Annotated in this window: 64 protein-coding genes, 8 tRNA genes and 1 pseudogene (2 of these 73 running past the window's edge); 50 read left to right on the top strand and 23 right to left on the bottom strand. The window is 49.9% G+C overall.

Annotated features, from left to right (window positions below):
- The 6 genes in view from C792_RS0113940 to rsmI are tightly spaced (at most 40 nt apart) and all read left to right on the top strand, a layout consistent with a single transcriptional unit that may run on beyond the window.
- Nucleotides 1–88, top strand: partial view of a DNA polymerase III subunit gene (locus C792_RS0113940; protein ID WP_017550073.1) — the 3' end only. The gene continues 821 nt to the left of window position 1, outside the view; 88 of the gene's 909 nt are visible here — the last part of the coding sequence; its start codon lies off the left edge, out of view; the stop codon is at nt 86–88.
- 5 nt (nt 89–93) lie between these two features.
- Nucleotides 94–900: a PSP1 domain-containing protein gene (locus C792_RS0113935; protein WP_017550072.1), complete on the top strand. Its 807-nt coding sequence runs from the start codon at nt 94–96 to the stop codon at nt 898–900.
- Between the two features lie 2 nt (nt 901–902).
- Entirely contained in the window at nt 903–1,217 is a 315-nt protein-coding gene (locus tag C792_RS0113930) for an initiation-control protein YabA (protein WP_017550071.1), read from the top strand.
- Nucleotides 1,218–1,257: 40 nt separating this feature from the next.
- Nucleotides 1,258–1,986: a tRNA1(Val) (adenine(37)-N6)-methyltransferase gene (locus C792_RS0113925; protein ID WP_017550070.1), complete on the top strand. Its 729-nt coding sequence runs from the start codon at nt 1,258–1,260 to the stop codon at nt 1,984–1,986.
- Nucleotides 1,979–2,230: a GIY-YIG nuclease family protein gene (locus C792_RS0113920; RefSeq protein ID WP_017550069.1), complete on the top strand. Its 252-nt coding sequence runs from the start codon at nt 1,979–1,981 to the stop codon at nt 2,228–2,230. The genes C792_RS0113925 and C792_RS0113920 overlap by 8 nt, the downstream gene beginning before the upstream one ends.
- Nucleotides 2,231–2,233: 3 nt before the next feature.
- Nucleotides 2,234–3,055: a 16S rRNA (cytidine(1402)-2'-O)-methyltransferase gene (rsmI, locus tag C792_RS0113915; RefSeq protein WP_017550068.1), complete on the top strand. Its 822-nt coding sequence runs from the start codon at nt 2,234–2,236 to the stop codon at nt 3,053–3,055.
- A gap of 40 nt (nt 3,056–3,095) precedes the next feature.
- Here rsmI and C792_RS0113910 read toward each other — a convergent pair whose 3' ends face one another.
- Nucleotides 3,096–3,371: a transition state genes transcriptional regulator AbrB gene (locus C792_RS0113910; RefSeq protein ID WP_026090380.1), complete on the bottom strand. Its 276-nt coding sequence runs from the start codon at nt 3,369–3,371 to the stop codon at nt 3,096–3,098.
- Between the two features lie 275 nt (nt 3,372–3,646).
- Here C792_RS0113910 and metG point away from each other — a divergent pair, with 275 nt between their 5' ends.
- The 5 genes from metG to C792_RS0113885 all read left to right on the top strand — a co-directional run bounded on the left by metG (nt 3,647) and on the right by C792_RS0113885 (nt 8,276).
- The gene (gene metG, locus C792_RS0113905) at nt 3,647–5,623 is read left to right on the top strand and encodes a methionine--tRNA ligase (protein ID WP_017550066.1); all 1,977 of its coding nucleotides are present in this window, start codon (nt 3,647–3,649) and stop codon (nt 5,621–5,623) included.
- A gap of 17 nt (nt 5,624–5,640) precedes the next feature.
- Complete coding sequence (locus tag C792_RS0113900; RefSeq protein WP_017550065.1) at nt 5,641–6,408, top strand: TatD family hydrolase; 768 nt, start codon at nt 5,641–5,643, stop codon at nt 6,406–6,408.
- 75 nt (nt 6,409–6,483) lie between these two features.
- Nucleotides 6,484–7,038 carry a ribonuclease M5 gene (rnmV, locus tag C792_RS0113895; RefSeq protein WP_017550064.1) on the top strand — a complete coding sequence of 185 codons (555 nt, stop codon included), beginning with the start codon at nt 6,484–6,486 and terminating at the stop codon, nt 7,036–7,038.
- A gap of 1 nt (nt 7,039) precedes the next feature.
- Complete coding sequence (rsmA, locus tag C792_RS0113890; protein ID WP_017550063.1) at nt 7,040–7,933, top strand: 16S rRNA (adenine(1518)-N(6)/adenine(1519)-N(6))-dimethyltransferase RsmA; 894 nt, start codon at nt 7,040–7,042, stop codon at nt 7,931–7,933.
- A gap of 79 nt (nt 7,934–8,012) precedes the next feature.
- Entirely contained in the window at nt 8,013–8,276 is a 264-nt protein-coding gene (locus C792_RS0113885) for a Veg family protein (RefSeq protein ID WP_017550062.1), read from the top strand.
- Between the two features lie 98 nt (nt 8,277–8,374).
- Here the strand turns inward: C792_RS0113885 and C792_RS0113880 are convergent, their stop codons facing one another.
- Nucleotides 8,375–8,938, bottom strand: coding sequence for an NADPH-dependent FMN reductase (locus C792_RS0113880; protein ID WP_017550061.1), 564 nt, complete (start codon nt 8,936–8,938; stop codon nt 8,375–8,377).
- 189 nt (nt 8,939–9,127) lie between these two features.
- Between C792_RS0113880 and C792_RS0113875 the strand changes: the two genes are divergently transcribed.
- From C792_RS0113875 to C792_RS0113705, 35 genes are all read left to right on the top strand, one after another.
- Nucleotides 9,128–10,033, top strand: a complete 906-nt coding sequence (locus tag C792_RS0113875; RefSeq protein ID WP_017550060.1) for a LytTR family DNA-binding domain-containing protein — start codon at nt 9,128–9,130, stop codon at nt 10,031–10,033.
- A gap of 163 nt (nt 10,034–10,196) precedes the next feature.
- Nucleotides 10,197–11,045 (top strand): ABC transporter ATP-binding protein, encoded by an 849-nt coding sequence (locus C792_RS0113870; protein WP_017550059.1) that lies wholly within the window; start codon nt 10,197–10,199, stop codon nt 11,043–11,045.
- Between the two features lies 1 nt (nt 11,046).
- Nucleotides 11,047–11,751: an ABC transporter permease gene (locus tag C792_RS0113865; RefSeq protein WP_017550058.1), complete on the top strand. Its 705-nt coding sequence runs from the start codon at nt 11,047–11,049 to the stop codon at nt 11,749–11,751.
- Nucleotides 11,752–11,840: 89 nt separating this feature from the next.
- Entirely contained in the window at nt 11,841–12,311 is a 471-nt protein-coding gene (locus tag C792_RS0113860) for a flavin reductase family protein (RefSeq protein ID WP_017550057.1), read from the top strand.
- Between the two features lie 92 nt (nt 12,312–12,403).
- Nucleotides 12,404–13,249 (top strand): 4-(cytidine 5'-diphospho)-2-C-methyl-D-erythritol kinase, encoded by an 846-nt coding sequence (gene ispE / locus C792_RS0113855; protein WP_017550056.1) that lies wholly within the window; start codon nt 12,404–12,406, stop codon nt 13,247–13,249.
- A 63-nt stretch (nt 13,250–13,312) separates the two neighbouring features.
- Nucleotides 13,313–14,161, top strand: a complete 849-nt coding sequence (gene purR / locus C792_RS0113850) for a pur operon repressor (RefSeq protein WP_017550055.1) — start codon at nt 13,313–13,315, stop codon at nt 14,159–14,161.
- Between the two features lie 22 nt (nt 14,162–14,183).
- A complete protein-coding gene (locus C792_RS0113845) occupies nt 14,184–14,564 on the top strand; it encodes a RidA family protein (RefSeq protein WP_017550054.1) in 381 nt (126 codons plus the stop codon).
- 65 nt (nt 14,565–14,629) lie between these two features.
- Entirely contained in the window at nt 14,630–15,004 is a 375-nt protein-coding gene (gene spoVG, locus C792_RS0113840; protein ID WP_017550053.1) for a septation regulator SpoVG, read from the top strand.
- A gap of 141 nt (nt 15,005–15,145) precedes the next feature.
- A complete protein-coding gene (gene glmU / locus C792_RS14935; protein ID WP_017550052.1) occupies nt 15,146–16,507 on the top strand; it encodes a bifunctional UDP-N-acetylglucosamine diphosphorylase/glucosamine-1-phosphate N-acetyltransferase GlmU in 1,362 nt (453 codons plus the stop codon).
- A 12-nt stretch (nt 16,508–16,519) separates the two neighbouring features.
- Nucleotides 16,520–17,494: a ribose-phosphate diphosphokinase gene (locus C792_RS14930; protein WP_017550051.1), complete on the top strand. Its 975-nt coding sequence runs from the start codon at nt 16,520–16,522 to the stop codon at nt 17,492–17,494.
- A 111-nt stretch (nt 17,495–17,605) separates the two neighbouring features.
- Nucleotides 17,606–18,253 (top strand): 50S ribosomal protein L25/general stress protein Ctc, encoded by a 648-nt coding sequence (locus C792_RS0113825; RefSeq protein ID WP_017550050.1) that lies wholly within the window; start codon nt 17,606–17,608, stop codon nt 18,251–18,253.
- A 63-nt stretch (nt 18,254–18,316) separates the two neighbouring features.
- Nucleotides 18,317–18,892: an aminoacyl-tRNA hydrolase gene (gene pth / locus C792_RS0113820; RefSeq protein ID WP_017550049.1), complete on the top strand. Its 576-nt coding sequence runs from the start codon at nt 18,317–18,319 to the stop codon at nt 18,890–18,892.
- Nucleotides 18,882–22,352: a transcription-repair coupling factor gene (gene mfd / locus C792_RS0113815; RefSeq protein ID WP_017550048.1), complete on the top strand. Its 3,471-nt coding sequence runs from the start codon at nt 18,882–18,884 to the stop codon at nt 22,350–22,352. The genes pth and mfd overlap by 11 nt, the downstream gene beginning before the upstream one ends.
- Nucleotides 22,349–23,515 carry a MazG nucleotide pyrophosphohydrolase domain-containing protein gene (locus C792_RS0113810; protein ID WP_017550047.1) on the top strand — a complete coding sequence of 389 codons (1,167 nt, stop codon included), beginning with the start codon at nt 22,349–22,351 and terminating at the stop codon, nt 23,513–23,515. The genes mfd and C792_RS0113810 overlap by 4 nt, the downstream gene beginning before the upstream one ends.
- Nucleotides 23,516–23,517: 2 nt before the next feature.
- Nucleotides 23,518–23,793: an RNA-binding S4 domain-containing protein gene (locus C792_RS0113805; RefSeq protein WP_017550046.1), complete on the top strand. Its 276-nt coding sequence runs from the start codon at nt 23,518–23,520 to the stop codon at nt 23,791–23,793.
- A 62-nt stretch (nt 23,794–23,855) separates the two neighbouring features.
- On the top strand, nt 23,856–24,251 hold the full coding sequence (locus C792_RS0113800) for an FtsB family cell division protein (protein ID WP_245537548.1): 396 nt from the start codon (nt 23,856–23,858) through the stop codon (nt 24,249–24,251).
- An 89-nt stretch (nt 24,252–24,340) separates the two neighbouring features.
- Nucleotides 24,341–24,721, top strand: coding sequence for a S1 domain-containing RNA-binding protein (locus tag C792_RS0113795; protein ID WP_017550044.1), 381 nt, complete (start codon nt 24,341–24,343; stop codon nt 24,719–24,721).
- A gap of 59 nt (nt 24,722–24,780) precedes the next feature.
- The gene (tilS, locus tag C792_RS0113790; RefSeq protein ID WP_017550043.1) at nt 24,781–26,019 is read left to right on the top strand and encodes a tRNA lysidine(34) synthetase TilS; all 1,239 of its coding nucleotides are present in this window, start codon (nt 24,781–24,783) and stop codon (nt 26,017–26,019) included.
- The gene (gene hpt / locus C792_RS0113785; protein WP_017550042.1) at nt 26,016–26,555 is read left to right on the top strand and encodes a hypoxanthine phosphoribosyltransferase; all 540 of its coding nucleotides are present in this window, start codon (nt 26,016–26,018) and stop codon (nt 26,553–26,555) included. The genes tilS and hpt overlap by 4 nt, the downstream gene beginning before the upstream one ends.
- A gap of 74 nt (nt 26,556–26,629) precedes the next feature.
- Entirely contained in the window at nt 26,630–28,768 is a 2,139-nt protein-coding gene (ftsH, locus tag C792_RS0113780; RefSeq protein WP_017550041.1) for an ATP-dependent zinc metalloprotease FtsH, read from the top strand.
- Nucleotides 28,769–28,826: 58 nt separating this feature from the next.
- Nucleotides 28,827–29,696, top strand: a complete 870-nt coding sequence (gene hslO, locus C792_RS0113775; RefSeq protein WP_017550040.1) for an Hsp33 family molecular chaperone HslO — start codon at nt 28,827–28,829, stop codon at nt 29,694–29,696.
- A 67-nt stretch (nt 29,697–29,763) separates the two neighbouring features.
- A complete protein-coding gene (gene cysK, locus C792_RS0113770; protein ID WP_017550039.1) occupies nt 29,764–30,693 on the top strand; it encodes a cysteine synthase A in 930 nt (309 codons plus the stop codon).
- Nucleotides 30,694–30,820: 127 nt separating this feature from the next.
- Complete coding sequence (folP, locus tag C792_RS0113765; RefSeq protein WP_017550038.1) at nt 30,821–31,609, top strand: dihydropteroate synthase; 789 nt, start codon at nt 30,821–30,823, stop codon at nt 31,607–31,609.
- Nucleotides 31,602–31,967, top strand: coding sequence for a dihydroneopterin aldolase (folB, locus tag C792_RS0113760; protein WP_017550037.1), 366 nt, complete (start codon nt 31,602–31,604; stop codon nt 31,965–31,967). The genes folP and folB overlap by 8 nt, the downstream gene beginning before the upstream one ends.
- Nucleotides 31,967–32,443, top strand: coding sequence for a 2-amino-4-hydroxy-6-hydroxymethyldihydropteridine diphosphokinase (gene folK, locus C792_RS0113755; protein WP_017550036.1), 477 nt, complete (start codon nt 31,967–31,969; stop codon nt 32,441–32,443). Before folB ends, folK begins: the two co-directional genes overlap by 1 nt.
- A complete protein-coding gene (gene dusB / locus C792_RS0113750) occupies nt 32,436–33,431 on the top strand; it encodes a tRNA dihydrouridine synthase DusB (RefSeq protein ID WP_017550035.1) in 996 nt (331 codons plus the stop codon). The genes folK and dusB overlap by 8 nt, the downstream gene beginning before the upstream one ends.
- Before the next feature lie 11 nt (nt 33,432–33,442).
- Entirely contained in the window at nt 33,443–34,930 is a 1,488-nt protein-coding gene (gene lysS / locus C792_RS0113745) for a lysine--tRNA ligase (protein ID WP_017550034.1), read from the top strand.
- A 132-nt stretch (nt 34,931–35,062) separates the two neighbouring features.
- Nucleotides 35,063–35,138 (top strand) — tRNA-Val (locus C792_RS0113740).
- 9 nt (nt 35,139–35,147) lie between these two features.
- Nucleotides 35,148–35,223, top strand: a tRNA-Thr gene (locus tag C792_RS0113735).
- Nucleotides 35,224–35,234: 11 nt separating this feature from the next.
- A tRNA-Gly gene (locus C792_RS0113730) sits at nt 35,235–35,309 on the top strand.
- 63 nt (nt 35,310–35,372) lie between these two features.
- A tRNA-Arg gene (locus C792_RS0113725) sits at nt 35,373–35,446 on the top strand.
- A 12-nt stretch (nt 35,447–35,458) separates the two neighbouring features.
- Nucleotides 35,459–35,532 (top strand) — tRNA-Pro (locus C792_RS0113720).
- Nucleotides 35,533–35,542: 10 nt separating this feature from the next.
- Nucleotides 35,543–35,625 (top strand) — tRNA-Leu (locus C792_RS0113715).
- 20 nt (nt 35,626–35,645) lie between these two features.
- A tRNA-Ala gene (locus C792_RS0113710) sits at nt 35,646–35,718 on the top strand.
- A 20-nt stretch (nt 35,719–35,738) separates the two neighbouring features.
- A tRNA-Ile gene (locus C792_RS0113705) sits at nt 35,739–35,812 on the top strand.
- Between the two features lie 33 nt (nt 35,813–35,845).
- Here the strand turns inward: C792_RS0113705 and pdxR are convergent.
- Entirely contained in the window at nt 35,846–37,183 is a 1,338-nt protein-coding gene (gene pdxR / locus C792_RS14570) for a MocR-like pyridoxine biosynthesis transcription factor PdxR (RefSeq protein WP_017550033.1), read from the bottom strand.
- A gap of 101 nt (nt 37,184–37,284) precedes the next feature.
- Here pdxR and pdxS point away from each other — a divergent pair, with 101 nt between their 5' ends.
- Nucleotides 37,285–38,169 (top strand): pyridoxal 5'-phosphate synthase lyase subunit PdxS, encoded by an 885-nt coding sequence (gene pdxS / locus C792_RS0113695; protein ID WP_017550032.1) that lies wholly within the window; start codon nt 37,285–37,287, stop codon nt 38,167–38,169.
- A complete protein-coding gene (gene pdxT, locus C792_RS0113690; protein WP_026090379.1) occupies nt 38,169–38,747 on the top strand; it encodes a pyridoxal 5'-phosphate synthase glutaminase subunit PdxT in 579 nt (192 codons plus the stop codon). The genes pdxS and pdxT overlap by 1 nt, the downstream gene beginning before the upstream one ends.
- Before the next feature lie 65 nt (nt 38,748–38,812).
- Here the strand turns inward: pdxT and C792_RS14805 are convergent.
- The 8 genes and pseudogenes from C792_RS14805 to C792_RS0113645 all read right to left on the bottom strand — a co-directional run bounded on the left by C792_RS14805 (nt 38,813) and on the right by C792_RS0113645 (nt 45,857).
- Nucleotides 38,813–40,380, bottom strand: a pseudogene (locus C792_RS14805) (IS3 family transposase).
- A 94-nt stretch (nt 40,381–40,474) separates the two neighbouring features.
- Nucleotides 40,475–41,458: an ABC transporter substrate-binding protein gene (locus C792_RS0113675; RefSeq protein WP_017550028.1), complete on the bottom strand. Its 984-nt coding sequence runs from the start codon at nt 41,456–41,458 to the stop codon at nt 40,475–40,477.
- A gap of 16 nt (nt 41,459–41,474) precedes the next feature.
- The gene (locus tag C792_RS0113670) at nt 41,475–42,254 is read right to left on the bottom strand and encodes an ABC transporter permease (protein WP_026090377.1); all 780 of its coding nucleotides are present in this window, start codon (nt 42,252–42,254) and stop codon (nt 41,475–41,477) included.
- The gene (locus C792_RS0113665; RefSeq protein WP_017550026.1) at nt 42,187–43,029 is read right to left on the bottom strand and encodes an ABC transporter ATP-binding protein; all 843 of its coding nucleotides are present in this window, start codon (nt 43,027–43,029) and stop codon (nt 42,187–42,189) included. The genes C792_RS0113670 and C792_RS0113665 overlap by 68 nt, the downstream gene beginning before the upstream one ends.
- 112 nt (nt 43,030–43,141) lie before the next feature.
- Nucleotides 43,142–43,681, bottom strand: coding sequence for a hypothetical protein (locus tag C792_RS0113660; protein WP_017550025.1), 540 nt, complete (start codon nt 43,679–43,681; stop codon nt 43,142–43,144).
- Complete coding sequence (locus C792_RS0113655; protein WP_017550024.1) at nt 43,675–44,301, bottom strand: lysophospholipid acyltransferase family protein; 627 nt, start codon at nt 44,299–44,301, stop codon at nt 43,675–43,677. Before C792_RS0113655 ends, C792_RS0113660 begins: the two co-directional genes overlap by 7 nt.
- Nucleotides 44,302–44,313: 12 nt before the next feature.
- Nucleotides 44,314–45,252, bottom strand: coding sequence for a phosphatidate cytidylyltransferase (locus tag C792_RS0113650; RefSeq protein WP_017550023.1), 939 nt, complete (start codon nt 45,250–45,252; stop codon nt 44,314–44,316).
- Complete coding sequence (locus C792_RS0113645) at nt 45,252–45,857, bottom strand: CDP-alcohol phosphatidyltransferase family protein (RefSeq protein ID WP_017550022.1); 606 nt, start codon at nt 45,855–45,857, stop codon at nt 45,252–45,254. Before C792_RS0113645 ends, C792_RS0113650 begins: the two co-directional genes overlap by 1 nt.
- 362 nt (nt 45,858–46,219) lie before the next feature.
- On the opposite strand from C792_RS0113645, the gene C792_RS0113640 reads away from it, so the two are divergent.
- On the top strand, nt 46,220–47,530 hold the full coding sequence (locus C792_RS0113640; protein ID WP_017550021.1) for a CitMHS family transporter: 1,311 nt from the start codon (nt 46,220–46,222) through the stop codon (nt 47,528–47,530).
- 50 nt (nt 47,531–47,580) lie between these two features.
- Here the strand turns inward: C792_RS0113640 and C792_RS0113635 are convergent, their stop codons facing one another.
- From C792_RS0113635 to C792_RS0113585, 11 genes are all read right to left on the bottom strand, one after another.
- Entirely contained in the window at nt 47,581–47,835 is a 255-nt protein-coding gene (locus C792_RS0113635; protein ID WP_017550020.1) for a hypothetical protein, read from the bottom strand.
- Between the two features lie 138 nt (nt 47,836–47,973).
- On the bottom strand, nt 47,974–48,195 hold the full coding sequence (locus tag C792_RS14560) for a glycine zipper domain-containing protein (RefSeq protein WP_017550019.1): 222 nt from the start codon (nt 48,193–48,195) through the stop codon (nt 47,974–47,976).
- A gap of 34 nt (nt 48,196–48,229) precedes the next feature.
- On the bottom strand, nt 48,230–48,853 hold the full coding sequence (gene hisIE / locus C792_RS0113625) for a bifunctional phosphoribosyl-AMP cyclohydrolase/phosphoribosyl-ATP diphosphatase HisIE (protein WP_017550018.1): 624 nt from the start codon (nt 48,851–48,853) through the stop codon (nt 48,230–48,232).
- The gene (gene hisF / locus C792_RS0113620) at nt 48,850–49,614 is read right to left on the bottom strand and encodes an imidazole glycerol phosphate synthase subunit HisF (RefSeq protein WP_017550017.1); all 765 of its coding nucleotides are present in this window, start codon (nt 49,612–49,614) and stop codon (nt 48,850–48,852) included. The genes hisIE and hisF overlap by 4 nt, the downstream gene beginning before the upstream one ends.
- Entirely contained in the window at nt 49,611–50,312 is a 702-nt protein-coding gene (gene hisA, locus C792_RS0113615; protein WP_017550016.1) for a 1-(5-phosphoribosyl)-5-[(5-phosphoribosylamino)methylideneamino]imidazole-4-carboxamide isomerase, read from the bottom strand. The genes hisF and hisA overlap by 4 nt, the downstream gene beginning before the upstream one ends.
- Before the next feature lies 1 nt (nt 50,313).
- On the bottom strand, nt 50,314–50,889 hold the full coding sequence (gene hisH, locus C792_RS0113610; RefSeq protein ID WP_017550015.1) for an imidazole glycerol phosphate synthase subunit HisH: 576 nt from the start codon (nt 50,887–50,889) through the stop codon (nt 50,314–50,316).
- Complete coding sequence (hisB, locus tag C792_RS0113605; protein ID WP_017550014.1) at nt 50,886–51,464, bottom strand: imidazoleglycerol-phosphate dehydratase HisB; 579 nt, start codon at nt 51,462–51,464, stop codon at nt 50,886–50,888. The genes hisH and hisB overlap by 4 nt, the downstream gene beginning before the upstream one ends.
- A complete protein-coding gene (locus C792_RS0113600; protein WP_017550013.1) occupies nt 51,409–52,443 on the bottom strand; it encodes a pyridoxal phosphate-dependent aminotransferase in 1,035 nt (344 codons plus the stop codon). Before C792_RS0113600 ends, hisB begins: the two co-directional genes overlap by 56 nt.
- Before the next feature lie 4 nt (nt 52,444–52,447).
- Nucleotides 52,448–53,680 carry a histidinol dehydrogenase gene (hisD, locus tag C792_RS0113595; protein ID WP_017550012.1) on the bottom strand — a complete coding sequence of 411 codons (1,233 nt, stop codon included), beginning with the start codon at nt 53,678–53,680 and terminating at the stop codon, nt 52,448–52,450.
- Complete coding sequence (hisG, locus tag C792_RS0113590; protein WP_017550011.1) at nt 53,680–54,282, bottom strand: ATP phosphoribosyltransferase; 603 nt, start codon at nt 54,280–54,282, stop codon at nt 53,680–53,682. Before hisG ends, hisD begins: the two co-directional genes overlap by 1 nt.
- Nucleotides 54,279–55,082 carry an ATP phosphoribosyltransferase regulatory subunit gene (locus tag C792_RS0113585; RefSeq protein ID WP_017550010.1) on the bottom strand — a complete coding sequence of 268 codons (804 nt, stop codon included), beginning with the start codon at nt 55,080–55,082 and terminating at the stop codon, nt 54,279–54,281. The genes hisG and C792_RS0113585 overlap by 4 nt, the downstream gene beginning before the upstream one ends.
- Before the next feature lie 159 nt (nt 55,083–55,241).
- Here C792_RS0113585 and C792_RS0113580 point away from each other — a divergent pair, with 159 nt between their 5' ends.
- Nucleotides 55,242–55,529 carry a YerC/YecD family TrpR-related protein gene (locus C792_RS0113580; protein WP_017550009.1) on the top strand — a complete coding sequence of 96 codons (288 nt, stop codon included), beginning with the start codon at nt 55,242–55,244 and terminating at the stop codon, nt 55,527–55,529.
- A gap of 45 nt (nt 55,530–55,574) precedes the next feature.
- On the opposite strand, the gene C792_RS0113575 is transcribed toward C792_RS0113580, so the two are convergent.
- On the bottom strand, nt 55,575–56,211 hold the 3' portion of the coding sequence (locus C792_RS0113575) for a metallophosphoesterase (protein ID WP_017550008.1). It continues 173 nt past the right edge of the window; 637 of the gene's 810 nt are visible here — the last part of the coding sequence; its start codon lies beyond the right edge, outside the window; its stop codon occupies nt 55,575–55,577.

Genomic DNA, 56,211 nt, shown 5'->3' with positions numbered 1-56,211 from the left:
TGAAGTCCAGGCAGCAAACAGGATGCTCCAGTCCAATGTCCATCCGCTGCTCGTATTTGAAAGTATGGTTATCTGCTCGAAAGGTTGAATAATATGATAGAACTTATCACTGCCACCCAGCTGGACTATTTTGATAACTTGTATATCGAAAACAGTTCAGTGAAGGTGGAACGCGATGATTATATAGTTGCAGAAACAAAACGGGGCATGGAGATGCTGCGTGTCGTGAAAGGGAACTATGAAATTCCCAAAAATAATATAGTGGAACCTGACGGCAGATTCTTACGTCCGGCGACTGATCAGGATGAGGAAGCATTCCATAAAAACCAAAATAATGCAGAAGAGGCTATGGAATTCTGTAAATCTGCCATAGAGGTGGAAAACCTGGATATGAATCTGGTGAACGCCAAATTTACATTGGACTGCAAAAAGCTGATTTTCAATTTCACAGCCGATGAACGTGTGGATTTCAGAAGTCTGGTCCGTGTGCTGGCTAACAAGTTCAAGACACGTATCGAGTTGCGCCAGATTGGTGTGCGGGATGAAGCTAAGTATCTCGGAGGCATCGGTCCATGCGGCCGCGCCCACTGCTGCTCCACGTTCCTGGGTGATTTTGCCCCAGTGAGCATACAGATGGCAAAAAACCAGGATCTTTCACTCAGCCCGACTAAGATTTCGGGTGCATGCGGCCGTCTGATGTGCTGCCTCAACTATGAGGATGAGTACTACGAGGATGCCCGCGAACGGATGCCCGATGTCGGACAGACGATCAATACGCCCGACGGCCGCGGTCTTGTAGTGGGGATGAATATACTCGACCTTGTCGTCAAAGTTAAATATACAGATGATTATATCCGGGAATTCCACTGCGATGAACTTGAAGCAGCCGGAGAGGTGTAAGGATGGATCGTGAGCGTTTATTCATGCACATCAGCAAAATGGAAGCCGATATGAACAGCATGCATGATGATCTTCAGACACTGAAGGAGCTTGCAGTTCGTCTTGTCGAAGAGAACGTCACTCTGCATATGGAGAAGGAGAAGTATGAAAAGCTCCATGAAGAAGATGAGACTGTGGAAGAGGACTCTTTCAAGGGAAATACACTGAACAGCATCTATGAAGAAGGTTTCCATGTATGCAGCGTGCACTTTGGGACATTGAGAAATGGCGAGGACTGCCTGTTCTGCCAGGGATTTCTTGAACATAGAGGTAAGTGACAGACGGCTTCGGCCGTCTTTATTATTTGAGGTGAGAAAGATGTTGAAAGAGGGAGAGCGCCTGGATGCTCTTTTCAGGGAATCCATGCAGATCATTCAGAGCAGGGAAGTATTTTCATTTTCGGTCGACGCGCTTCTGCTTGCCAATTTCACACGTATTGTGAAAAGGGACGGGGGAATTATCGATCTATGTTCAGGTAACGGCGTTATACCGTTGCTTTTATCGCACAGGACGGCAAAGTCGATCGATGCGGTGGAACTGCAGCCGCAACTTGCTGATATGGCGGAAAGGAGCATCGATCTCAACGAAAAGGCTGGCCAGATAACGATGCACACTGGCGATATCAGGCAGATCAGGGAGATGTTCAGTCATTCCTCATTCGATGTCATTACCGTAAACCCGCCGTATTTCACGAGCAATCAGCCCCTTAAAAAACTTGGGCCGCACAGCATTGCAAGGCACGAAGTACATATCGATCTCGCGGGTGTGGTTGCAGCCGCACGGTTCCTCGTGAAGAATAAAGGGCGTCTCTATATGGTGCACCGGGCCGAGCGCAGCATGGAGGTCGCGAACATGCTTGCCGGCGCCGGTTTCAGGATCAGGCGGCTGCAGTATGTTTATAATGATGAAAATGCGGAGACCGCAATGTTCGTCCTCGTGGAAGCGATATTTCACAGCCAGGCCTATGTGGATGTGCTGCCGCCCTTTTATATATATGATACTGACGGTAAATATTCAGAAGGGATGCTGGAGGTATACTATGGCTGAGTACTATACATACATTGTAGAATGTGCAGATGAGACATTGTATACGGGCTATGCCACAGACCTTGCGAAACGGATCAGTACCCATAACAGCGGTGCAGGTGCAAAATATACGCGCAACAGGCTCCCTGTGACACTCCGGTACTATGAAAAGTTCGGATCGAAAAGTGAAGCGATGAAACGGGAATATGCAATCAAGAAACTGACAAGGGCAGCGAAACGGGCACTGATAGAAAGCGGGGGATGACTGGTGGATCTATTTATAACGGGAACACCGATCGGAAATTTGGATGATATGACGTTCAGGGCGATTGAGACCTTGAAAAAAGTGGATGTAATCCTTTGTGAGGATACACGGACGACACGGAAGCTGACCAGCCATTTTGAAATCGGTACGCCACTGAGATCCTACCACGATTTCAACAAAGAAGAGATCGAGGACCGGATCATTGAAGAGATGAAATCGGGAAAGACATTTGCTCTCGTAAGTGATGCGGGTATGCCTGTCGTCTCGGATCCGGGCTTCGAACTGGTGGGACGCATGCAGCGCGAAGGGTTGGAGTATTCAGTCATCCCCTCTGCCTCGGCGTTTACAATGGGGCTTGTCACAAGCGGCATCCCTTCGTACGAGTTTACGTATTTCGGTTTCCTCCCAAAGACCGGACGTAAAAGGAAAGAGAAAATCGAGGAGATCATGAATCATCCACTCACATCGGTGATATATGAATCCCCGCATAAAATTAAAGACACGCTCCTGGCCATAAGCGGTATCGATCCCGGGCGGAATGTGAGCATCTCCCGGGAAATAACGAAGAAATTCGAACAGCATGAACGTGCAGAAGCGGCAAGGATGACCGACATGCTGGGTGCGGATATCCCGCTGAAGGGAGAGTTTGTCATTGTAGTGGAGGGGGCGCCGGAGGTTGAAGAGAGTTTCGATATGCCGGTGGATGATCATGTGGCACAGTTGATTGCTGAAGAAGGAATGAAGCCGAAACAGGCCATAAAAGCTGTTGCGGAACTCAGGGGACTGCGTAAGCAGGATGTCTATGACGCATACCATAAAAAATAATCGATGGCCGCACTGGTCCATCGATTTTTATTATCTCTATTTAATCCATTTTTGATTTTATCTCATCGATAAGCTGCTGAGCACCTTCCTGGCTCAGAATGATACGGCCGTCTGCGAGGCGCATGTTCTTCTCGGATACATCACCGGTGATCGCACAAGTCATCTGTGGTTTGTATTTTTTGAGGATGATTGTATCATCATCAGTGTAAATTTCGAGTGCATCCTTCACTTCGATATCCAATACACGTCTTAGCTCTATAGGAATGACCACTCTTCCCAATTCGTCTACTTTACGTACAATTCCTGTTGATTTCACAACAAATCCCTCCATACTTTCCGCTCTTCATCAATTGCTGATATTTTTCTGAGTCAGTGATGAAACGTATTAAGAATATAACTTTTGATACCCCCATGCCGGCAACCCGAAACATGTAACTATCATATGTCTTGGATAATGTCAACGGGGTTTTCCCTGGATTTCCAAGTTCTTGCTGATTATAGCACAGAGGAGATGCAAGACGCCACTGATATCATTGAAAAGCGATGCGAAATTCGTTATATTTAATAGATGAACTAATAGGAGGAAAAGGCATGGAAAAACCAACTTACTATATCACCACTCCGATATATTACCCGAGCGGCAAACTGCATATCGGCAACGCCTATACAACGATTGCGTGTGACGTCATGGCGAGATACAAGCGCATGCGCGGGTTTGATGTCTACTATCTGACTGGTGCGGATGAGCACGGACAGAAGATCGAGAAGAAGGCGGAAAAGATGGGGATCTCCCCTCAGAAGTATGTGGATGATATGGCTGAATACATGAAAGAACTGTGGTCGGTCCTTGAAATCACCAACGATCAGTTCATCCGTACGACCGGGGATGCCCATAAAAAGGCGATACAGCAGATTTTCGAGCGCCTCCTGGAACAGGGGGACATCTATCTCGGGGAATATGAAGGCTGGTATTCCGTTGAGGATGAGGAATTCTTCACAGAGACACAGCTTGATGAAGTGTACAAAGATGAAGACGGCAATATGATCGGTGGTGTGGCACCGAGCGGCCACGAAGTGGAACTGGTCAAGGAGGAAAGCTATTTCTTCAGAATGAGCAAATATGCAGACCGTCTGGAAAAATTCTATGAAGACAATCCGGATTTCCTCAAACCTGCTTCGCGCAGAAATGAAATGCTGAACAACTTCATCCGTCCGGGACTTGAGGACCTGGCGGTGTCAAGAACGACATTCTCCTGGGGCGTTCCGGTATCATCCGATCCGAAACACGTGGTGTATGTATGGATCGATGCGCTGTGCAATTATATCACGGCACTTGGATACGGCTCTGACGATGATTCCCTCTTCCAAAAGTACTGGCCGGCCGACCTCCATATGATCGGTAAGGAAATAGTGCGTTTCCATGCCATCTACTGGCCGATTATGCTGATGGCCCTGGATCTGCCGCTGCCTAAAAAACTTCTGGGCCACGGCTGGCTCGTCATGAAGGACGGCAAGATGTCCAAATCGAAAGGCAATGTCATCTATCCTGAAACTGTCGTTGAACGCTACGGCCTTGATGCCCTCCGCTATTACCTGATGCGGGAAGTGCCTTTCGGCTCAGACGGCGTGTTCACACCGGAAGCCTTCGTGGACCGCACGAACTACGACCTTGCCAATGACCTGGGGAACCTCGTGAACCGTACGATCTCCATGGTCAATAAATACTTCGACGGCCACCTTCCTGACTATAGAGGCCATCAGAACGAATTTGATGAAAACCTGGAAGAGACGGTCAGGGAGAATGTCCGTCTTTATGAAGAGTCGATGGAGGAAATGGAATTCAATAAGGCGCTCCGTGCTGTATGGACAATCATCAGCCGGTCGAACAAGTACATTGATGAGACGACCCCGTGGGTGCTTGCAAAAGATGAAGCGAATCAAGAGGCCCTCGGCAATGTGATGGTGCACCTGGCGGAGAATATCCGCATAGCGGCCATCCTGCTCAAGCCTTATCTGACCCATGGTCCGAAAGAAATCTTCAGGCAGATGAATATCACCGATAACAGCCTCCAGACATTCGATTCAATCTTCAAGTACGGCAGTATCAAGATTGATGAACAGATGGTCAAAAAACCCCGGCCGATCTATCCGAGACTGGATGTGGAAGCGGAAGTGGCACATATCAAGGCACTGATGACGCCTGATAAGAAAGAGGCTGATGAGGGGGAGGAAGAGTCTGCGGAAGGCCTCATCACCATCAGGGATTTTGACAGGATTGAAATAAAGGCTGCGACAATCATCCAGGCCGAAGGTGTTAAAAAAGCCGATAAGCTTCTGAAGATCCAGGTTGACCTCGGCAATGAGGAACGCCAGATTGTATCCGGCATCCGTTCGCAGTATGAACCGGAGGATATCATCGGCAAGAAAGTGCTTGTCGTAACGAATCTTGAGCCGGTCAAGCTGCGCGGGGAACGTTCTGAAGGCATGATCCTGACGGCGGAGAAAGGCAAGAGCCTGACACTCATCTCTGTACCCGACGGAATTGAAAACGGCAGTACTGTAAAATAACTGTTGGAGTGATTGCAATGTTGATAGACACGCATGTACATCTCAATGCAGACCAGTATGATGACGATCTTGAAGAAGTGATGCAGCGTGCCGGTGAGGCCGGCATAGAGAAGATGGTCGTTGTGGGGTTCGACCGTAAGACGATAGAGCGTACGATGGAGCTCATAGAGAAATACACGAATGTATACGGAGTCATCGGGTGGCATCCTGTGGATGCCATCGACTGCACAGATCAGGATCTTGAGTGGATCGAATCATTGTCCGGCCATCCCAAAATTGTCGGTATCGGAGAGACCGGTCTCGACTATCACTGGGATAAGTCTCCGCATGATGTGCAGAAGGAGCTGTTCAAAAAACAGATTGCTCTGGCAAAAAAGGTGAATCTTCCGGTCATCATCCACAACAGGGAAGCCACCCGTGACTGCATTGAAATACTGAAATCGGAAGGTGCCCATGAAACGGGCGGCATCATGCATGCTTTCAGCGGAAATGAGTCTGATGCCGATACTGTCATCGGCATGAACTTCCATGTGTCGTTGGGCGGTCCTGTCACATTTAAAAATGCGCAGAGGCCGAAAGATATCGCTGTACATGTGCCGATTGAAAGGCTTCTCGTCGAAACGGATGCACCTTTTCTGCCCCCGCATCCCTACAGGGGTAAAAGGAACGAACCGGCATATGTGAAACTCGTTGCCGAGAAAATAGCAGAGCTGCGCGGAATGTCATATGAGGATCTGGCAGCGCAGACAACAAGGAATGCCGAGGCACTTTTTGGCATTCAGTGATGGAATCACCGCCATGCGGTGATTTTATTTTTGGATAAATAATTGTGGTATGATGGAAACAGGGAGCGAAAAATTATGGAAAAACCGGTTATAAAAGAAGTCGTTATTGTGGAAGGGCGCGATGATACCAGGCGTCTGAATGAGGCAGTTTCCTGTGAAACAATCGAAACCAGGGGATCGGCCATCGATGGTACAGTAATGGACGAAATAGAAGTTGCTTTAAGTACGCGGGGGGCGATCATTTTCACCGATCCTGATTTCCCCGGCCATAAGATCCGCAATACAATTCTGGAACGGTTTCCCGGGATAAAAGAAGCTTTTCTGCCGCGTGATAAGGCCAAAGGCAGACTCGGCGGGATCGGCGTCGAGCATGCGAGTATCGAATCCATACGTGAAAGCCTGTCACAGGTCTACACGAATATGCCGGTGACAGAAGAGGCGGTCACAATCCAGGACATGACGGGATGGGGGCTGTCAGGTACTTCTGAAGCTTCATTCAGGAGAAGGCACCTGTGCGACCGCCTGAACATCGGATACGCAAATGCCGGCCAGCTGAGGAAGAAGCTGAACCGGTATAATATCGACAAAGCACGTATAGCGAATATACTGGAAGAATTGGCGGGGGAGTAATATGAAAGATATTGCGACGGCGGGCAGAACAAAGCAAATACTCGCGGCTCACGGCTTTTCATTCAAGAAAAGCCTGGGGCAGAATTTCCTGATAGACCTGAATGTCATCAGGGAGGTGCTGGATAAGGCGGATATCGATGAAAATACGGGAATCATAGAAGTCGGGCCGGGCATCGGCTCACTGACTGAACAGCTGGCCAGACGCGCCGGGAAAGTGGCTGCTTTTGAAATAGATCAGAGACTTGTGCCGGTACTGGCGGACACACTTTCCCCCTACAGTAATGTAACCGTCATAAACCAGGATATCCTAAAAGCGGATATTAAGGATGCGATAGACAAGCATTTTTCAGGCTGCGATGAAGTGGTGGTGGTTGCAAACCTGCCGTACTACATTACAACGCCGATACTTATGAACTTCCTGGAGCAGGATCTCCCGATTGCACGGTATTATGTGATGATGCAGAAAGAAGTGGGTGAGCGCATCAGCGCCGGACCGAACAGCAAATCCTACGGTTCGCTGTCCATCGCCATCGATTACTATACCGAGGCGCGTGTAATCCAGCAGGTGCCGAAGACCGTATTCATGCCGCCGCCGAATGTCGATTCCATCATTGTGGAAATGGTGAAGCGGGAGAGGGGCAAAGTGGATATAGGTGATGAAAACCTGTTCTTCAGGTTGACGCGCGGCGCCTTCGGGCAGCGGCGTAAGACAATCCTGAACAATTATATGAGTGTGTTTGAAGACGGCAAGAAGTACAAGGACAGTGTCCGCCGGCTGCTGGAAGCGGCAGGGATCGATCCAGGCCGCAGAGGCGAGAGCATCTCGATTGAGGAATATGCCGATATTTATCACAAGCTAAAAAATTTCCCTGAATTGAAAATAGTTTCCCAATAGATACAAAAGTAAATGATTTCGACGGTTTTTTGACAGAATTATGTAAACTTGCTATAATAGATTCAGTGAGGTGGGCCAAATGCCAAAAACTTTAGTCGACATCAAAAATATTCTTGAATGTCAATTGGGAAATCCAGTTTTACTTCGTGCAAACGGAGGGCGCAAGAAATTGATTGAACGACGGGGTATCCTTAGAGAAACGTATCCTTCTGTCTTCGTCGTAGAGCTTGATCAGCAGGAACATAACTTTGAAAGAGTGTCATATACATATACTGATGTATTGACATCAAATGTCGAAGTGACATTCTATAATGATGAAAGAGAAGCATTTGTAATCCAATAATTGAACGGGAAAAACCATCATCTTGCCGGATGATGGTTTTTTATTATAGAACTAAAAAACCGGACATAAACAATATGACCGGTGTGATGAATCGGTGATCATCGGATCGTTTTAAGGCCCTTTGCCCAGCTGACAGTGGTTGCAACCACGTTTTCGATTGTTGCATTGTGGACTTCAGCCGGTTTGAAAGTGCTCATGTTTTCAAAATCTGTGAACAGGCTGAACGCACCGAAAGGCGCCACTGTTGCGACGTTCAGATTGCTGAGGATCTGACGCAGGGAGAGCGTTGCCGCAACTGCAAGCGTGGAACCATAGCCTACGATACCGGCAGATTTGTTGCCCCACTCAGGTCCGATGTAGTCGATTGCATTTTTAAGGGGTGCTGTGACACTCTTGTTGTATTCCGGTGTGATGAAGATGTAGCCATCGAGCTCATCGATCTTTTTAGACCATGCATTGATCGCATCAGTGGAATACTGCTTGTTTACCATTGCTGGCGGGAGGTCTTCGTTGAACATCGGGAAGTCGTAATCTTTGATGTCGACGATTTCGAATTCTGCCTCGAGGTCCATCTTTTCAGCAAAATCCTTTACCCATTCTGCAACCTGCATGTTAACGCGTGCCTTACGTGTGCTGCCTGTAACGATACCTATTTTAACCATTATATATGCCTCCATCAATTTAATTACATATTGATTACTAGTTATAAAAAGTAACCACGTTATATATAATACACCATTTTTAAGACTTTGCAAGCTTTTCAGATCGATTAGTTCAAACTTCTTTTAGTCTATTTAATAGCGGCTAACTTATATTATAATAAAAGGATACGAATAATGGGGTGAAGATGCATGCGGGAGATCAGAATAGCCGATATCATTGATAAGAATAATGACCAGTCCATAAAGTTTCACAGCGGCGCAAGCTCTGTCATTCAGATGCCTGTCGAATATATCGACAGAGTGACAGATCTTGCTTTCAAGGATGTCCATATACTTAAAAACACTGTTCCAGTCTATGAACGTCTCACAGTGAAGGACCATGTCAGTTTTTATAAAAAATGGAATAGGAGCGGGCTGGGGATTTCTGACATGATCCGGCAGTATGAACTGGAATCCGTGTCTCATAAACGCCTCACCCACTGCACCGCTGAAACCATCCAGCGGCTTGCCTATATCCAGGCGGTGCTGGCGGATCGGCAGGCGGTGCTGGCTGTAAATCCTTTGTATAATGCCGGCATTGAAAATATAAGGCTGTTCCATAAGATGATGGAGCAGATGGCGCATGCGGGGAAAGCGTTGATTGTGATTACCAGCAGCACTGAAGAGGCGTTCGTGATAAGCAGCAGGATTGCTCGTCTGAGCGAACAGGGGCTCAAAGAAGTTGAAACCGAAATGCCGGAAGAAAAAAACAACCAGGCGTCCCTGAAGCGCATCAAGGCAAAAGCCCGGGATAAGACAATTTTCATCGATCTGGAGGATATTGAGTATATAGAAAGCAATGATGGGAAAGTCTATATAAATATTTCCCGGGAAAAGTTCATCATTGAATGGACACTGGCAGAAACAGAAAAGAAATTGGGGGATTACGGTTTCTACAGATGCCACCGGTCCTATATTGTCAACCTTGATAAAGTGAAGGAGATCATTACATGGTCGAAAAATACCTACTCGATTGTAATGGAAAACCAGGAAAAAACAAAAATTCCATTATCCCGGATGAAATATAGTGAAATTCAGGAGCTTCTTGTCGTGTAGCTGTACATTTCAGACGAAATAGATACCATTCAACGGAAATCAGATGCATTTATACCCTATATCACACAGTTCATGGTATTTTTCCAACCATTCATCCCCATAAGGTCGCGGCCCTTTGCAATCAGACGTAAACTTGGGTCAACACATGAAGGAGGTATGGACAATGGAAGCAATCATAACTGCAGAAGGTCTGAAAAAAATTTTCGGGAATGAGAAAGCGCTGGATGGAATAGAGTTTGAAATAGGACGTGGAGAAATATTCGGATTGCTCGGGCCGAGCGGTTCCGGCAAGACCACCACGATTAAAATACTGACGGGTGAATTCGAACCCGATGCGGGCAGCGTGGAAATACTGGGCTACGAACATGAAGAATTCGGCGGATCATCCTATATAAAACAGTTGGGGATCCTGTCAGACAACAGCTCGCTGTATGACCGTCTGACAGTGAAGGATAACCTGGAGCTGTTCAGGAAGCTGTATGGCACTGATAAGGAAAAAGTGATGCAGGTGCTAAAGGAGGTCGGCCTGGAAAAACACGCTGATAAAAGAGTGTCGGTGCTGTCAAAAGGAATGAAGCAGCGCATACTTCTTTGCAAGGCGATTCTCCATGAACCCGAGATACTGTTTTTGGATGAACCGACAAGTGCCCTTGACCCGATTACTACGGACAGGATCCATGATATGCTGCTGCGCATCAAGGACCGGGGGACCACCATCATGCTGACGACCCATGACATGGACGAAGCGACGGCTCTGTGCGACAGGGTGGCGTTCCTTAATAACGGCAGGATACTGGAACAGGGGGCACCGGAATTCCTGAGGCATGCCTATAAAAAGAATGAGGTCCATATTACAATGAACGGGGGCAGGACGATGAGCATTGAACGGAGTGCTGATAACAGGACGGAACTTGAAGATGCCTTATTCGATTCCGAAGTCATCGATATCAGGACGGATTATCCGACACTTGGTGAAGTATTTAAAAATGTTACCGGAAAGGAATTGGTCTGATATGAACACTGGACGGATAATGGCGATATTCGAAAAAGACCTTAAAGAATTTACGCGAAATATGATGTTGTTCACTACGACACTCATTCCGATACTGATGGCATTCATGTTCAGGAATGCAGGACCGGACAGTACAGAGGCTCCAGCTGTACTCATTGCGGTTATCATAGGTACGGCCTATTCAACAATCCTGTGCAGCAGTATCATGACGATGATGGCGGAGGAGAATGAGAAGGATACGCTCCGCGGCCTGGTGCAGTCCCCGGCTTCGATGCTGGATATCCTGACCGGCAAAAGCCTGGTGGTCATCATGATGACCGGTATCTCACTCGGCCTTTCCATACTGGTTATGGATGCGGAAATGTCGTGGGGGACGGGCGGCATCGCAGCGCTTGTGCTGCTGGGCCTGTTCTTCCTGTCTCTCGGCATCGCTGTCGGGCTGGAAGTGAAAAGCGTCGCGACAACCTCTGTCTATCTGCTGCCGATCATGCTCGTATTCGGCTTTACCCCGATGATAGAAACCATTGTGAGGGATGAATCTCACATCGTGCGTCAGGTTGCTGAGTATCTGCCGGTGTACCAGTATGTGTTCATCCAGGAAGGCACAGAAGTACTGCCACTGCTCATTTTATGTGGGTGGGCGGTACTCGGTCTCATATATGCGGCATGGGCATTTAAAAAACGTATGAATGATGAAAACAAATAGAAAATTTTCAGACTAATTGGGAATATGGTACATTGAATGTATCTGTTCCCAATTTTTTATTCATATTAAACGAAGAAGGAAGTGTTGTAATGGAAGATCGTACGTTCAGGAACGCAATGGGAAGGTTTGCGACCGGAGTGACTGTAATTACTGTGAATGAGGGCGGGGAGACCCATGGTATGACTGCGAATGCATTCATGTCGGTATCGCTCGACCCCAAACTTGTTCTGATTTCCATAGATAATCGTGCAGCCATGCTTGATAAATTGAAATCTGCAGATTCATTCGGCATCAGCATGCTGACAGAGGGGCAGAAGCATCTGTCGAAGCATTTCGCCAAACAGGAAATATTTGAAGGGGAGATCAGCTTTGATGTGATTGATGAAGTACCGGTGCTTAGGGACAGTCTGGCTGCACTGGTATGCAAAAATTATCAGCAGGTTCCTGCGGGGGACCATACACTCATACTGGGCCAGGTGGAAGAAATCCTGTTCGAGGAAGGCGAACCGCTGACTTTCTTCAAAGGTCAGTACGGCGGCATCAGGAGCGACGCCCGGTGAGGCGGCTGCAAGTTTATGACAAAGTGCGTATTGTATCAGGTCGTTTTATGATAAACTGATACAAAAATGAACGTACAAATGGAAGTGAAACAATGCATTTTGAAACTGCGCCGGCAAAGATAAACCTGACGCTGGATACCCTTTTCAAAAGGAGAGATGGTTTCCATGAGGTCAATATGGTGATGACCACCGTGGATCTGAATGACCAGCTTTCCTTTTCGAAGCGGAAAGACAAAAAGATAATCATCGATACAGAACACCAGTATGTGCCTACAGACAGACGCAATCTGGCCTATCAGGCAGCGAGACTGATGATGGAGACATACGGCATAGAGACCGGCGTCAACATCACTATTGATAAGCGGATTCCCATTGCGGCAGGCCTCGCCGGCGGTTCGGCGGATGCTGCGGCAGCCTTCCGCGGGATGAATGCCCTCTATGATCTGGGGATAGAAACCGCGGAACTTGCTGAACTGTCATCAAAGCTGGGCTCGGACATCCCTTTTTGCGTATACGGGGGGACCGCGATTGCCTCGGGCAGGGGAGAGAAAATCGAACATCTGCCGAAGCCGCCCAACGCCTGGGTGATCCTGGCGAAACCGAAGATCAATGTTTCGACAAAGACGGTCTATCAGGCATTGAAGCCCGGGAGTAATCGGCCGGGATCGCGGGAAATGGCTGCGGCGGTCAAAGAAGGGAATTATAAGGAAATCATTGCCCTTATGAAGAACGATCTGCAGGAGGTGACCTGCCGCAGGCATCCGGAGGTCGCAAGGCTGATAGACAGCATGTCAGTGAGTGGTGCGGACTGTGCAATGATGAGTGGCAGTGGTCCGACAGTATTCGGTTTCGTCCAAAAGGAGAGGCAGGCGGCGCATCTGTATAATGCCATGAAAGGCTGTTGTTCCGAAGTTTATAAAGTAAGATTGCTCGGTTGATTGCTCAAATCCGAACTTTTATGTTAATATCTTTATATAAAATACGGTATTAGGAGTTATCTTATGAAATATAAACGCAGTGAGCGTCTCGTGTTCATGACCCGGCACTTGAGCACCCATCCAAATCAGCTGATTCCATTGACCTTTTTCGTGGAGAAATTCAACCAGGCCAAGTCTTCGATCAGCGAGGATATCCGGATTATCAAGGAAGTATTCGAAAACGATGGTATCGGTACTGTCCGGACAACAGCGGGTGCCGGCGGCGGCGTGACATTCCAGCCGAGAATCAGCTACAGCCGTGCAGAGGAGATCGTGGAGGGGTTCATGGACATGCTGAAGACGAAGGAACGTCTGCTTCCCGGAGGCTACCTTTACATGTCCGACATCATGGGGAATCCCACCCTCATGAACGATATCAGTGAACTGATTGCCACAATGTACGGAGATGAGGAAATTGATGCGGTCGTGACGATTGCGACAAAAGGGATTTCACTCGCGAATGCTGTCGCACGCAAGCTGAATGTGCCTGTGGCCGTAATCCGCAAAGACAACAAAGTGACAGAGGGCTCCACAGTCTCAGTGAACTATGTCTCCGGCTCTACGCGTAAGATAGAGACGATGGTACTGTCGAAGCGGACCTTGAAAGAAGGCTCGAAGGTGCTCGTCGTGGACGACTTCCTGCGGGCAGGAGGTTCCATCACCGGAGTCATCAACCTCATGGAGGAGTTTGCAGCCACAGTGGTCGGTGTCAGCGTGCTGGTGGAGGCCAAACAGGTGGAACACCGCCGTTTCAATGATTATACTTCCCTTCTGAAGGTGTCGGATATTGATGAATTCAACCAGTCCTTCCTGGTGGAGGAAGGCAATTGTCTGGAACACATTGAAGAAACGTTTCAAAAGCATGAATCTTAAAATGTGAAGGAGATTTTATACTATGGAACCAATTAATTCTAAAAATGCACCGGAAGCACTCGGACCGTACAGCCACGGAGTAAAAGTCGGAAACATGTTCTACTCCTCCGGACAGATTCCCCTCACGCTCGAAGGGGAGATTATTTCAGATGATGTCCAGGAGCAGACCAAGCAGGTGATGGAGAATGTCGGCGCAGTGCTTGAAGCGGCCGGCATGGGTTTTGAAGATATAGTGAAAACGACGATTTTCATCAGCGACATGGGCGACTTCCCGAAGATCAACGACGTTTATGGCGCTTATTTTCCGGGTAAACTACCTGCAAGATCATGTGTAGAAGTGAGTCGTCTACCTAAAGATGTACAGGTTGAGATTGAAGTCGTTGCATCGAAAATGGAACCATAAAAGTATTGGTGGACTGAAGCAGTACACATACGATCCAACAATAATCTTATTGGGGGAAGCATACTATGAAAATAACAGATGTAAGACTGCGGAAAGTAAATAACCAAGACAACAGGATGAAAGCACTTGTATCCATTACGTTTGATGATGCATTTGTAATCCATGACCTCAGGGTCATTGAAGGTAATAATGGTCTTTTTGTGGCGATGCCGAGCAAACGGACGCCGGACGGTGAATTCCGGGACATTGCCCATCCAATTCACTCCGATATGCGCCAGCATGTGCAGGAGGAAGTGATGAGAGTATATGAAGAATCGGAAGCCGAAGTGAATGATTCGGACGACAGCGCTACGGAGACAACGGAATCACCGGTGGATCCGACAGAAGAACAGGTGACCAATGCGGAGAACCCCGATGCAGAAGATGATGAAGATAAATAGTGATTGCATACCCGTGAAGCAAAGCGTTGCTTTACGGGTTTTTTATTGGCCGAAATACCTTTTTGGACATATATCCGTTTCGTCTTGAAAGTGCCCAGTCAGTAAAATATAATTAGAGTAGTCATAAACTGGAGGTAGAGTATGCAAACGAGAGCGATTATTCTGGCGGCCGGCAAAGGCACGAGGATGAAGTCCGAAAAATTCAAGGTGCTCCATGAAGTATGTGGCACTCCGATGATCCAGCATGTCATCAGCAATCTGAATAAATCGGGAATCACCGATATCTATGCTGTGCTGGGTCACGGCTCTGAGACTGTGAGCACGTATCTGGGTGACGGCATCCGTAAGACGGTGCAGGAGCAGCAGCTGGGAACGGCACACGCAGTGGGGCAGTGGAAAGAGGAACTGGCGGACCTTGAGGGCCACACCATGGTCGTGTGCGGGGATACACCGCTCATTACGGAGACGACGATGCAGGAGTTCATGAAGTACCACCTGGATACAGGGGCAAAGGCGACCATCCTTTCATCCCGTACGCGTGCACCGTTCGGATACGGCCGCATTGTCAGGAAGGAGAACGGCTCTGTCAAACGTATCGTCGAAGAGAAGGATGCCACGGATCTCGAACGCGAAATCAAGGAAATAAGCTCCGGGACTTTCATATTCGACAACAGAGCGCTGTTCAGCGCGCTTGAAAACGTCGACAACGATAACGCACAGGATGAGTATTATCTGCCGGATGTCGTTTCCATCCTCCGGAGCCGGGGTGCCCGTGTCGAAGCCTACATTTCTCCGGATTTTGAGGAAACGCTCGGCATAAATGACAGAGTTGCTCTCGCGAATGCTGAGGAGATACTTAGGAAACGCATCAATACGATGCACATGCAAAACGGTGTCACACTCATCCACCCGGAAACGACATATATCGATGCCGAAGTGGAGATTGGCACGGATTCCATAATTTATCCGGGGGCAATCATCCGTGGAGACACAAAGATCGGTAAAAATGTTATCATATCCTCTGGAACAGAAATCAAGGATTCCATCATCGATGATGAAGCAGAGATCAGGCATTCTGTGGTGACGGAAGCGAAAGTGGGCAGAGGCACCAAGGTGGGGCCCTATGCCCAGCTCAGGCCACAATCCGAGCTTGGTGAGGAAGTGAAGATCGGCAACTTCGTCGAAGTGAAGAAATCAAGGCTTGAAAAGGAATCCAAAGTGTCGCATCTCAGCTATATAGGGGATGCCACCATCGGCGCCAGGACCAACGTCGGTTGCGGAACGATTACAGTGAATTATGATGGTAAGAACAAATTCAAGACTGAAATCGGCATGGATTCATTCATCGGCTGCAACTCGAACCTCGTGGCTCCGGTCAAGATCGGTGACAGATCATTCATCGCAGCGGGATCGACGATCACTGATGAAGTTCCGGAAGACAGTCTTGCAATCGCAAGGAACAGACAGACGACAAAGACGGGATATTACAATAAAGACAATTAATGGAGGATGAACATGTTAGCTTCTAGCAACCAGTACAAAAATTCCAGCCTGCGCCTTTTCTCTTTGAAAGGCAACGAGCCGCTCGCAGAAGAGATTGCTGAACAAATCGGCATCCCTTTGGGAAAGATTACGGTACAGCATTTTTCCGATGAGGAAGTACAGGTCAATATCGAAGAGAGCGTGCGGGGATGTGACGTATTTGTCGTCCAGCCGACAAGCCAGCCGGTCAACGAACATCTAATGCAGCTGCTGATCATGATCGATGCACTTAAACGCGCTTCAGCGGCAACGATCAATATTGTAATGCCGTATTACGGTTATGCACGCCAGGACCGCAAAAGCCGTGCGCGTGAACCGATCACAGCGAAGCTTGTTGCAAATCTGATCGAGACAGCTGGGGCGGACAGAGTGATTTCACTCGATCTGCATGCACCTCAGATACAGGGGTTCTTCGATATTCCGATTGACCACCTCATGGGTGTGCCGATCCTGAGTGACTATTTCCTTGAACATAAAGATCTGAACTTCGATGAAGTCGTCGTTGTTTCCCCGGATCACGGCGGCGTAACGCGCGCGCGCAAGATGGCCGACCGTCTCAAGACGCCGATTGCCATCATCGATAAGCGCCGTCCGAAGCCGAATGTTGCGGAAGTGATGAATATCGTCGGCGAAATCGAAGGCCGCACTGCCATCATCATCGATGACATCATCGATACGGGCGGCACGATGAAACTTGCTGCACAGGCACTTCTCGATAAAGGTGCCAAAGAAGTGTATGCATGCTGTACGCACCCTGTGCTTTCCGGGCCGGCTATTTCCCGGATCGAGGAGTCAGTGATCAAAGAACTGGTTGTAACGAATTCCATACAGCTGCCCGAGGAGAAGAAGATAGACAAGATAGTGGGGCTTTCTGTCGGAGAGCTGATGGCGCAGGCGATTGTCCGGGTTTATGAAGAAGAATCCGTCAGTATCCTGTTTGACACTTAATTTGTCAATGTTTCTTTTACAAATGTATGGGTAATGTGCTATTATTATGCATGGCTATGTGTTAAATTAGGTAAAAGAAGACTGTCTGTAAATGAAAGGTGGAAATATACCATGGCAAAATTGGCTTCAGCAGCAAGGGAAGGCAAGGGACAGCGTTCTGAGCTTACAGAACTGCGTTCCACAGGGAAAATCCCTGCAATCGTTTACGGTTACGAAGTGGAGAACACTAACGTTTCAGTAGATGAGAACGAATTTATCAAAGTAATCCGCGAAGTGGGCCGTAACGGCGTAATTGCATTGGACCTCAATGGAAAAGCGGTTAACGTGATGGTGACGGACTATCAGTTCGATTCACTCAAAAACCAGATCACTCATATAGACTTCACAGCAATCAACATGAAGTCCGAAGTTACAGTGGATGTAACAATTGAATTGTCTGGCGAAGCTGCGGGTGTCAAAGAGGGCGGCGTAGTAGAGCAGCCTTCTTTCCAGGTTCAGGTCACTGCGACCCCGGATAACATTCCAGAGTCAATCGAAATCAATGTGGAAGCTCTTGAAATCGGAGACTCAATCCATGTATCCGACCTGCGTCAGGGTGCCAACTACACTATTGAAAATGAAGATGAAGAAACGCTTGTCAGCATTGTACCTCCACAGAAAGAGGAAGATCTTGAAGAAGAGGCTGAAAGCGAAGAAGTTGAAGGTTCAGAAGAAGGCGAAGAAGCCGCTTCCGAGGGAACTGAAAACGAAGAGCAATAATCATGATGTTTTAACGGCGGTGGAGTTCCCATCGCCTTTTTTAACGTTGTATGAGGTGATATGATGAAATGCATCATTGGATTGGGCAATCCGGGGAGAAAATACGAAAAAACACGTCATAACATCGGGTTCATGGTGATAGACCGGCTTTCTTCGGATCTGGGTATTGGACTCTCGCAGAATAAATTCAAGTGCAGCTACGGTGCTGGATACGTAAATGGCAAGAAGGTCATGCTGGTAAAGCCGCAGACATTCATGAACCTCTCCGGGGAAGGAGTCCGTCCGCTGCTGGATTATTATAAGATAGCGGTTGAGGATATCCTGGTGCTGTATGATGACCTCGATCTGCCGGTCGGCAAACTGAGGCTCAGGCAAAAGGGTTCGGGCGGCGGCCATAACGGCATAAAATCTCTGAACCAGCATCTGGCTACGGATAAATACAAACGCATCCGCATCGGCATAGACCGGCCGGACCCGGGCGGTTCCATCACGGGTTATGTGCTCGGCAGGTTCACGAAAGAGGAATCGGCACTGATTGACAAAGTGACAGCCAGGTCTGCAGAGGCATCTGCAGATTTCGTAACGGTGCCGTTCCAGGATGTTATGACTGAATATAATGGTGATGTAAATGAACAGTAAAGTATCGGAAAGGATACAGCAGGATGAGCGGTTCCTCGAAGTGGCGGATCATAAAGACCGCCTAAATATGATGGTGACCGGCGTCAACGATGATTTCAAGCCGACGCTCCTGTACGAGCTGTCAAGGAAGGAAAGCCGTCCGATTGTCCTGTTCGTACAGAATAACCATCAGATGGAGAAGATTTCAAATCCCCTGATGGATATGATGGACAACGTCTACACTTTCCCTGTAGGCGATATCATGATAGAGAATCATGCCAAACAAAGTCCTGAATTCATGAAATCCAGGATGAGTGCATTGTTTGCTCTGGCCCACAACGAGCCGGGGCTATTTGTCGTGCCGGTACATGCACTTTTAAAACCGCTGATGCCGAAGGAAAAGCTTCTCAGTTACGAGAAGACGGTAAAGATCGGCACCATTCTGGACTATGACGGGTTCATAGAAGACCTGGTGAGTCTGGGGTACAGAAGAATGAACCAGGCGGTCCATTTCGGGGAATTTGCTGTACGTGGTGACATTATCGATATCCATATGCCTGAGCAGCTCGTACGTGTCGAACTCTTTGATGATGAAGTGGATTCCCTCCGGGCCATTGACCCCGAGACGCAGCGTTCCATCGGCAATATCGATTCCTTCACGATGGAGCCTTATGCAGAGTATATACTTGAGCAAAAAGAGCGCGAAACCCTTCTCGGGAAGATAGAAATGCTGTACCAGGAGACGAAGGAAGGGCTCGACAGTGCCTCTTTGGAGACTCTGGATGACTACTATGACACAGTTACCCACCCCGATCAGACATTCAACCACCTTGTACAGTACAGCCACCTCCTCGAAGACGGCGGGGTCTCCATCCTCGACTACATCACAGACGGCCACCGCCTCATCATCGATGAAGTCAAGAACATGGAGGCGGCATATGAAACAGAATTCAATTCTGTGGGCACATACTATGAATCGATGGTGGAAGCCGGGCGCATGCTAAAAGGCGGCGGCAACTATCTGGAGGGCCAGTATGCACGCCTGCTTGCACGTGATGGCAGCACATACTTCAACCTGTTCACAAAAAGCATGCCGGTTGAAATCGGACACATTGTAAAGATTTCCGTCCGTCCGACTGAAATATACTACGGCCAGTATGACATACTGGCATCCAATCTGAATAAGATGCTCGGTGACGACTATATGATCAGCATCGTCCTCCGTGACGAGGAGGAGGTATCGAAGACGCACCAGCTGCTCGAGGATCTGAAGATCCAGAGCTACATCGGGGAGATGCCGTTGGAGTCAGGCGTTGTGCTGACCACCGGCACGCTTGGGAAAGGGTTCATCCTGCCGTTCATGAAAGTGGCTGTTTTAGGTTCGAAGGAGCTCTACAACAAGACAGCACGCAAAAAGAAGCGGGCGAAAAAACTCTCCAACGCCGAAAAGATCAAATCCTACCAGGAGCTGAACGCGGGCGACTACGTCGTCCATGTCCATCACGGCGTCGGCCGCTACATGGGCATCGAGACACTGGAAGTCGGCGGCATCCATAACGACTACATGAAACTGCAGTACAGGGGCACAGATCAGCTCTATATCCCTGTCGATCAGATGGACCTGGTCCAGAAATATGTCTCAAGTGATGATGGTCAGCCGAAGATGCACAAACTCGGGGGCACCGAATGGAAGAAGACGAAGGCCAAGGTTGAGGCAAATGTCAACGAAATTGCGGATGAGCTGCTGAAGCTCTATCAGGAACGATCGCAGTCTGAGGGTTTCCGGTTCTCGGAAGATACGGAAATGCAGGCCTCTTTTGAAGCGCGCTTCCCGTACGAGCCGACACCCGACCAGTATGCTTCTGTCGGGGAAATCAAGAAGGACATGGAGAACATCCGTCCGATGGATCGCCTGTTATGCGGGGATGTGGGATACGGCAAGACCGAAGTGGCAATCCGGGCGGCATTCAAGGCTGTGCAGGACGGCAAACAGGTGGCATTCCTAGTGCCGACGACGATCCTTGCAGCACAGCATTTCGAAAGCCTGATCGAACGGATCGAGGACTTCCCGGTCAACGTCGAGATGATGAGCCGTTTCAGAACTTCGGCCCAGCTGAAGAAAACACGGGAAGGCCTCAAAAAGGGTACGGTCGATATCGTGGTCGGCACTCATAAGATACTGGCAAACACCGTCGAATACAAAGACCTCGGCCTCCTGATCATAGATGAGGAGCAGCGCTTCGGTGTGAAGCACAAAGAAAAGATCAAACAGCTGAAGACGAACGTGGATGTGCTGACACTGACTGCAACACCGATTCCAAGGACGCTCCACATGAGCCTGACCGGCGTCAGGGATCTTTCTGTCATTGAGACACCGCCGGAAAACCGTTTTCCGGTACAGACCTACGTTCTCGAATTCCAGCCGAATTTCGTCAGGGAAGCGGTGGAACGGGAGCTTTCCCGCAGCGGTCAGGTGTTCTACCTGCACAACCGGGTGGATACGATCTATCAGAAGAAAGCGCATGTCGAGGCGCTGGTCCCGGACGCGGAGGTTGCAGTGATGCATGCGAAAATGAATGAGAAGGAAGTCGAGGAGACCATGCTGGCTTTTGTAAATGGAGAGTACGATGTCCTTGTAACCACGACCATCATCGAGACCGGTGTGGATGTGCCGAATGCCAACACACTGATCATCGAGGACGCCGACCGGTTCGGTCTCAGCCAGCTGTATCAGCTCCGGGGCCGTGTCGGCAGGAGCAGCCGCATCAGTTATGCCTATCTTTTCCATCAGCCGGACAAAGTGCTGACGGAAGTGGCGGAAAAGCGCCTCGAGGCCATCAAGGAGTATACAGAGCTGGGCAGCGGATTCAAGATTGCCATGCGGGACTTGAACATCCGCGGGGCGGGGAACCTGCTTGGCAAGCACCAATCCGGTTTCATCGACTCCGTGGGATATGAACTTTATTCCGAAATGCTGGAAACGGCCGTCAAGGAAAAACAGGGCATCGAGCCGGAGCCGGAACCGGTGAACATCCCTGTGGACATCACCCTCGATGCCTATATACCGGGCACCTACATTACGCATGAGCAGTCCAAGATAGATATTTACAAGCGTCTCAGGAAAGCGGATTCCATCGAAGCCATACAGGACATAGAAGATGAGCTTCTCGACCGCTTCGGTGATTATCCGGTTGAGGTGGAACGGCTGCTGCAGCTTGTCCGCATCAAAGTGTATTCCCTCCTGTTCGGCATCTATCAGGTGAAAGAGGACAGCCGGCACTTCCACCTTCATGTCTCACGGAATGCGACAGAGCAGATTGACGGGGAGAAACTGTTCATGGATACGGCCGAGTACGGCCGCATCATGAAGATCTCCGTGCAGGATAACGAGATGAAGATTGCACTCAGGACCAAGGATGTGGCGGAGCTCATCGAAATCATGAAAACAATCCAGGACAGCAGGATGGAGGAAGCGATATGAATAAAATAGAAATTATCGGGCTTGGGACATCGGACCTGGATCAGATGCCGCTTGGCGTATGGAAGCGTCTCAGGTCAGCGGATAAGGTTCATCTGCGAACAGACGGCCACCCCGTGGCGCGTGAGCTTGAATCGGAAGGCGTGGAGACAGTAAGTTTCGATCATCTCTATGAGATGCATGATACCTTCGAGGAAACCTACTCGGCGATTGTGGCTGCACTCGTTGCCGCGGCCCGTGACCGTGATGTCATATACGCTGTCCCGGGCCACCCGATGTTTTATGAAACGACAACGGAAATGCTCCTCGCGAGGGAGGGGTCAGGAGAAATCCACGTTGAAGTATCGGGTGGACAGAGTTTCGTCGATGTGGTCATCGGTGCATTCAAAGTGCCTGTGAATGAAGGGTTCCAGGTTCTCGATGGCACCGCACTTGCCGTCGGCGATCTTGATTTCAACAAGCACACTCTCATCACCCAGGTATACGACACCCTCAGCCTGAATGAGGCGAAGCTCACACTGCTGGAATATTATTCGCCGGAGACGAAAGTGCAGCTCGTAGATGCAGCGGGGAGCCGGGATGAAAAGATATACAGCACCGGGCTCCATGAGATCGACCGCCTGGGTATCAGCAGCAACCTGCTCTGTCTTTATATACCGAAGACGGAGGACGTCAGACTGGTGGAACGAGATATTCATTATATGACTGAAGTGTTCGATACGCTTGTCGGCGAGGACGGCTGCCCGTGGGACAAGGTGCAGACCCATGAATCGCTTGAAAAACACATGATCGAGGAAACGTTCGAGGTCATCGAGGCGATAGAACAGCGGGATGACGACGCAATCGTTGAAGAGCTCGGGGATATTCTGCTGCAGGTTGCACTTCACAGCGCAATCGGAAAAAAAGAGGGATATTTCGATTTCTTCGATGTGCTCGGAAGTCTGAATGCGAAAATAGTCAGACGTCATCCTCACGTTTTCGGGGATGAGTCGGCGGAATCAGTGGATGATTTGAAGCGCATATGGAGCGAGGCCAAGAAGAATGAGGGCAAGAAAGAGAAGATAAAGCATGAGAAGGAATACGGCGAAAAAGTGCTCGGCTGGATGAAGGAAACCATCCATGAAGGGCGCACGCTGGAAGATATACTGAAAAAGGGGGGGGAATAACCATGAGATTGGACAAATTCCTCAAAGTGTCACGCGTGATCAAACGGCGCCCGCTCGCCAAGGAACTGAGCGACGAAGGGCGTGTGAAAGTAAATGGCAGGACGGCAAAAGCCGGGACCGACCTGGCTGTCGGTGACGAGGTGGAAATACGGTTCGGCCGGAAGGTTCTTACATTCGAAGTACTGGAGCTCGGAGCGCATGCCAAAAAAGAGGATGCGGAGCGCATGTATAAGGTGCTGAAAGAGGAGAAAATTGAAAGTGAGACCGATTTTCTCTAGTAAACATGTCGCTTATGGTGTATTTTATAAATAGAGAATGCACAATTAAGGGATGTGATGCATTGGCTAACAAAGTGGTCAGGATGATCAATGGCTATACGAAAAAGCGGGACGCTGAAAAGAAGGTGCGCCGCAATGAAAACCGTGTTGCCAAAAAACGTACAATGCTGTTCGGCAGCCTGATGCTGCTGCTGGTGGGCATCCTGCTGATCGTGGCTTTCAACCAGAAGACTCAGAACCAGCTGCTGCAGGAAGAACTTGTTCAGACCGAGGAAGTCATGGATGAACGGGTGGCCGAGGAAAAAGACCTTGAGCAGCAGATAAAGCAGCTGAATGATGAGAACTATATTGCAAGAATTGCGCGAAGTGAATTCTTCTTCTCTGAAGAAGGGGAGATTGTTTTCAATTTGCCGGAATCAAACGATGAAAACGCTGAAAAAGAAGTGCAGGAAGAATAATCGTTACAATATTGTAATGATTATTTTTCTTTTTAATGGTATTATTATATATAGCGAGTAAATGATAATTGGGAGGATAATATATCAAGATGTCAGTTGAAGTGGGCAGTAAAGTTATCGGGAAAGTCACGGGTATCAAGAATTTCGGTGCGTTTGTTGAACTGCCGGGAGGAAAGACAGGACTAGTGCACATCAGTGAGGTTGCGGATCAGTATGTAGAGGATATCAATGAGCATCTCAGTGTGGGCCAGGAAATTGAAGTGAAGGTCCTATCCGTCGGAGACGATGGTAAAATCAGTCTGTCCATAAAAAAAGCAAAAGAGCAGAAACCAAAACCGAGGCCGCGCAGGGAAAGTTCGCCGGAAGATTTCGAGAAGAAGCTGTCCAGCTTCCTGAAGGATAGTGAGGACCGCCTCTCTACGATCAAAAGGCAGACGGAATCACGCCGTGGCGGCAGAGGTAAAAGATAATAGATATATACAGACGATTCCAGTAATCGTCTTATTTTATTTTACGGGAAGTGTAGGCTATGGAACTAAGATGTTCCTGGGACAAAGATGATACGGTGGCACTTGCGATTTCCGGCGGCGTGGACTCCATGGCCCTCTACCATCTGTTGAAAACTTCATACAGTAATACTTTCGGACGTCTTATACTGCTGCACGTCAACCACGGTCAGAGGGCGGCATCGGAAGCGGAGGCGGCCCATATAATGAATATGGCCGCAGCGGATGGTGTCCTGTGCGAAACGGTCCGGCTTGATATCGAAAAGGGTGATTTCAGCCAGGCGGCGGCGCGTGAAGCACGCTATCAGTTTTTCGATGAGATGATGGTGCGCCACGGCGTCCGCGTCCTCCTCACTGCCCATCACCTGGATGACCAGTATGAGTCTGTGATGCACCAGCTGCTCACCGGCAGGTATCTGCCGGGCAGGATGGGGATACCATACGCGCGGGAGGAGGGAGGATACCGCATCATCCGGCCGCTGCTCCACATCCCGCGTGCGGCAATTGAAGCCTATGCCGGCCGTCACCAGGTGACATATTTTGAAGATGAGTCCAACAGCGGCACGGACTATACCCGCAATTATATCCGCCACAATCTGATGAAGGATATCAGGGCATCGGAGCATCTCCAGCCGGACCAGCTTCTGAAGTTGTCGGAGGATCTGGGGGAGATCGACGGCATGCTGCGCGAAGAGGCTGCGGATTTCATCTCAGGCCGGCAGGTGCTGTCACGGGAAGAGCTCAACGAAAGGCGGAGGATCAGCCGTATCTATATAGTGAACGCGTGGCTCGCATCCCGGGGGCTCGGTGCGAGGCGGAGATACATTGAAGAGATGCTTGATGTAGCATCCTCCGGCACCGCCCAGGCGGAATTCCCCGTGGGCGACCGGCTGGTGGTGATCGCCTATGATGAAATTCGAATTGAGGCAGGGGATTCTGTTACGCTTCACCGTCTCGATATCACCGAGAACGGAATGTACAGCTTCAACGGATACAAGATTACGGTTGAAATGGCCCCCTCGGAACTGCCCGTCCGCGTACGGACTAGAAAGGAAGGGGACAGAATCTTTGTGCCGGGCGTCGGCACGAAGAAGCTCTCCCGCCTGTTCATCGACCGGAAAGTACCGAAGTATGAACGGGAGACCATGCCGGTGGTCACAGGCCGGGATCATCAAATTATTGCAGTGGGCATAATTTATAATATAATGAAGACACGAGGGAATCACAGTCGATTAAGTGTCGAAAAAGGAGTAAGGCAATGAGTATTAACAATGATATCAGCGAGGTTGTATTGTCCGAGGAGGAAATCCAGGCAATCGCAAAAGAACTGGGGGAGAAGATCACCAGGGACTATGAAGGGAAGACACCCATACTTGTCGGGCTGCTCAAAGGCTCCATCATGTTCATGTCCGACCTGATCAAATACATAGATACGCATCTTGAGATAGATTTCATGGATGTTTCAAGCTATGTAGGCACGAAATCTTCCGGGGAAGTAAAGATATTGAAAGACCTGTCCACTTCAGTGGATGGCCGTCATATCCTGATTGTCGAGGATATCATCGAAACCGGGACTACATTGAACTCGATTGTCGATCTGATCGCCTACAGGAATGCGGCATCACTCGAAATTGTGACACTTCTGGATAAGCCCGTGAACCGTAAGCTTCACGTGGATGTGAAATATGCAGGGACGGAAATCCCTGATGGATTTGTTGTCGGATATGGGCTTGATTTCGATGAAAAGTACAGAAATCTGCCGTACATCGGCCTTTTGAAACCAGAGCTTTATCAATAAGTCAAAACAGTGGAATATTATTGTGAAATTATGGTATTATTTCTGTTAGTCGTATTAGAAATGGAGGTTTACGGATGCCTAAAAATGTGGGCCGTAACATAGTGCTGATATTGATTTTATCAGTGATCATGTTTGGTATTTTTCAAAGTTTTAATGGCGATTCCGCCCTTGAGGAAGAACTGCAGTACAATCAATTTCTCGATGAGCTGAATGCCGGTAACATAGAAGAGCTTTCAATTCAGCCGGAGCAGAACGTCTACCTGATCGAAGGGAGGCTGTCCGGCCAGGATGAACAGGAATCCTTTACATCGGTGATTCCGTACAACAGCACAGAAGATCTTGATCAGATACTGGAGACTGCAAAAGCGCAGGACGGTCTGAACTTCACCATTGAACCTGCGGAGGAGCAGAGTCCATGGACAAGCATGCTGTTCACATTCATACCGCTCCTGCTTATCCTCTTCCTCTTCCTGTTCCTGATGAGTCAGGCACAAGGCGGCGGCGGAGGCGGCGGCAAAGTGATGAACTTCGGCAAGAGCAAGGCGAAGCTCTACGACCAGAATAAGAAAAAAGTGCGCTTCGAAGATGTCGCAGGTGCGGATGAGGAGAAACAGGAACTCATTGAAGTCGTCGATTTCCTGAAAGATCCGCGCCGTTTCGACAGGATCGGTGCCCGTATTCCGAAAGGTGTTCTTCTTGTAGGCCCTCCAGGTACAGGTAAGACGCTCATCGCCCGTGCAGTGGCAGGCGAAGCGGGCGTGCCTTTCTTCTCGATCAGTGGTTCGGACTTCGTGGAAATGTTCGTCGGTGTCGGTGCATCACGTGTGCGCGACCTGTTCGAGAACGCGAAGAAAAACTCACCGTGTATCATCTTCATCGATGAAATCGATGCAGTCGGCCGTCAGCGTGGTGCAGGTGTCGGCGGCGGTCACGATGAGCGTGAGCAGACGCTCAACCAGCTTCTTGTGGAGATGGATGGCTTCGGGGAAAACGAAGGCATCATCATGATTGCCGCAACAAACAGACCCGACATCCTTGACCCGGCACTGCTCCGCCCCGGCCGTTTCGACAGGCAGATCCCTGTCGCCCGTCCGGATGTGAGAGGCCGTGAAGCGGTGCTTAAAGTACATGCGAAAAACAAACCGCTTGATGAAACAGTTGATCTTGCTGCACTTGCGGCACGTACTCCGGGCTTCTCCGGTGCCGACCTTGAGAATCTTCTGAATGAAGCGGCTCTGGTGGCCGCAAGAGGAAACAAGCGCAAGATTGACATGCGTGATGTTGACGAGGCGACCGACAGAGTGATTGCCGGTCCTGCCAAGAAGAGCAAGGTCATCTCCGAGAAAGAGCGCAACATTGTTGCATTCCACGAAGCCGGGCATACGATAATCGGCATGGTGCTCGATGATGCTGATATGGTCCACAAAGTGACGATTGTGCCGCGTGGACAGGCAGGCGGCTATGCGGTCATGCTTCCGAAAGAGGACCGCTACTTCATGACGAAACCGGAGCTTGAAGACAAGATCGTCGGACTTCTCGGCGGCCGTGTATCAGAGGAAATCAATTTCGGAGAAGTTTCCACAGGTGCCCATAATGACTTCCAGAGGTCTACCGGCATTGCACGCAGCATGGTTGTGGAATACGGTATGAGTGAAAAGCTCGGTCCGCTCCAGTTCGGCGACTCCAACGGCCAGGTGTTCCTGGGTAAAGATATGCAGTCGGACCCTAACTACTCTGATGCGATTGCATATGAAATCGACCAGGAAATGCAGAACATCGTCAAGACGCAATACGAACGCTGCCGCCAGATTCTGACTGAACACAAAGAGCAGCTGACATTGATTGCAGAAACACTGCTGGTCGAAGAGACGCTTGACCGTGAACAGATCGAGGGACTCTTCTATAACGGAAAATTGCCTGAGCGCAATTTTGAAGACCATACAGTGGATGAAGACGAGGATAAAGTCGGGCCGTCCTATGAAGACGTCAAAAAAGGTCTGGATAGATATTCAGAGGATGACGAAACTGAAGAACGCGACATGGTGGAGCGGGAAGAGACTTCCCGTGAGTACGACCGCCGCGAACAGGAACGCCGCGAAGAAGAGCGCAACAGTCAGCACAGGCTAGCTGAAGAAAGAACAGATTCGGAGGAACCGGCGCAGGGCCCAGAAGGCCGTGACGGGGAACTCGATGATGACAGCAGAAGACGCTAAGACACGTGTGAAGTCGCCCGGTTGGGCGACTTTTGTGTGATATTAGGGAGGAAAATACATGGATCATCTGATCAGAGGAATCGGAATGAACGATGAAATAAGAATATTTTCTGTCGACACGACAGAAACGGTAGACGAAGCGGTCACAAGGCACGGGGCATATCCGACAGCTGCTGCGGCCCTCGGCCGTACGATGACTGCCGGGCTCATGATGGGTTCTATGCTGAAAAATGAAGAAAAGGTGACTGTGACACTGCAGGGCGGTGGCCCGATCGGCGCAATCGTCGTCGACAGCAATGCCGGGGGCAAAGTGCGCGGGTACTTGAGCAACCCCCAGGTGCATTTCCCGCTGAATGAACATGGCAAGCTTGACGTACGGCGTGCAGTGGGCACGGACGGGTTTCTCAACGTGGTCAAGGACATTGGGCTGAAGGAGCATTTCACAGGCTCCACCGAAATCATTTCCGGGGAAATCGGGGAGGATTTTTCCTACTACTTCTATACGAGTGAGCAGGTGCCTTCCATTGTGGCACTTGGTGTTCTTGTGAATCCGGATAATACGATAAAAGCCGCCGGAGGCTTCATCATACAGGTCATGCCCGGCGCGAGCGAGGAGACGATGGACTTCCTCGACAGGCGGGCGGCTGAAATGACGCCTGTATCGAAGCTGATCGACCAGGGACTCACGCCTTCGGAGATCATCGACGAAATCATCGGCCGTAACAACTGGCGCAAGCTCGATGAAATGCCTGTGGCATTCGAATGTACATGTTCCAAGGAACGTTTCCTGAATGCTATTGCTACACTTGATGCCCGGGAAATTGTTACAATGATCAAAGAGGACGGCGGAGCGGAAGCGGACTGTCATTTCTGCCGCAACAAAGTCTGGATCGAGAAAGAGGAGCTGGAGGCGCTTATCACGCATTAAAGTTGATTTCACGGTGCATTAGTGGTACATTATTCATAGCTATTAACTAGGGATAAAGGAGCATATTATGAGTAAAATTTATAATAATATTTCAGAAGTAATCGGCAACACACCACTTGTAAAATTGAACAACCTTACTGATGATGACTCAGCTGATATTTACGTTAAGCTTGAATTCATGAACCCTGGAAGCTCTGTAAAAGACAGAATCGCGCTCTCGATGATCGAAGCGGAGGAAAAAGAGGGCAAACTTGATAAAGACACGACCATCATAGAGCCGACGAGTGGTAACACTGGTATCGGTCTTGCCATGGTCGCCGCCAGCAAAGGGTACAAGGCGACACTCGTCATGCCGGATACTATGAGTAAGGAACGCCGCAACCTGCTCAAGGCATACGGGGCGGAACTGATTCTGACCCCCGGCGCCGAAGGTATGAAAGGCGCGATAAAAAAGGCGGAGGAGCTTGCAGAGAAGCATGGCTACTTCATGCCGCAGCAGTTTGAGAATATGGCGAACCCTGAGATCCATGCGAGAACGACAGGCAGAGAGCTTGTGGAGCAGACTGAGGGGCTTTCCGTCGACGGGTTCGTATCCGGAATCGGCACGGGCGGTACGATTTCAGGTGCAGGAAAAGTGTTGAAAGAGGCACATCCTGAACTCAGAATCTATGCGCTTGAGCCTGAAGACTCAGCCATACTGAGCGGCGGGGAACCGGGACCCCATAAGATCCAGGGCCTCGGCGCCGGTTTTGTACCGGGTACATTGAATACTGAAGTGTACGATGAAGTCGTGACCGTGGGCAACGAAGCAGCAATGGAAAGGGCGCGTGAAATGGCGGCAAAAGAAGGGATTCTCGGAGGCATATCTTCGGGTGCCGCAGTCGAAGCATCCATCCGGGTGGCCAAGAAACTGGGCAAAGGCAAGAACGTCATCACGGTCCTGCCATCCAATGGTGAGAGATACCTTTCCACACCGCTTTTCAACTTTGAAGATTAAGAACCACTGGTGGCCAGATACCATACCCCGCGCGGGGTATGGTATTTTATTTTTGGCGCAGGCCATTATATTTCTCCCCCGGGACGTGTTATAATATGTCTATTATTATGGAATAGAGGATGATAGTATGGAGCGGCTCAAAATAATGGGCATACTGAATGTGACACCGGATTCATTCAGTGACGGCGGGAAATATAATTCTGTGGAAGACGCATCCGTTCGTGCGCGCAGCATGGTTGATGAAGGTGTGGATATCATAGATGTCGGGGGCTATTCAACGCGTCCCGGCCATAAGGAAATCACAGAGGAGGAAGAGATCAGCCGCGTTGTGCCGGTAATAGAAGCGATACGGGATCTCGGACCGGACATTTCCATCGACACTTTCCGGGGACCTGTGGCACGCCGGGCGCTTGAAGCCGGCGCGACCATGATCAATGACCAGTGGCGCGGAACATATGATGAAACGATTCTTGACGCCGCCCGTGACTTCGATGCTCCGATATTCCTGATGCACAATAATGATCATGCGTCGTACGGGGATGTGGTGGAAGACATGATCCGTGAGCTTGTGGAGTCTGCGGAACTCGCCAAATCCCACGGTGTAAAAGAGGGGAACATCTGGCTTGATCCGGGGATAGGCTTTGTAAAGTCCCGTGAAGAGGAACTGGAAGTCATGCGCCGTCTCGATGAGCTGGTCGCAGTCGGCTACCCTGTGCTCCTTGCGACGAGCCGTAAACGGATGGTCAAAGAACTCATGGGTGAAGAGGCTCCCGCCCATGCCCGCGATGAGGCGACAGCGGCGACAACGATTCACGGCATCAACAAAGGTGTCGCCGGTGTGCGCGTCCATAATGTCGCATTGAACCGCAAGCTGGTCGATGCCTATGTCAGACTGAAGGGGGACCTCGATGGATAACATCAGATTGAATGGTATCAAGACCTATGCCTATCACGGTGTCTTCGACGCGGAGCAAAAGCTCGGCCAGTTCTTCATCACGGATGTGGTGATGTATCTTAATCTTTCGGCAGCCTCTAAGCATGACGACCTGGAGCAGACTGTGCATTACGGTGAAGCTTATGAAATGATCGAGGAAATCATCAAAGGCCCGCCTGTGAACCTGATCGAGCATCTGGCTGAAAAAGTGTCGGCAGCCCTGTTTGACCGGTATGATAAAATAATAGAGACAGAAGTGACAATAGCGAAGCCAAACCCTCCCATCGAGGGAAATTATGATAATGTGAGCATTACACTGAACAGAAAGCGGGAAGAATAATGGCAGTTGCATATTTGGGTCTCGGGAGCAACCTGGGGAACCGCAGGGAGAACCTTGATTCTGCCGTCCGCAGGCTCGATGGACAGAACGAAATCAGTGTGACGAAACGATCGTCACTGTATGAGACAGAGCCTTACGGCAAGACGGACCAGCCCGACTTCATCAACATGTGTGTAGAGGTTGATACGCGCATCTCACCTCTGGAGCTTCTGGAGACGGTGTTGGCCATCGAACATGAACTCGGCCGGGTGCGCAAGGAAGTATGGGGCCCGCGGACAATAGATATCGATATACTGTTGTATGAAGATCTGGAACTCTCCCTTGATGACCTGAGCATTCCACACACGGAGATGCACAAGCGCGCGTTCGTTCTGGAACCATTGGCCGAAATTGCGGGCGGACGGATCCATCCGGTATTTGGTAAGACCGTGCAGACGCTGAAGGAAGAACTGGAAGCCGGTGAGAAGAATGTTTAAAATCGGAGATGTGCAGATCGAAAACCGTGTGGTGCTTGCCCCCATGGCGGGCGTCTCCAACGCAGCGTTCAGGCTGACCGTCAAAGAATTCGGCGCCGGGCTCGTATGTGCCGAAATGATCAGCGACAAGGCACTTTTATTCGGCAATGAAAAGACGATGCGCATGCTTTACATCGATGAGAATGAACGTCCCCTGTCCCTCCAGATATCAGGCGGGGAGAAGGACACGCTTGTTGAAGCGGCGAAATATGTGGATCAGAATACGACGGCGGACATCATCGATATCAACATGGGATGTCCGGTTTCCAAGATCATCCGCTGTGAAGCGGGCGCACGCTGGCTCCTCGACCCGGATAAGATCTACGACATGGTCAGCGCCGTGGTCGAAAATGTATCGAAGCCGGTGACGGTGAAGATGCGCATCGGCTGGGACAGTGATCATATCTACGCTGTCGAGAATGCAAAGATGGCGGAGCGTGCCGGCGCTGCCGCAATCAGCATGCATGGACGGACACGGGAGCAGATGTACGAAGGGGTTGCAGACTGGGGTGTCATCAGACGGGTCAAAGAGGCCGTCAGCATTCCGGTCATCGGCAACGGTGATGTCACATCCCCGGAACTCGCTGAAAAGATGCTGGATGAGACGGGGGTCGATGCGGTCATGATCGGCCGCGAGGCGCTCGGCAATCCGTGGATGATCTACCGGACGGTGCATTATCTGAAGACGGGAGAACTTGCGGCAGAACCTGAAATGGAAGAGAAGATGGACATCATGAAACTGCACATGGACCGTCTGATCCATCTTAAGGGCGAAAAACTGGCAGTACTCGAGATGCGTAAGCATGCGTCATGGTACTTGAAGGGCATCAAAGGCAACGGCAATATGCGCAGGCAGATCAACCAGGCGGAGTCACGCCTGGAGCTTGCGGGAATCATCGATGACTTCATGGAAGTACACCAGGCAAATAAAAAACAAATGACAGTATAGGAGAGAGATACGTGAGTGAAGAACTGAATGACCAGATAGCGGTCAGACGTGAAAAGATGCAGCAGCTGATCGATCTCGGAATCGATCCATTTGGAGAGAAATTCGAACGCACGGCATATACGGATCGTCTCAAAGAGGAGTGGGACCAGTTTACGAAAGAGGAACTGGCCGAGAAGGAAGATATTTCCGGTACAGTGATTGCAGGGCGGCTGATGACAAAACGCGGCAAAGGCAAGGCGGGCTTTGCCCATATCCAGGATATCAACGGTCAGATCCAGATCTATGTCCGCAAGGACCAGATTGGCGAGGAGGCCTTCGATATATGGAACCAGTCCGACCTCGGCGATATTGTCGGTGTCAAAGGTGTCATGTTCAAGACGAACACAGGAGAGCTTTCTGTGAAGGCGCAGGAGTTCACTTCGCTGACAAAGGCACTCAGACCGCTGCCGGATAAATATCATGGCTTGAAGGATGTCGAGGAGCGTTACCGCAAACGTTACCTGGACCTGATTACAAGCGAAGATTCCAAAGGGACGTTCATCAAGCGCAGCCTGATCATCCAGGAGATGCGCAATTATCTGAACCAGCGCGGTTTCCTGGAAGTCGAGACGCCGATGATGCATACAATCGCCGGCGGGGCGCAGGCACGTCCTTTCGTCACCCATCACAACGCACTCGACATGGAACTGTTCATGCGCATTGCAATCGAACTTCATCTGAAACGCCTGATTGTCGGGGGACTTGAAAAAGTCTACGAAATCGGCAGGGTATTCAGGAACGAAGGGATATCCACAAGGCATAACCCTGAATTCACAATGATCGAGCTGTATGAGGCTTATGCGGACTTCCATGACATCATGGACCTTACGGAAGAAATGATTGCATATATCGCAAACCATGTAACAGGTTCCATGATTGTCCAGTATGATGGACAGGAAATCGACCTGACACCGGAGTGGAGACGTGTACACATCGTGGATGCCGTCAAGGCACAGACGGGCGTCGACTTCTATGAAGTCAGGACGGACGAAGAAGCCCATGCGCTTGCCAAAGAGCATGGCATTGAAGTCCAGCCGTCCATGACCTACGGTCATATACTCAATGAATTCTTCGAGCAGAGAGTGGAGGATACGCTTGTACAGCCGACATTCATATTCGGTCATCCGATTGAAATTTCCCCGCTTGCGAAACAGAATCCGGAGGACCCGAGATTTACAGACCGTTTCGAGCTCTTCATCGTCGGACGTGAACATGCCAATGCATTTACCGAGCTCAACGACCCGATCGATCAGAGGAAACGGTTCGAAGCACAGGTGGCAGAAAAGGAAGCGGGCAACGACGAAGCCCACGAAATGGACGAGGACTTCCTCGAGGCGCTTGAATACGGCATGCCGCCCACAGGCGGACTGGGCATCGGCATCGACCGCCTTGTCATGTTGCTGACGGACTCTGCCTCCATCAGGGATGTGCTCCTGTTCCCTTATATGAGGATGAAATGATGTAAAAGTACCAGAATGATGCACCCGGAACTCCCGGGTGTATTATTCCAATAATAAAAACGCCGGAAGTGTTGACTAAAATGCTGTTCATGGTATATTATATAAAAGTCGACGTTATTAATAAGCCCTACAGGAGAATTAGCTCAGCTGGGAGAGCATCTGCCTTACAAGCAGAGGGTCGGCGGTTCGAACCCGTCATTCTCCACCATTAATAATAGCCGGCCTAGCTCAATTGGTAGAGCAACTGACTTGTAATCAGTAGGTTGGGGGTTCAAGTCCTCTGGCCGGCACCATTCACTATAATGCGGAAGTAGTTCAGTGGTAGAACATCACCTTGCCAAGGTGGGGGTCGCGGGTTCGAATCCCGTCTTCCGCTCCATTTTTATTAAGCGGTCATGCCGTTTTATTTTTTTTGAAACAAACAACTCAAATTATTATATATGCGCCCGTAGCTCAATTGGATAGAGCGTTTGACTACGGATCAAGAGGTTAGGGGTTCGACTCCTCTCGGGCGCGCTTGTACAGCCACGGGAAGTAGCTCAGCTTGGTAGAGCACTTGGTTTGGGACCAAGGGGTCGCAGGTTCGAATCCTGTCTTCCCGATTTGTATTACGCGGGTGTGGCGGAATTGGCAGACGCGCTAGAATCAGGATCTAGTGTCTTTACGACGTGGGGGTTCGAGTCCCTTCACCCGCATTTTCCTATATATGTTTCATGGGGGCTTAGCTCAGCTGGGAGAGCGCCTGCTTTGCACGCAGGAGGTCAGCGGTTCGATCCCGCTAGTCTCCACTTTTTTAATTACATAGTGGGGGCCTATAGCTCAGCTGGTTAGAGCGCACGCCTGATAAGCGTGAGGTCGGTGGTTCGAGTCCACTTAGGCCCATTCAAAAAGCACGGAAATATCCGTGCTTTTTTATTATGGGAAAATATCCCCGAGAAATGCCGCCAGTATATCCATTATCTCTTCCGCACTCTTTTCGCCGATGCCGATCAGAACTGTATCCGTCAGTCCCTCCGATTGCGAATACCTGCTGCCGTGGACTATGCTGTGTTTTTCAGCCGGGGTATGGAGGTCTGTACCCGGTACACTCAGCATGAAATGCATGCCGGTATGATCCCCGTATATTTCAATGCCTTCATATTCCCTCCTGAGCCACGAGGTCACAGCCTCCATCTTTGTACGGTAGATTTTGCGCACCCTGTTGATATGCCGCTCCAGATAACCGCGCTCCATGAAATGGGCGACGATGAGCTGCATCTGCCGCGGCACATTGCATGAAAGACGCTTTGCATAATAAAGTTCCGCCAGCCTCTTCGGCAGCACCATGCAGGAGAGCCTGAGCGAGGGATAGAGTGCCTTTGAGAATGTGCTCATGTAAATGGTCCGGTCGTTCTGATCGAGTCCCTGCATTGAGGACAGAGGCCGTCCTGTGTATCTGAATTCACTGTCATAGTCATCCTCGATGATATAGCTGCCCGCGGCGTCTGCATGATTCAGCAGCTGAATGCGCTTTTGAAGCGACAGGACGACACCACTCGGAAACTGATGGGATGGAGTGACGTGGACGACCGGGTTGGAGAGGGCAAGAACGGTTCCGACATCCACGCCGTCCTCTCTGACCGGGGCGAAATCGACTTTGCTGCCGAGCCGCTGCAGAACCTTTTTGATGACGGGATAGCCCGGGTCCTCGATTGTCATTGCCGGATGCCCCATCAGATAGAGAAGCTGCTCGAGCAGGAATTCCGTGGAGGGTCCGATGAAGATCTGATCGGTTGAACAGTTGACGCCCCTGTTGATATGCAGGTAATGCCTGATCTGCTCCCTGAGCCTCCTTTCCCCGCTTTCATCCCCGAGGTTCAACAGCTCATCATCAGAAAATACCTCCCTGGCGATATGCTTCAGTACATCACTCTGGACAATCGTTGTATCAATCGTGCCAGGGGGCAGGGTGTAGTACTTTTTCTTTTTCCTCACTATGTCGGCTGCGGTCTCCCTGTTTCCCCCTTTCAGCTGTGCAACAGGGGTGACGAAATAGCCACTTTTCTCCCTGCTGTATATCAGGTCTTCATCCAGCAGGCGGCCGTAGGCATTTTCAATCGTCGTCTGGCTGATGGAAAGGTCGCGCTGCAGCTGACGCTTGCTCGGGAGTCTCTCATCATTCTCAAGTTCGCCGTCGATGATCTGCTGCCTGATGATATCATAAATCTGTTCGAATAAAGGGATGCCCGAATTCTTGTCCAGACTGATCAGCATAATCTGACCTCCTCAATCTATTTCAAACTGATACTTTAGAGTGTTCAGATCTTATTCTATACTATTTTAGTATAATCTCAATAGGAAAGGGAGTCGTAAGCATGCAGCAGACAGGAACTGAAAGGGTCAAAAGAGGTATGGCGGAAATGCAGAAGGGCGGCGTAATCATGGATGTCGTCAATGCGGAGCAGGCCAAAATTGCTGAAGCGGCGGGAGCTGTTGCGGTCATGGCGCTTGAACGTGTGCCATCCGATATCAGGGCAGCGGGCGGCGTCGCAAGGGCATGCGATCCGCGCATCGTCGAAGAAGTGGTGGACGCGGTATCCATACCGGTAATGGCGAAGTGCAGGATCGGACACATCACCGAAGCGAGGGTGCTGGAGTCGCTTGGAGTGGACTATATAGATGAATCTGAAGTCCTTACGCCGGCGGATGAGGTATTCCATCTAAAAAAGGATGATTATACGGTTCCGTTCGTATGCGGCTGCCGCAACATCGGCGAAGCGGCAAGGCGGATCGGGGAAGGCGCCTCCATGCTGCGCACGAAGGGGGAACCTGGCACCGGCAATATTGTCGAAGCGGTCAGGCACATGAGGATGGTCAACCAGGAAGTGCGTCAGATTTCAGTGATGAGCGATGATGAACTCATGACCGAGGCGAAAAACCAGGGTGCACCTTACGATGTCCTCAGGGAGATAAAGAAACTCGGCAAACTGCCGGTCGTGAATTTTGCGGCAGGCGGCGTTGCGACGCCGCAGGATGCGGCGCTCATGATGGAACTCGGTGCAGACGGTGTATTCGTCGGCTCAGGCGTGTTCAAGTCGGAGAATCCGGAGAAGTTTGCCAAGGCGATCGTTGAAGCGACGACGCACTACCAGGACTACGAACTGATCGGCAGGCTGGCGAAAGAGCTTGGTTCGGCGATGGCAGGCATCGATATCAGCCAGCTGTCGCTGGAAGATAGGATGCAGGAACGCGGATGGTAATGAACGTCGGCATACTCGCCCTGCAGGGGGCTGTGAGGGAGCATGCGGACCTTGTCGAAGCATGCGGCCATGAAGCGGTGCCCATCAAACGGGTGGAGGAACTTAAGTATATAGACGGCCTAATCCTCCCGGGCGGCGAATCCACCACGATGCGCCGGCTGATGGACCGCTATGGCTTCACAGAAGCGCTCCGGCGAAGCAGCCTTCCCATGTTCGGCACATGCGCCGGACTGATACTGCTTGCCGCAGACGTGACAGACCGGAGCGGAGGCCACTTGGGAAAGCTCGATATCACTGTCGCGAGGAACTCATTCGGCCGGCAGGTCGACAGTTTTGAAGCACAACTGGATGTTAAGGGCATAGACGAAAAAGCGGAAGCGGTCTTCATCCGTGCCCCGCATATCGTGTCAGTCGGCAGCGGGGTGGACATCCTTTCCGAAACCGGCGGCAAAATCGTTGCGGTACGCTCGGAACACCATCTCGGCATCTCGTTTCATCCGGAGCTCACCGATTCCACAGTATTCCATCAGTATTTCATTGACATGGTTGAATCGCATGCTGCGGAAACAACACGGTAAAATTAAAAAGCGCGGGATCAACTTGAACTGCCACCCGTCAAGTAGACACGTAAATAATAAAATAATTATGCTGCAGCCTGTGCCCGGAACTCCATCGGGGACAGGCTGTTTAGTTTCGCTTGAAATCTGTCGTGATTATAAAATTTGATGTATTGTTCAATATCAGCTTCCAATGTTTCAAACGTCGTATACATCTTTAAATCGTAACACTCACACTTAAAATGGCCGAAGAAACTTTCCATGGGTGCATTATCCGTGCACGTCGCCAGTCGGGACATACTGCGTGTCATTCCGGCTTCTGTCGTGATTTGACGAAATGCTTTAGATGTATACTGTGAGCCGCGATCCGAATGGATCATCGGTGTGGCATCCGGATACATTTCAATCGCGTCTTTGAGTGTATCCATGACCAGTGGATTATCATTCCTTTTTCGTACTTTGTACGCCACGATAGACCCATCATAGACATCTTTAATGGCACTTAAATATGCTTTCTGACCGATGCCATATTTAAGGTAGGTGACATCAGTCAACCATTTCTCATTCGGCGCCGTGGCAGTGAAGGCGCCGTTTAAGTGATTGGCTTCGATATTCTGATAACCGGTCTTCGTACAATACCCGTTAGACCGGCGGATACAGGACCGGAGCCCCAGTTTAATGAGTAATCGACGGATTCGCTTATGATTATATTGTGTGCCATGTCTACGATTAATATTCATTGTCAGGCGACGGTAGCCATAGATGCCCTTAAATTCATTGAACATGGTCTTCACAACGCCCAGTAACCATTGATTTTCTTCTTCATGGGGCGTCGGCGCCCGGTTCACCCACTTATAATATCCTGACCGCGAAACACCCAGAATGTCACATAGGTGTTGAATCGATGTGTGGGTCTCTTGATGGTATTCATATATCGCCTGAAAGTACCGGGTATATCGACCGAGTTGAACGGATCCCGCCTTTCGATGGCTTTCAACTTTTTTAACAGACCGGATTCAGCCTCTAAGTATTGATTTCGATGTTCCAGTTCTTTGATCTTTAGCTGGAGCTGTTCTTCATCTGTTAACGTCTCTTTCGACGCCAGTCCTTTGCCGCGACGGTCCTGTAATGCCATAGTGCCCCCGGATTCATACTTCTTTACCCAGCTGTACACCTGCTGATAAGAGACATCATACTTTTCCGCGGCCCCATGGTAATCCCGATCTCTTGCGAGCGTGTATTGTACGATTTCAACACGCTCTTTCCATATTGTTTTACGGCCTTTAGTCATCTTAGACATCCCTTTCCCAGTGGATTTAAGTGATTTACCACCAGTATACTTGGATATCCATCGACGTAAAACTGAAGTGCTGCTCATTTGATATTTTTGGCTGATATCTCTCAGACTGCCTTTATGGTTCAGGTAATCTTTCACAGCGTTCTGCTTGGTTTCTTCTGAATAGTGCTTCCACATTTTTGATTCCTTTAAACCGTCCATACCATATGTCTCATACCGATACACCCAATTTTTAAGTGTACTTTCCCATAATTGATAGTGCTTGGATACGCGATGGATGGATCGGTTCTCATCCACCACCTGTCGGACGATATTCACCTTTTCATCTAATGTATGTTTACTGGTTCGCTTAGACATAGAAATCTCCCCTTATAGTATTTACAGAGTGTTTATTATTTCTCTGTCTACTACAAGGGGAGCATATCAACTCATGTTGATCCCGCGCTTTTTATCATTCATCATCTTCAAGTACTGCATCGAGGAATTCGGTATTGACGAGCCCTTCGATTTCATCTGAAGGTGTGTATTCAGCCTCGCTGCTGATGGCTGCCATTTCCTGCAGTACCTCCTCATTGATCTCATAGGTCGGATTCAGCCGGTTGCTGGCCTCGAGTGTCTCCTCATAATCAAGTTCCTGGCCGGAAATTTCAGCAATATGGTCGACAAATATCTGCACGGCCTCCTCCTGGTTCTGCTGGAAGAATTCGACGGCCTTCATATGTGCACGGATATAACCTTCTGTGAGTTCCGGATTGCTGTCTGTGAATCCCTGGCGGGCGGTCACGACTGTAGTCGTGGAGTCAGTGCCCCATGCAAATTCCTCTTCGTCGAGCAGGATGTCGGCGTTGGCCTGGTTTTCAAGGAATACACCCCACGGCTCCTGTGTAGCCGCGGCATCCACATCACCCTGGAGGAAGAGGCCGGAAGTGTCGGCAGGTGCCTGGGGCACCATTTCAACGTCGTCAGCAGTGAGCCCCGCATCTTCAAGGACTTTGCGCAGCATGATGTCCTGGGTGGAGCCGATGGTAGGGATGGCGATTCTCGCTCCCTCCAGATCCTCCACGCTCCCGATTCCTGCATTCTCGGCTGTAGCGAGTACCGCACCGCCGTTTACGGCACCTGCAATGATCTCATGGGCCGGATTCCTCAAATAAGTATTTGTTGTCGGGGAGGGGCCGACGGTCCCGATGTCGAATTCATCCGTCGACATTGCCTCCATGAATGCACTGCCGTCAGGGAATGTCATCGTATCGATTGAAATGTCCTCTCCGAATTCCTCCTGGAGGTAGCCGTTCTCAAGAGCGATTATTGTAGTGATATGTGTGAAGTTCGGAAAGTATCCGATGCGCACTTCTTCCGCCTCATCTTCTGGAGCACCGCAGCCGGAGATGATTAGTGTCATCATTATTAAAAAACCGATGAGTGTTCTTTTCATGTAATTCATCCTCTCACTATGTTCTGAGTCCCCATTTTCTGGAGACAGAGCGTTCCATCCTGAGGAACACCTGGTTGTCTATGATGGTGCCGATTAAGCCGATGACGATCATGATCGAAAGTACCAGATCCATGGCCTGTGTTGAGCGGCCGAGGTCGAGCAGGTAGCCGAGTCCGCCGGCTGCTCCGAGCAGCTCACCGGCCATGATGGCGCGCCATGCGAATGCCCATGCGACCCGGAGGCCTGAAATGATATGGGGTACCGAAGCGGGCAGTATGACGGTTCTGAGCAGGTGTGCTCCTGATGAGCCGAGAGTTCGTGCCGCATTGATGTAGATTGAGGGCACGTTCTTGAAGCCGGCACTTGAGTTGACGGTCATCGTCCATGTGGCGCCGATCGCCACGATGAATAGGATTGCCGTGTTCCCAAGCCCGAACCAGACGATTGCCAGTGGGAACCAGACAATGCTCGGAATGGACTGCAGAGCGGTGACGAAGTATCCCAGTGTATCATCCACCCATTTGAAGCGGGCGATCAGGAACCCGAATGTAAGGCCGAGGACCACGGCAATCAGAAAACCGATGAGCAGCCGGCTGAGTGTCACTCCCGTGGCTGCTAGGATCTGACCGGACATTATGCCGCCGGCCAGCGTCTTGAGCACTGTGACACCACCGGGCACGCTCGGGATGATCAGGGGCGGAAACATGAAGGTCGGAAAGATTCCGGCCTTAGATATGACTTCCCATATTGCTATGATCACTATCACGAACACGACTCTTCTCAAGATGGTAGTCATCGCCAAATTCCTCCTTAAGCACTTTTTCCATTTCCTCTTCCAGATCTTCCATCACGCGCCTTTCCAGATCCACAACATTACTGTCCGAGGGATCCCTGGGACGTGCCGCCTGAACGGTGAACTCCCTCTTCAGGGAGCCCGGTCTTGTACTCATGAGCAGCACCCTGTCCGAGAGTGTCAGTGCTTCCCTGATATTATGTGTGATGAACAGTATCGTCTTCCCCGTGTCCTGCCAGATCCTCTGCAGTTCCTTGTGCAATACAAGGCGCGTCTGTTCATCAAGTGCCGCGAACGGTTCGTCCATCAGAAGGACATCAGGATCCATGACGAGTGCACGGGCAATGGCCACACGCTGCTTCATGCCGCCGGACAGCTCGTGGGGATACGAACCTGTGAAGTTGGCCAGATGGACCATTCTGAGCCCCTCCATTGCCTTTTCATGGGCTTCCTCTTTGCTCATCTTCTTGCGCAGGAGCCCGTATGTAACATTTTCAATCACTGTCATCCATGGAAACAGTCCACCCTCCTGGAAGACGACCACACGGTCAGTTCCGGGGCCGGTGACTGTCCTGCCATTCATCAGCACTTCCCCGGAAGTCGGAGCATCCAGGCCGGCGACCAGTTTCAATATCGTGGATTTGCCGCATCCCGACGGACCGATCAATGATACAAATTCGCCCTCTGAAATATTGAAATCAATGTCATCCAGAACCTCAAGCGTCTCCCCTTTACCTTTCTGGAATGATTTGTTGACTTCCTTCAAACTGACTTTCATGGTGCGCACACCTCCTTTAATTCCTACTAAACATATAAGGATTATATGCCAGTTTTTACATTGCTGTCAAGGAGGCATGAGAGATTTCAAATGAAAAGGGTGTCCAGAGCATTTAAAGCGGATGGACACCGAAATAGATGGTATAGACAATGACCCAGACAGCAGCCCACATCAGAATCTTCCATTTCATATGAAGGGATGCAAAAGTTATGCGGGAGAGGAAAAATGCGATGGCTGAAACAGCGATGAAACGAATGAGGCGTGCAGGTATGCTGATGAGCATGAAACTGAACAGACCTGTGTAGGCGGGACCTTCCATGGCAAATAACTTGTACGGTACTCCGGACAGTGGTCCGAACAGAATGGCAGCCAGGCCATCTTCCCCCATTGTACGATTCACATGCTCAATCATATATCCGTGTATGGCGGGGATTCGTGAAATCCATTCCTGGACGAAAGCATGGTGGTGTACACTTGTCAGAAAAAGGATCAGTCCGCCGGTCATGGCGCCGGCAAGACAGAAGATGTTGGTCCGGGCAACTTTTGTGAAGTCCGATGCAGTCAGGGCGTACAGTGAAAGGATGACATCGGGGATTATGAAGAACCAGGTCGCTTCACTGAATCCCCACAGGAAGATGAGCAGCATCACCATGATCTGAAACGCCCTTCTTCCTGCAGCTTATCCATACTGCAGTTGAGAGTCTCCATGAATACTTTCCGGTTGTCCGTATAATTGAAAGGTTCACCGATCAGAACATCCACGAAAAACGGCACAAAGACTTTCGAGCCTTTGGGCAGCGCTTTGCCGAGACCATGCATGAACACTGGAATGATTGGGACATCGGGCCGTTCCCGCATGAGGTAATAGATGCCGCTTTTATACTTGCTCAGCTGTTCCGCCTCGCCGCGTGAACCTTCGGGAAACAGGATGATGATACCATCTTCGTCAAGGGATTCCAGGACTGGTTCGAACATTCCCCTGAAATCTTTTGTGATTTTGCGATGTATCGGAATGATATTCATCACCTTTGTCGAGAAGAATTTCAGATATTTATTCCTCATGAAATAATCCCCGGCAGCCACGGGCCTCGTTTTACTGAATGACCTGCCTTTGAATAAAGACATCAGGACCAGTGTGTCCAGGTGACTGTTATGATTGGCGATGATGACACATGGCCCTTTTGCGGGCAGCCTTTCATAGTGTCTGATATTCAGGCCGAGAATGAACAGTATCAACGGCCGGACAAGTATGGAAAAAAGTATATTTCTCATCATATCCACATCCTAAAAGTAGAAGAACCGGGTGAAATGGAGAAACAGCGGGGCAGTGTAGGTCAGAGAATCCACCCGGTCCAGTATGCCGCCATGCCCGGGTATGGCGGTTGATGTATCTTTAATGTTCAGATCACGTTTTACTGCAGATATATTCACATCCCCTATGAACCCTGTCAGTCCGATGTACAGTCCCGCAATCATGCTTGAGATCAGGGAGAAAGGTGTGATGAGGGGTGCGAGCAGGACCGCAATGAGTGTCGTCGTCAGTGCGCCGCCGACGAAGCCCTCCCATGTTTTACTAGGGGAGACTTTCGGGAGGATCTTCCTTTTCCCGAGCATCTTGCCCCATATGAACTGCGCGACGTCGTTTACCTGGGTCAGCACTACCAGGAACAGCACCAGACCGGCACCCGCCACACTGTTCTCTTTGCCCGGGAGGACAAGGAGGTATGCAAGGTGGGAAAGTCCGAAGACCATGAGCATGATACCCCACTGGACAGAAGCGATCGAGTGTAGAAAGCCTTTGGTCTCCCCGACGATGATCGCCTGTATCGGGATAAGCAGGAACATGTATACGGGAATGAATATGATGAACATGCCGTATGAACCGATGTAGATGAAGAAAAACTGTATCGGAATGGTCAGGTATGCCCAAAAGAGCACAAGTCTGTGGGCACGGTTGAACGGTATGAGTGAAAAGAACTCCTTAAGTGCAAGGAAACACAGCAGCGCCATGAAAATCAGGGAGATTGTCGAGTGAATGACGAGTGCGATGGTGAAGATGGCGAACATCATCCACCAGGAACGGATTCTCAAAGAGACTTCATCCAAGGTTTTGCCTGGCCGGCGCTTCTTCATTATGAAAGAGATGACTGAAGACGAAATGAGGACTGCGACGATGGCGACCAGTACATAGAGCACTTCTTCGGTAATAAGGTTCAGGTTCATTACATATTTACCTCCAGTCCATTTTTGATGCGTTTGAAGATATTAAGAACAATCATGAGAGAGGCTGCGAGGAATATAATCCACAAATATGGATCAACAGGCAGTCCCAAAGCGATGAGAACAGACAGCAGACCAATCAGAAAAGCGCGGTCGCTCTTACCCATGGGGCCGTCATAGCGCCTTTCGCCGGACACTGTCTCCGCTATGACCCCGGCCATTTCGCTCGTCAGGCTGAACAGTATGAAAATAATGACTGTAATTTCCGCACCCTCTGCAAGGAGCATGAAAGGAAGGAAGAGGGCGGCGTCGCTTATGACATCCGTCAGTTCGTTGAGGAATTTTCCGAGTGACGTCTGCATGTTGTATTTTTTTGCGAGCACGCCGTCAATTGCATTCATCGCCATGCGTATGAACAGGAAGATTGGCAGAATGATGTAGACCAGGATGCTCTCATGGTTGAGATAGAACATTATACCGAGCAGGACTGAAAGGAAGCAGGCGGCGATGGTCACCTGATTGGGCGTTATATTCATACGGTACAGACGGTCCACGATCGGCAGCAGCATCCGCTGGAACCGTGGTTTAAATTCATAGATGCTGATCATGGGTATTCCTCCTACTGTGTATAATTATCCCTATGATATCTAATAGTCAAAAGTCTTACAACCAGGTACGGGAAGAGTGTGTATTTAATTAGTAAATTGATTAAACCTGAAGAAGTGTTTAGATGGTAATGACAAATTATTGAACAGTAAAAATTCTAAAAATTCAAGTCTTTATTTTATTTTGATGGTCATTTATAATGAAATATCATTAAAGGGTTTTCACATGGGATTTTATTCACCTTATTATGAAAGCGCTTGCTGACGCGTTTTCATAATAACTGGCAATATTTCTGTTGTTACTTATTGTAGAAGGATTATATGAAATTATGATAAGGGGAATTTGAGGATCAAGGAGTAGGTCTATGCTTAGCATTATTGGTTTATTGGTCATAGCTATTATCGTAACATTGTTAATTACTCAAAAGCTTAACCCGATTGTTGCGCTGGTGATTGTGCCGTTCATCGGTGCGCTCGCCGCAGGATTCGGGTTTGGAGAAATTACGGAGTTCTTCAATGATGGCATAAATTCCGTCATTTCCGTAGTTATCATGTTTGTCTTCGCCATCCTGTTCTTTGGAGTCATGCAGGATACAGGATTGTTCAATCCGATTATCAATAAGATGGTTAAACTTTCCCGCGGCAATGTTGTCCTGGTCGCAATCGCCACGGTATTAATCGGTGCGATTGCGCACCTGGACGGTTCAGGTGCCTCAACTTTCCTGATAACCATACCGGCATTGCTCCCGCTGTATAAGAAACTGAACATGAGCCCCTATATGCTCGTCATGCTTATAGGTATGAGTGCCAGTATCATGAATATGGTGCCGTGGGGCGGGCCGCTCGGGCGTACAGCGGCCGTGCTGAGTGTGGAACCTCCGGAATTATGGCGGCCGCTCATTCCACTGCAGGGGATCCTTATTATACTGCTGGCATCCATGGGTGCCCTGGTAGGAAAACTCGAACAGAACCGGCTTAAAAAGAACGGTCTGTTAAACGGCGATATAAACTTCAATCAATTCACACTGAGCGAAGAGAAAGACGAGTCGGCTGCAGAGCTTGAAAGACCCGGATTGCTATGGTTCAACCTGCTTCTGACATTGCTTGTCGTGGCGTTTCTCATGTGGGGAGCGCTCCCTGCCGGACTCATATTCATGCTTGCGGTAAGTATTGCACTCCCTGTGAACTATACGGATATGAATGTTCAGATGCAGCGTATACGGGCACATGCACCGAGTGCACTGATGATGGCGGCAATCATCCTTGCGGCCGGTTCTTTCCTCGGCATACTCGAGAACAGTGGCATGCTCGATTCATTGGCAGAAGATATAGTGGTGATATTGCCGGGCTTCCTGATACCATACCTTCATTATATCATTGGTATATTCGGTGCACCGCTCGAACTGGTCCTGAACACAGATGCTTACTATTTTGCACTGCTGCCTGTCGTGGAGCAGATAGTTTCTGTGCATGGCGTCGATCAGATTACTGCCGCCTATTCACTCATGATCGGCAATATCATCGGTACTTTCATAAGCCCGTTCTCTCCGGCACTCTGGCTGGCCGTCGGGCTCGCGGGTATCGAGATGGGCCGTTACATCAGATATGCAATCTTCTGGGTATGGGGCTTCAGCCTTCTTGCCATGGCAGCCGCATTTTTAATGGGAATAATCTAATCTGTGTCAGAACATAAAAATTCCGGGATCAATCCCGGAATTTTTATGTTCTACTGCCTCATGGTGTCATCCTGATAGTTTTTCTCGTCTTCATCATCGGCCATTTCCCTGGATGATTTGTTTTTTCCTTTCACCATCGGTACTGCCATGATAATGCTGAATATGATGCCAAGCGGGATGCCGAGAGCCCAGATATAGACATAGCTTCCTGTCAGGATGGAAATCATCAGACCGAAGACCAGACCGACGGGTATCCCGATGACAAATGCTGTCGCGACAGTTTTCGCATCAAATTTTCCACTCATGCCAATCCCCTTCCTTGTAAAAAATCATCATATGCTTTACGGATTCATTATTCCTCTACCCGAATCAGGGATTTCTATGCTTGATGCTGAATAATGAAAAGCGGCTGCCCCTCTGGTGCAGCCGCTTTTCATACAATATCATTCTTTTTGTTTCGGCGGTGTCTTGTCCGCACGTCTTCTTCCGTACATGTAACCTGCAGCAAGCCCGACGGTAATGCCGAAAATGATGCCTGCCGGTATGAGCATGACATTCCAGAACAGGATGTACGCGAGGAGTCCGAGGACTGCGCCGAACGTGATTCCGAGAGATATGCCCATGGCCAAATAAGTGTTCATGGTCTTTTTGGACTCGTCATCCATATCAGAACCTCCTGGTAGTATATTCATCTATATATTACCATTCTTCTATTTCCCCGCGTACTTTGTAGGACAGTGTTTCCCCGTGACGTTCTTTCAGCTTCTCCTCGACATCCTTCAGCGAAATGCCCTGATTCCTGAGGAGGACGAGGAGGTGATAGACGAGGTCCCCCGTTTCATTGATGAGTTCCTGCCGGTCATCGTTTTTTGATGCAACCACGACCTCCGTCATTTCTTCACCGCACTTTTTGAGTATTTTGTCGATGCCCTCCTCCGTCAAATATTTAGTATAGGACCCTTCCTTTGGATGGTCCACTTTCTGAGCAACGATCTTCTCAAGTGTCTGCAGGCTGAAGTCTGAGTCGCCGAAGCAGCTGGCTGTACCGAGGTGGCAGGTTGGCCCCTTCGGCTCGACACGGATGAGGAGGGCATCCCGGTCGCAGTCGAGCGCCATTTCCTTCACGATCTGGATGTGGCCGCTTGTCTCGCCTTTTTTCCAGAGCCTTTCCTTAGTGCGGGAATAAAACCACACCACCCCTTCATCCAGGGTTTTCTGGTATGCATCTTCATTCATGAAGCCGTTCATCAGCACACGATGGGTCCTGTGATCCTGCAATATGACGGACAGGAGTCCGCCGCCTTTTCCAAAGTCCGGTTTCATATGAGCCTCACCTCGAATCCTTCGTCCTGCAGCTTATACTTCAAATCTTCAATATCGACTTCCCGGTTATGGAAGATGGAGGCGGCGAGACCGGCGGATACATCCGTTTCACGGAAGAGTTCGATGAAATGACCCGGGTCGCCGGCGCCTCCGCTGGCAATGATGGGAATGTCGACAAGTTCTTTTGCCTGCTTCAGGAATACGGTGTTGAACCCCTGTTTCACACCATCATGATCCATGCTTGTGATGAGCAGTTCACCGGCCCCGAGTGCGGCGCATTGTTCGATCCATTCGAAGGCGCGGATGCCGGTATCTTTTGAACCACCGTGTGTGAACACGAAATAATCCGCTTTGACAGCGTCGTATTTCACATCGATGGCGATGCATATGCACTGGCTGCCGAATACATCGGCTGCTGTCTTTATCAGTCCGGGGTCCCTGAGCGCAGCGGAATTGATGCTGACTTTGTCCGCGCCTGCACCGAGCAGCTGGCGGATGTCGCCGACGGATGAGACCCCGCCTCCGATAGTCAGCGGGATGAAGAGTTCTTTTGCCGTATCGCGGATGACGTCAATCATCAGGTCGTGGCCCTCCTGCGTCTTTGAAATATCCAGGAAGACGAGTTCATCGGCGCCTTCCTCATTGTATCTTTTGGCGAGTTCCACAGGGTCTCCGATGTCACGGAGACCGATGAAATTGACGCCCTTGACGACCCGGCCGTCCTTGACGTCCAGGCATGGGATGATTCTTTTCTTTATCATTTGATGTCCCTCCAGAATGAGTCGTTGTGACTGGCCTTGCCGACAATCGCGTCCCGGACACCCAGTGCTCCAAGCTTATCCAGATCCTCTTTGTTTCTGACCCCGCCGCTTGCGATGACTTTGTGCCGTGTCAACTCATTGATGCGCCGGGTGTTCTCGAAGTTCGGGCCCTGGTTCATACCGTCCTTGTTTATATCCGTGTAGATGATGCCGGCGATATCCAGACCTTCGATCTCTCTGATGTACTCATCGATGGTGATATCACTGTTTTCCGTCCAGCCGTTGACATAGATATCATTCTCCCTGGCGTCTGTGCCCACGAATATGCGACCGGGGAACTCCCGGACAGCTTCTTTGAGCCAGTCAGTATCCAGAATCGCTTTTGTGCCGAGTATGAAGTAATCGATGCCGATTCTGTCATATTGCCGTATAGTCTCCATGTTCCTCAGTCCGCCGCCGATCTGGAGGGGGAGGTCTGTCTGGGATTTGAGCTTTTCGATTACGGTCGACTCCTGCGCATCCTGTTTGAGTGCGCCCATGAGGTCGACGATGTGGATGCGTCCCACCTGTCTGAAGCCGGAGTAGAAGCGGATGGCTTCTTCCGGTGTACGTTTCATTGCTGTTCTCTGGTCATAGTCCCCCTGCTTCAGTCGGACATTTCTGCCGTCGATGATGTCGATGGCCGGAATGATATTCATATCAGAAGCCTCCTTCAATGGCATTTTTCAGTATTTCGAGTCCGGCGGCGCCGGACTTTTCGGGATGGAACTGGATACCGATGATGCTGTCTTTTTGGACGATGGCCGGCACATCAGTGCCGTATCCGCTGGTGGCGATGACGTCTTCTGCCTCCGTGACCATATAGCTGTGGATGAAATAAACATCCCTGCCGTCGAGGGACTTATATCCGCTGTCCAGTGTATTCCAGCCGAGATGGGGGATGGTGAACGGTGTATCCATTCTGCGGACATGCCCTTTCAGCAGACCGAGACCTTCCCTGTTCCCTTCGGAACTTGATTCGAACAGAAGCTGCATGCCCAGACAGATGCCGATGATCCGCTTCGATCCGGCGATTTCAAGCAGTGTGTCTTTTATGCCGAGTGATTCAATCGCCTGCATTGCATTCCCGAAATGCCCGACTCCCGGCAGGATGACGGTGTCGCAGCTTTCTAACTCACTCTGCTCACTGGAGAGGAGATATGGATATCCCAGCTTGTCCAGAGCGTTTTTGACATTTTGGATATTGCCCAGGGAATAGTCGACGATGCCGATCATTCAATGACTCCTTTGGAGGAGGGAATGCCAGACCCGCCGGCCTTTAGCGCTGCTTTCAGGCTTCTCGCGAACGCCTTAAACACCGCTTCAATTTCATGATGCGTATTACCACCCTTGAGAAGGTCGATATGCAGCGTCATCCTGCTGTTCATGCTGAGGGCGTTGAAGAATTCCAGGACGAGCTCTGTATCGAACGTGCCGACTTTCTCTTTGGAGAATTCCGCCTGGAAATTCAGATGCGGGCGTCCCGACAGGTCGAGCACAACACGCGCCAGAGATTCATCCATGGGGATATATGTCGTTCCGTAACGCTGATACGACTCCTTTTCTGTATACAGTTCCCGGATCAGCTGGCCGAGTATGATGCCCACATCTTCGACTGTATGATGGTCATCCACTTCATTATCGCCGTCTGCCTCCACTTCAAGGAAGAGTTCCGAATGGAAGCTGAGGAGGGTCAGCATGTGGTCGAAAAAGCCGACATTTGTGGAGATCTTTGATTCTTTGAATGATTTTTCATCATCGAGTGAAATGGAAATCCGTGTTTCCTGTGTCGATCTTTCTTTCCTGATCATATTGTGTGCTCCATTCATTGATTAATTTTTTGAGACCCGTATAATCTTCAAGCCTGATGATGGAGTAGCGGACGACATCGCCTAAAGGCGGTGTATCGTACATCCTCGGCTGATAGCCGTTTTCTTCCAGGTACTCTCCGAGGGATCGTGCGTTCCTGCCGTAGGTGAAGATGAAGTTGGTACTGGATTCGATTGTCTTTATCCTGTTCCCGAGCGGGCGGAACGCTGCGTCAAGCTGTTTCTTTGATGCCAGCTGGTAATCTGTGAACTTTTTCAGCTGATCCCTGTTTTCGAATATCCGTGATGCGAGGTTCAAAGACAGGGAGTTCACGGGGTAGGGGTGGTTCAGCCGGGTGATGCGGCTGAAAGTTTCCCCATCCGCAACTGCGATGCCGACCCTGAGTCCGGCAATGCCGAAAATCTTGCTGAGCGTGCGTATGATGATGACATGTTCCCCTGCAGGTCTCCGGTAGGCCGGTGCGAATTCAGCATATGCTTCATCCAGCACGAGATAGCCGCCGGCAGCCTTCATAGCCTGTGAGAGACGCTCGAGCACTTCAGCATCAAAGAGCTGGCCGGTAGGATTGTGTGGCATGGATATCAGGAATAAAGACGGCCGTTTCTCCTCGATGGAGCGTATCACCTCATCAAAGTTGAAACGGAACCCTGCATCACATGGCACCGTGTAGAACGGGGCGTCCGTCTGCCTGGAATACTCTTCGTACATGACGAAATCGGGGGAGAGGGCCATGACGCCACGCTGTCCAAGTGTCATGATAGTCTTCTGTATCCACTCATCAGAGCCGTTGGCGACTTCCATCTGTTCCGGACGGATGCCGTAATGATCGGCGTAGAGCTGTTTGAACCGGGTGATTTCATCACTCGGGTATTCATTGAGGACTGTACTCCTTGCGACTTCACCGACAGTTTCATCGGAAAGCGGGGAGAGCGGACTTGTGTTCCTGTCCATGTGGATCATCTGATCACTCCGTTCTTATTTTCAATGATTGATAATGTGCATCCAGCTGTTCCTGCTCTGCGACTGTCATCGCCGGTTCTGCGATATTGCCGAAGGTATCTTCCGTGAGAGAGATGACTGCATGGCTTGTCAGGAAGTCATTGACGTTCAGCCCGTGGCTGAAACGTCCCGTCCGGTCTGTCGGCAGCACATGGGACGGGCCGGCAGCATAGTCGCCGATGGCTTCAGGAGAATAGTATCCTTCAAACACTGCACCGGCATATTTGATGTTGCGGATGATCATGTCGGAATCCCTGTGCTGCACGGAAACGTGTTCCGGTGCAATGTGGTTCACCAGTGCGAGGAGGGACTGGCGGGAATCCACGACTGCGTAATGATTGGTTTCTATCGATTGCTTTATGATTTCGGCACGCGGCTGCCGGTCGATCAGATCTCCGATTCTGTCTTCAACCCGGTCGATGATGCTCTGATCTTCGCTGAGCAGGAATGTGCGTGCATTCCTGTCATGCTCTGATTGTGCAAAAATGTCATAGACGATGGCATCCACATTCACGTCTTCATCCACATAGATCAGGATTTCACTCGGTCCGGCGATCATATCGATCCCGACCTCCCCGAACAGCAGGCGCTTGGCAAGTGCGACATAGTAGTTGCCGGGGCCGACGATCTTGTCCACTTTTGGTATGGATTCAGTGCCGAACGCAAGCGCAGCGACGGCCTGGGCGCCGCCCACGGTATACACATTCTCCACGCCGCATATATGGAGGGCGGCGAAAGTGATGTTGCTGTCTTCGAATGTCGGTGTCACGACATGTATTTCGCCGACGCCGGCAACCATTGCCGGCACAACCGTCATGAGCACGCTGGAAGGGTACAGCGCTGTTCCGCCAGGTACGTATACGCCGACTTTCTCAATCGGATGATAGACATATTTGAATTCTCCGTCATCGCGGTCTTCGTATCTGATCATTCTCTGGTAGTCTTCGATGCGTTCCCTGATTTTTTCAAGTGCCCGCCTCCTGTCCTCCGGCAGTGCATCGTAGCTGTCCTTAAGTTTTTCCGGGGGAACTTTGAATGTGTCGGGAGTACGTCCGTCGAATTGTTCCGTGTATGACCGGAGTGCTGCATCTTTGTCCCGTCTCACATCTTCTATGATTTCCATTACACCGCGCATGCCTTCAAATCCGGCTGTTTCCGTCCTGTCCTGAAATATTTCCCTGAATTCCAGTGCATTCATCAGACCACCCCGATTTCTTTTAAAAATGCATATATTCCGTCTTCTTTGGTATAGAATGTGCGCTTGTTTGCGATGAGCCGGGCGTGTATGTCCATGATCTTTTCGTATTCGATCAGCCCGTTGTCCCTGAGGGTTCCGCCTGTCTGTACGATGTCGACGATTGCGTCGGACAGCCCGAGGAGCGGCGCCAGTTCGACAGAACCGTTCAGATGTACGAGCGACACATCCATTTTCCTGTTTTTGAAGTGTTCGAATGCGACATTTGTATATTTGGTTGCGATGGTGCCGAACGCTTCCTGCCCCGGGAGGGCGGCGACGGAGAAGTGGCAGTCGCCGAACGGCAGCTGGGAGACGTTCAGGATGTTGAACTCATCTTCAGCGATGATATCCGAACCGACGATTCCGAGATCCGCCACGCCGCTTTCGACATAGGTCGGGACGTCGGGGCCTTTGGCGAAGATGAATTTCACATCATCCACTACAGTATAGAGGGAGCGTGTTTCGCCGGTCAGCGCCCCGATATAGTCATTCAGTCCGTTTTCTTCCATATATTCGATGAAGTCTTTGAAAAGACGTCCTTTTGTCAATGCAACAGTAATCATAGGAGACCTCCATTGGACAGGTTCACCGCAATGCCGAATGCACTGCTGTTGTATTCGCCGCCGCTCAACAGCGGATAGTCATGGTCCAGGAACACCTGGAAATAAAATCCGTTGTAGTATGACTGCGGGGAGCGGAATGACAGGTCCAGGATGAACTTCATGCCGTACTTCCTGAGATATTCGTCGAGATGGTTGAGAAACTTCATGATATCCGTCTCTCCGAATTCCCTGTTCACAAGTGTAATCTGATCGCTGACTTTCGCCGTCATCAGTTTATAGAGCGGATGCGTCCGGCCCAGGCGCTTTTGCAGTTCGGACAGGTTCTTTTCATGGACAAGTTTGCGGATGTCCTCGGGAAGTCCATACTTTTCGATATACAGATCGAGGAGTTTGTCGTCATTGACGACAATCGAGCTGAATTCACGGCCGTATGTCTCTCTGATGAATGACAGGTGCATATCGATGCTGCCCAGCACGTCTGTCTCTGTCGGACCATAGAGCTCCACGCCTGCCTGATAGAATGTTTTATAATTCCTGACCACCGGTCCGAAGTATCCGAAGAAACGGTGGCTGAGGTAGTAGTTATCGTTATAGTTCAGGAGGGATCTCGTCCAGTCGCTGCGGATGGAGAAGAGCTGTTCATTCTTTTCGAAGATGATTGTGGAGGAATGGTGCCGTTTATCATCAATCCGGAACGGTTCCACCATGTTCATATCGATCAGCTGGTACCCTTCATCATCAAGCAGCCGGGTATAGTCCTGTGCAAGTGCCAGACGGTTCATAATCAATTCGTTCTTCATAGGCTGTCTCCTTTAATACTTTAGCGTGATAAAGAATAATCAATAAATAGAATAGTAACAAATAAAACTATCCAATGCAAGACATTTCAGACAATTGATTCAACACTTTAAATAGCTAAAGTGTTTTGTTATGATGGTCGTATTAATGGAGGGAACGCCATGCAGATAGATAGACTGAGAGGAAAAGAACTTGATGACCTGTTCGAAGGAATCATGAAACTCGAGAATCTCGATGACTGCTACCATTTTTTTGATGATCTCTGCACCACGAATGAGCTGGTGTCGCTCAAGCAGCGCTTCCAGGTGGCCAAGAGGATCAAAGAAGGGCAGACTTATCAGAAAGTGCAGGATGAAACCGGGGCTTCAAGCGCCACAGTCTCACGGGTGAAACGGTGCCTTGATTACGGCAGTGACGGCTATCACAGGATCATAGACCGTATGGAATAAAAACCGTATGCGGGTTTGTGCCGCATACGGTTTTTCGGTTCGCAGTCATATTTCTATCACCTGCAAAGTATTCATTATCTCCGTTTTGATATCATCGGTCCGCCATTCGCGCTGATAGCCGAGGCAGGCACATATATACGTGAGGTTGTCCTGCCTGAATTGGTGGCGGAAATGGACGTGCCCCATGATGCTGTATCTGATGGGATACTTTTCATACAGTGTATCAAAATCCGAGGTGCCGATGAATGCATTGAAATAGTCGAAAAGGCGGTGGGGCATGGGGACGGCATATCTTCTGTTGGTGACAACATGAGTCATCATGATGATGTTCCTGCCATCGGTTTTTTCCATGTCAGTCTCCACTTTGTCCGCAAAGACCCTGGATAATTCCCTGTCATGCATCTGCCAGTCCACCTTCAGCTTATCCTGCCAGGTACCGCCGTAGAATTTTCCTCGGGTGAGCTTCTCATCACCGAAGCGCTCATCTGCATAAGTATAGTCATACCAACCGCTGTGGCCGACAATTGCCCAGTCGTCATTTACGATGTAGGGCGATTCCAGGAGACTGCCCGGCATGTGCTTATAGAATTCATACACATCCCGTGTCGTCATATCCTCCCTGCTGCCGAGCCAGTAGTCATGGTTGCCGGGTACGAAGAGAATCTCCATCTCCGTGAGGCTG

Source organism: Salinicoccus carnicancri Crm (assembly GCF_000330705.1).
GTDB classification, from domain to species: Bacteria; Bacillota; Bacilli; order Staphylococcales; family Salinicoccaceae; genus Salinicoccus; species Salinicoccus carnicancri.
The sequence above is the reverse complement of the archived record's forward strand: the minus strand, read 5'-3'. Positions and strand labels throughout refer to the sequence as shown.

Bases quoted from the DNA above. Each gene is read 5' to 3' on its own strand.
- ispE (WP_017550056.1), top strand. From the start codon at position 12,404: ATGCATTTTGAAACTGCGCCGGCAAAGATAAACCTGACGCTGGATACC.
- hpt (WP_017550042.1), top strand. From the start codon at position 26,016: ATGAGTATTAACAATGATATCAGCGAGGTTGTATTGTCCGAGGAGGAA.
- C792_RS0113870 (WP_017550059.1), top strand. From the start codon at position 10,197: ATGGAAGCAATCATAACTGCAGAAGGTCTGAAAAAAATTTTCGGGAAT.
- C792_RS0113925 (WP_017550070.1), top strand. From the start codon at position 1,258: ATGTTGAAAGAGGGAGAGCGCCTGGATGCTCTTTTCAGGGAATCCATG.
- C792_RS14930 (WP_017550051.1), top strand. From the start codon at position 16,520: ATGTTAGCTTCTAGCAACCAGTACAAAAATTCCAGCCTGCGCCTTTTC.
- C792_RS0113845 (WP_017550054.1), top strand. From the start codon at position 14,184: ATGGAACCAATTAATTCTAAAAATGCACCGGAAGCACTCGGACCGTAC.
- hisH (WP_017550015.1), bottom strand. From the start codon at position 50,889: ATGATCGGCATCGTCGACTATTCCCTGGGCAATATCCAAAATGTCAAA.
- pdxR (WP_017550033.1), bottom strand. From the start codon at position 37,183: ATGCTGATCAGTCTGGACAAGAATTCGGGCATCCCTTTATTCGAACAG.
- C792_RS0113640 (WP_017550021.1), top strand. From the start codon at position 46,220: ATGCTTAGCATTATTGGTTTATTGGTCATAGCTATTATCGTAACATTG.
- C792_RS0113825 (WP_017550050.1), top strand. From the start codon at position 17,606: ATGGCAAAATTGGCTTCAGCAGCAAGGGAAGGCAAGGGACAGCGTTCT.
- spoVG (WP_017550053.1), top strand. From the start codon at position 14,630: ATGAAAATAACAGATGTAAGACTGCGGAAAGTAAATAACCAAGACAAC.
- C792_RS0113930 (WP_017550071.1), top strand. From the start codon at position 903: ATGGATCGTGAGCGTTTATTCATGCACATCAGCAAAATGGAAGCCGAT.
- rsmA (WP_017550063.1), top strand. From the start codon at position 7,040: ATGAAAGATATTGCGACGGCGGGCAGAACAAAGCAAATACTCGCGGCT.
- pdxT (WP_026090379.1), top strand. From the start codon at position 38,169: ATGAACGTCGGCATACTCGCCCTGCAGGGGGCTGTGAGGGAGCATGCG.
- C792_RS0113810 (WP_017550047.1), top strand. From the start codon at position 22,349: ATGAATAAAATAGAAATTATCGGGCTTGGGACATCGGACCTGGATCAG.
- C792_RS0113860 (WP_017550057.1), top strand. From the start codon at position 11,841: ATGGAAGATCGTACGTTCAGGAACGCAATGGGAAGGTTTGCGACCGGA.
- hslO (WP_017550040.1), top strand. From the start codon at position 28,827: ATGGATCATCTGATCAGAGGAATCGGAATGAACGATGAAATAAGAATA.
- hisD (WP_017550012.1), bottom strand. From the start codon at position 53,680: ATGAATGCACTGGAATTCAGGGAAATATTTCAGGACAGGACGGAAACA.
- C792_RS0113795 (WP_017550044.1), top strand. From the start codon at position 24,341: ATGTCAGTTGAAGTGGGCAGTAAAGTTATCGGGAAAGTCACGGGTATC.
- C792_RS0113645 (WP_017550022.1), bottom strand. From the start codon at position 45,857: ATGATCAGCATCTATGAATTTAAACCACGGTTCCAGCGGATGCTGCTG.
- hisA (WP_017550016.1), bottom strand. From the start codon at position 50,312: ATGAATATCATTCCGGCCATCGACATCATCGACGGCAGAAATGTCCGA.
- C792_RS0113875 (WP_017550060.1), top strand. From the start codon at position 9,128: ATGCGGGAGATCAGAATAGCCGATATCATTGATAAGAATAATGACCAG.
- C792_RS0113665 (WP_017550026.1), bottom strand. From the start codon at position 43,029: ATGAAAGTCAGTTTGAAGGAAGTCAACAAATCATTCCAGAAAGGTAAA.
- glmU (WP_017550052.1), top strand. From the start codon at position 15,146: ATGCAAACGAGAGCGATTATTCTGGCGGCCGGCAAAGGCACGAGGATG.
- metG (WP_017550066.1), top strand. From the start codon at position 3,647: ATGGAAAAACCAACTTACTATATCACCACTCCGATATATTACCCGAGC.
- folP (WP_017550038.1), top strand. From the start codon at position 30,821: ATGGAGCGGCTCAAAATAATGGGCATACTGAATGTGACACCGGATTCA.
- C792_RS0113580 (WP_017550009.1), top strand. From the start codon at position 55,242: ATGCAGATAGATAGACTGAGAGGAAAAGAACTTGATGACCTGTTCGAA.
- C792_RS0113650 (WP_017550023.1), bottom strand. From the start codon at position 45,252: ATGAACCTGAACCTTATTACCGAAGAAGTGCTCTATGTACTGGTCGCC.
- purR (WP_017550055.1), top strand. From the start codon at position 13,313: ATGAAATATAAACGCAGTGAGCGTCTCGTGTTCATGACCCGGCACTTG.
- C792_RS0113585 (WP_017550010.1), bottom strand. From the start codon at position 55,082: ATGAAGAACGAATTGATTATGAACCGTCTGGCACTTGCACAGGACTAT.
- C792_RS0113655 (WP_017550024.1), bottom strand. From the start codon at position 44,301: ATGAGAAATATACTTTTTTCCATACTTGTCCGGCCGTTGATACTGTTC.
- C792_RS0113635 (WP_017550020.1), bottom strand. From the start codon at position 47,835: ATGAGTGGAAAATTTGATGCGAAAACTGTCGCGACAGCATTTGTCATC.
- rnmV (WP_017550064.1), top strand. From the start codon at position 6,484: ATGGAAAAACCGGTTATAAAAGAAGTCGTTATTGTGGAAGGGCGCGAT.
- cysK (WP_017550039.1), top strand. From the start codon at position 29,764: ATGAGTAAAATTTATAATAATATTTCAGAAGTAATCGGCAACACACCA.
- C792_RS0113670 (WP_026090377.1), bottom strand. From the start codon at position 42,254: ATGACTACCATCTTGAGAAGAGTCGTGTTCGTGATAGTGATCATAGCA.
- dusB (WP_017550035.1), top strand. From the start codon at position 32,436: ATGTTTAAAATCGGAGATGTGCAGATCGAAAACCGTGTGGTGCTTGCC.
- folK (WP_017550036.1), top strand. From the start codon at position 31,967: ATGGCAGTTGCATATTTGGGTCTCGGGAGCAACCTGGGGAACCGCAGG.
- pth (WP_017550049.1), top strand. From the start codon at position 18,317: ATGAAATGCATCATTGGATTGGGCAATCCGGGGAGAAAATACGAAAAA.
- C792_RS0113935 (WP_017550072.1), top strand. From the start codon at position 94: ATGATAGAACTTATCACTGCCACCCAGCTGGACTATTTTGATAACTTG.
- tilS (WP_017550043.1), top strand. From the start codon at position 24,781: ATGGAACTAAGATGTTCCTGGGACAAAGATGATACGGTGGCACTTGCG.
- ftsH (WP_017550041.1), top strand. From the start codon at position 26,630: ATGCCTAAAAATGTGGGCCGTAACATAGTGCTGATATTGATTTTATCA.
- C792_RS0113880 (WP_017550061.1), bottom strand. From the start codon at position 8,938: ATGGTTAAAATAGGTATCGTTACAGGCAGCACACGTAAGGCACGCGTT.
- C792_RS0113660 (WP_017550025.1), bottom strand. From the start codon at position 43,681: ATGGTGATGCTGCTCATCTTCCTGTGGGGATTCAGTGAAGCGACCTGG.
- C792_RS0113865 (WP_017550058.1), top strand. From the start codon at position 11,047: ATGAACACTGGACGGATAATGGCGATATTCGAAAAAGACCTTAAAGAA.
- mfd (WP_017550048.1), top strand. From the start codon at position 18,882: ATGAACAGTAAAGTATCGGAAAGGATACAGCAGGATGAGCGGTTCCTC.
- C792_RS0113805 (WP_017550046.1), top strand. From the start codon at position 23,518: ATGAGATTGGACAAATTCCTCAAAGTGTCACGCGTGATCAAACGGCGC.
- C792_RS0113885 (WP_017550062.1), top strand. From the start codon at position 8,013: ATGCCAAAAACTTTAGTCGACATCAAAAATATTCTTGAATGTCAATTG.
- C792_RS14560 (WP_017550019.1), bottom strand. From the start codon at position 48,195: ATGGATGACGAGTCCAAAAAGACCATGAACACTTATTTGGCCATGGGC.
- hisG (WP_017550011.1), bottom strand. From the start codon at position 54,282: ATGATTACTGTTGCATTGACAAAAGGACGTCTTTTCAAAGACTTCATC.
- C792_RS0113900 (WP_017550065.1), top strand. From the start codon at position 5,641: ATGTTGATAGACACGCATGTACATCTCAATGCAGACCAGTATGATGAC.
- C792_RS0113675 (WP_017550028.1), bottom strand. From the start codon at position 41,458: ATGAAAAGAACACTCATCGGTTTTTTAATAATGATGACACTAATCATC.
- C792_RS0113600 (WP_017550013.1), bottom strand. From the start codon at position 52,443: ATGATCCACATGGACAGGAACACAAGTCCGCTCTCCCCGCTTTCCGAT.
- C792_RS0113920 (WP_017550069.1), top strand. From the start codon at position 1,979: ATGGCTGAGTACTATACATACATTGTAGAATGTGCAGATGAGACATTG.
- hisF (WP_017550017.1), bottom strand. From the start codon at position 49,614: ATGATAAAGAAAAGAATCATCCCATGCCTGGACGTCAAGGACGGCCGG.
- hisIE (WP_017550018.1), bottom strand. From the start codon at position 48,853: ATGAAACCGGACTTTGGAAAAGGCGGCGGACTCCTGTCCGTCATATTG.
- hisB (WP_017550014.1), bottom strand. From the start codon at position 51,464: ATGATCAGGAAAGAAAGATCGACACAGGAAACACGGATTTCCATTTCA.
- pdxS (WP_017550032.1), top strand. From the start codon at position 37,285: ATGCAGCAGACAGGAACTGAAAGGGTCAAAAGAGGTATGGCGGAAATG.
- folB (WP_017550037.1), top strand. From the start codon at position 31,602: ATGGATAACATCAGATTGAATGGTATCAAGACCTATGCCTATCACGGT.